This is a genomic window from Candidatus Acidiferrales bacterium (assembly GCA_035515795.1).
Taxonomy (GTDB): domain Bacteria; phylum Bacteroidota; class Ignavibacteria; order Kryptoniales; family JAKASW01; genus JAKASW01.
In genome coordinates this window covers 1-57,671 of the sequence record DATJAY010000016.1, presented here as the reverse complement: position 1 = coordinate 57,671, position 57,671 = coordinate 1, and the positions used below count along the sequence as shown (strand labels likewise).

At 48.2% G+C, this 57,671-nt stretch carries 50 protein-coding genes (1 of these 50 running past the window's edge); 17 read left to right on the top strand and 33 right to left on the bottom strand.

The genetic code is table 11. From position 1 onward, the window contains the following. From amrS to VLX91_08280, 3 genes are all read left to right on the top strand, one after another. Nucleotides 1-605, top strand: the 3' portion of a protein-coding gene (gene amrS, locus VLX91_08290; GenBank protein ID HUI30203.1) for an AmmeMemoRadiSam system radical SAM enzyme. The gene continues 640 nt to the left of window position 1, outside the view; the window shows 605 of its 1,245 coding nt (coding positions 641-1,245); its start codon lies beyond the left edge, outside the window; it ends in the stop codon at nt 603-605. A gap of 79 nt (nt 606-684) precedes the next feature. Continuing rightward, nucleotides 685-2,214, top strand: a complete 1,530-nt coding sequence (amrB, locus tag VLX91_08285; GenBank protein HUI30202.1) for an AmmeMemoRadiSam system protein B — start codon at nt 685-687, stop codon at nt 2,212-2,214. Next, nucleotides 2,186-4,396, top strand: coding sequence for a hypothetical protein (locus tag VLX91_08280; GenBank protein HUI30201.1), 2,211 nt, complete (start codon nt 2,186-2,188; stop codon nt 4,394-4,396). The genes amrB and VLX91_08280 overlap by 29 nt, the downstream gene beginning before the upstream one ends. 129 nt (nt 4,397-4,525) lie before the next feature. Here the strand turns inward: VLX91_08280 and prfA are convergent, their stop codons facing one another. Both prfA and VLX91_08270 read right to left on the bottom strand, forming a co-directional pair. Further along, complete coding sequence (gene prfA / locus VLX91_08275) at nt 4,526-5,596, bottom strand: peptide chain release factor 1 (protein HUI30200.1); 1,071 nt, start codon at nt 5,594-5,596, stop codon at nt 4,526-4,528. Beyond that, nucleotides 5,580-5,864, bottom strand: a complete 285-nt coding sequence (locus VLX91_08270; protein ID HUI30199.1) for a hypothetical protein — start codon at nt 5,862-5,864, stop codon at nt 5,580-5,582. The genes prfA and VLX91_08270 overlap by 17 nt, the downstream gene beginning before the upstream one ends. 156 nt (nt 5,865-6,020) lie before the next feature. On the opposite strand from VLX91_08270, the gene hemN reads away from it, so the two are divergent. Both hemN and VLX91_08260 read left to right on the top strand, forming a co-directional pair. Continuing rightward, nucleotides 6,021-7,409: an oxygen-independent coproporphyrinogen III oxidase gene (hemN, locus tag VLX91_08265; GenBank protein HUI30198.1), complete on the top strand. Its 1,389-nt coding sequence runs from the start codon at nt 6,021-6,023 to the stop codon at nt 7,407-7,409. Nucleotides 7,410-7,481: 72 nt separating this feature from the next. Continuing rightward, a complete protein-coding gene (locus tag VLX91_08260) occupies nt 7,482-8,579 on the top strand; it encodes a PAS domain S-box protein (GenBank protein ID HUI30197.1) in 1,098 nt (365 codons plus the stop codon). Between the two features lie 34 nt (nt 8,580-8,613). Here the strand turns inward: VLX91_08260 and pbpC are convergent, their stop codons facing one another. The 4 genes from pbpC to VLX91_08240 form a co-directional block, all read right to left on the bottom strand. Beyond that, nucleotides 8,614-11,058 (bottom strand): penicillin-binding protein 1C, encoded by a 2,445-nt coding sequence (pbpC, locus tag VLX91_08255; GenBank protein HUI30196.1) that lies wholly within the window; start codon nt 11,056-11,058, stop codon nt 8,614-8,616. Continuing rightward, nucleotides 11,051-11,647 carry a hypothetical protein gene (locus tag VLX91_08250; protein HUI30195.1) on the bottom strand — a complete coding sequence of 199 codons (597 nt, stop codon included), beginning with the start codon at nt 11,645-11,647 and terminating at the stop codon, nt 11,051-11,053. Before VLX91_08250 ends, pbpC begins: the two co-directional genes overlap by 8 nt. A gap of 88 nt (nt 11,648-11,735) precedes the next feature. Then, nucleotides 11,736-13,304: a thioredoxin-like domain-containing protein gene (locus tag VLX91_08245; protein ID HUI30194.1), complete on the bottom strand. Its 1,569-nt coding sequence runs from the start codon at nt 13,302-13,304 to the stop codon at nt 11,736-11,738. A gap of 93 nt (nt 13,305-13,397) precedes the next feature. Further along, complete coding sequence (locus VLX91_08240; GenBank protein ID HUI30193.1) at nt 13,398-19,124, bottom strand: Ig-like domain-containing protein; 5,727 nt, start codon at nt 19,122-19,124, stop codon at nt 13,398-13,400. A gap of 308 nt (nt 19,125-19,432) precedes the next feature. On the opposite strand from VLX91_08240, the gene VLX91_08235 reads away from it, so the two are divergent. From VLX91_08235 to VLX91_08185, 11 genes are all read left to right on the top strand, one after another. Continuing rightward, a complete protein-coding gene (locus tag VLX91_08235; GenBank protein HUI30192.1) occupies nt 19,433-20,365 on the top strand; it encodes a uracil-DNA glycosylase in 933 nt (310 codons plus the stop codon). A gap of 127 nt (nt 20,366-20,492) precedes the next feature. Further along, on the top strand, nt 20,493-20,789 hold the full coding sequence (locus VLX91_08230) for a GIY-YIG nuclease family protein (GenBank protein ID HUI30191.1): 297 nt from the start codon (nt 20,493-20,495) through the stop codon (nt 20,787-20,789). Between the two features lie 172 nt (nt 20,790-20,961). Continuing rightward, nucleotides 20,962-22,401: a replicative DNA helicase gene (gene dnaB, locus VLX91_08225; protein ID HUI30190.1), complete on the top strand. Its 1,440-nt coding sequence runs from the start codon at nt 20,962-20,964 to the stop codon at nt 22,399-22,401. A gap of 263 nt (nt 22,402-22,664) precedes the next feature. Beyond that, on the top strand, nt 22,665-23,960 hold the full coding sequence (locus VLX91_08220; GenBank protein ID HUI30189.1) for a hypothetical protein: 1,296 nt from the start codon (nt 22,665-22,667) through the stop codon (nt 23,958-23,960). Nucleotides 23,961-24,218: 258 nt separating this feature from the next. Beyond that, a complete protein-coding gene (locus tag VLX91_08215) occupies nt 24,219-24,410 on the top strand; it encodes a hypothetical protein (protein HUI30188.1) in 192 nt (63 codons plus the stop codon). A 97-nt stretch (nt 24,411-24,507) separates the two neighbouring features. Continuing rightward, a complete protein-coding gene (locus VLX91_08210; protein HUI30187.1) occupies nt 24,508-25,377 on the top strand; it encodes a hypothetical protein in 870 nt (289 codons plus the stop codon). A gap of 69 nt (nt 25,378-25,446) precedes the next feature. After that, a complete protein-coding gene (locus VLX91_08205; protein HUI30186.1) occupies nt 25,447-25,713 on the top strand; it encodes a hypothetical protein in 267 nt (88 codons plus the stop codon). A gap of 300 nt (nt 25,714-26,013) precedes the next feature. Then, on the top strand, nt 26,014-26,436 hold the full coding sequence (gene tnpA / locus VLX91_08200; protein HUI30185.1) for an IS200/IS605 family transposase: 423 nt from the start codon (nt 26,014-26,016) through the stop codon (nt 26,434-26,436). 790 nt (nt 26,437-27,226) lie between these two features. Then, nucleotides 27,227-28,837, top strand: a complete 1,611-nt coding sequence (locus VLX91_08195) for an ATP-binding protein (GenBank protein ID HUI30184.1) — start codon at nt 27,227-27,229, stop codon at nt 28,835-28,837. Between the two features lie 3 nt (nt 28,838-28,840). Continuing rightward, nucleotides 28,841-29,767, top strand: a complete 927-nt coding sequence (locus tag VLX91_08190) for a hypothetical protein (GenBank protein ID HUI30183.1) — start codon at nt 28,841-28,843, stop codon at nt 29,765-29,767. Nucleotides 29,768-29,835: 68 nt separating this feature from the next. After that, nucleotides 29,836-31,410 carry a B12-binding domain-containing radical SAM protein gene (locus tag VLX91_08185; protein HUI30182.1) on the top strand — a complete coding sequence of 525 codons (1,575 nt, stop codon included), beginning with the start codon at nt 29,836-29,838 and terminating at the stop codon, nt 31,408-31,410. 14 nt (nt 31,411-31,424) lie between these two features. On the opposite strand, the gene VLX91_08180 is transcribed toward VLX91_08185, so the two are convergent. The 5 genes from VLX91_08180 to VLX91_08160 form a co-directional block, all read right to left on the bottom strand. Continuing rightward, on the bottom strand, nt 31,425-31,739 hold the full coding sequence (locus VLX91_08180; protein ID HUI30181.1) for a hypothetical protein: 315 nt from the start codon (nt 31,737-31,739) through the stop codon (nt 31,425-31,427). 87 nt (nt 31,740-31,826) lie between these two features. Beyond that, nucleotides 31,827-32,156, bottom strand: coding sequence for a cupin domain-containing protein (locus VLX91_08175; protein ID HUI30180.1), 330 nt, complete (start codon nt 32,154-32,156; stop codon nt 31,827-31,829). Between the two features lie 92 nt (nt 32,157-32,248). After that, nucleotides 32,249-32,617 carry a hypothetical protein gene (locus tag VLX91_08170; protein ID HUI30179.1) on the bottom strand — a complete coding sequence of 123 codons (369 nt, stop codon included), beginning with the start codon at nt 32,615-32,617 and terminating at the stop codon, nt 32,249-32,251. A 379-nt stretch (nt 32,618-32,996) separates the two neighbouring features. Then, nucleotides 32,997-33,527, bottom strand: coding sequence for an SRPBCC family protein (locus VLX91_08165; GenBank protein HUI30178.1), 531 nt, complete (start codon nt 33,525-33,527; stop codon nt 32,997-32,999). Nucleotides 33,528-33,708: 181 nt separating this feature from the next. Further along, nucleotides 33,709-34,575, bottom strand: coding sequence for a DNA alkylation repair protein (locus VLX91_08160; GenBank protein ID HUI30177.1), 867 nt, complete (start codon nt 34,573-34,575; stop codon nt 33,709-33,711). Nucleotides 34,576-34,631: 56 nt separating this feature from the next. Here VLX91_08160 and VLX91_08155 point away from each other — a divergent pair, with 56 nt between their 5' ends. Then, on the top strand, nt 34,632-38,072 hold the full coding sequence (locus tag VLX91_08155) for a T9SS type A sorting domain-containing protein (protein HUI30176.1): 3,441 nt from the start codon (nt 34,632-34,634) through the stop codon (nt 38,070-38,072). A gap of 11 nt (nt 38,073-38,083) precedes the next feature. On the opposite strand, the gene VLX91_08150 is transcribed toward VLX91_08155, so the two are convergent. From VLX91_08150 to VLX91_08045, 22 genes are all read right to left on the bottom strand, one after another. After that, nucleotides 38,084-38,725, bottom strand: coding sequence for an isoprenylcysteine carboxylmethyltransferase family protein (locus tag VLX91_08150; GenBank protein HUI30175.1), 642 nt, complete (start codon nt 38,723-38,725; stop codon nt 38,084-38,086). Between the two features lie 206 nt (nt 38,726-38,931). Next, nucleotides 38,932-39,219, bottom strand: coding sequence for an HU family DNA-binding protein (locus tag VLX91_08145; GenBank protein ID HUI30174.1), 288 nt, complete (start codon nt 39,217-39,219; stop codon nt 38,932-38,934). An 81-nt stretch (nt 39,220-39,300) separates the two neighbouring features. Beyond that, a complete protein-coding gene (locus VLX91_08140) occupies nt 39,301-39,606 on the bottom strand; it encodes a hypothetical protein (protein ID HUI30173.1) in 306 nt (101 codons plus the stop codon). Nucleotides 39,607-39,684: 78 nt separating this feature from the next. Then, complete coding sequence (locus VLX91_08135) at nt 39,685-40,296, bottom strand: isoprenylcysteine carboxylmethyltransferase family protein (protein HUI30172.1); 612 nt, start codon at nt 40,294-40,296, stop codon at nt 39,685-39,687. A gap of 24 nt (nt 40,297-40,320) precedes the next feature. Then, the gene (locus VLX91_08130; GenBank protein HUI30171.1) at nt 40,321-41,358 is read right to left on the bottom strand and encodes a hypothetical protein; all 1,038 of its coding nucleotides are present in this window, start codon (nt 41,356-41,358) and stop codon (nt 40,321-40,323) included. A gap of 136 nt (nt 41,359-41,494) precedes the next feature. Then, nucleotides 41,495-41,971, bottom strand: a complete 477-nt coding sequence (locus VLX91_08125; GenBank protein ID HUI30170.1) for an isoprenylcysteine carboxylmethyltransferase family protein — start codon at nt 41,969-41,971, stop codon at nt 41,495-41,497. A 117-nt stretch (nt 41,972-42,088) separates the two neighbouring features. Further along, nucleotides 42,089-42,499 carry a VOC family protein gene (locus tag VLX91_08120; GenBank protein ID HUI30169.1) on the bottom strand — a complete coding sequence of 137 codons (411 nt, stop codon included), beginning with the start codon at nt 42,497-42,499 and terminating at the stop codon, nt 42,089-42,091. A gap of 35 nt (nt 42,500-42,534) precedes the next feature. Then, nucleotides 42,535-43,011, bottom strand: coding sequence for a GNAT family N-acetyltransferase (locus tag VLX91_08115; protein ID HUI30168.1), 477 nt, complete (start codon nt 43,009-43,011; stop codon nt 42,535-42,537). 131 nt (nt 43,012-43,142) lie between these two features. Then, a complete protein-coding gene (locus VLX91_08110) occupies nt 43,143-43,784 on the bottom strand; it encodes an HAD family phosphatase (protein HUI30167.1) in 642 nt (213 codons plus the stop codon). Between the two features lie 23 nt (nt 43,785-43,807). Beyond that, nucleotides 43,808-44,254, bottom strand: a complete 447-nt coding sequence (locus VLX91_08105; protein HUI30166.1) for a DinB family protein — start codon at nt 44,252-44,254, stop codon at nt 43,808-43,810. A 150-nt stretch (nt 44,255-44,404) separates the two neighbouring features. Beyond that, nucleotides 44,405-45,454: a squalene/phytoene synthase family protein gene (locus VLX91_08100; GenBank protein HUI30165.1), complete on the bottom strand. Its 1,050-nt coding sequence runs from the start codon at nt 45,452-45,454 to the stop codon at nt 44,405-44,407. Between the two features lie 155 nt (nt 45,455-45,609). Continuing rightward, the gene (locus tag VLX91_08095) at nt 45,610-46,533 is read right to left on the bottom strand and encodes a prohibitin family protein (protein HUI30164.1); all 924 of its coding nucleotides are present in this window, start codon (nt 46,531-46,533) and stop codon (nt 45,610-45,612) included. 220 nt (nt 46,534-46,753) lie between these two features. Next, nucleotides 46,754-47,260 carry a hydrogenase maturation protease gene (locus tag VLX91_08090; protein ID HUI30163.1) on the bottom strand — a complete coding sequence of 169 codons (507 nt, stop codon included), beginning with the start codon at nt 47,258-47,260 and terminating at the stop codon, nt 46,754-46,756. Between the two features lie 17 nt (nt 47,261-47,277). Then, nucleotides 47,278-48,699, bottom strand: a complete 1,422-nt coding sequence (locus VLX91_08085) for a Ni/Fe hydrogenase subunit alpha (GenBank protein ID HUI30162.1) — start codon at nt 48,697-48,699, stop codon at nt 47,278-47,280. Between the two features lie 27 nt (nt 48,700-48,726). Then, nucleotides 48,727-49,260 carry a hypothetical protein gene (locus VLX91_08080; GenBank protein ID HUI30161.1) on the bottom strand — a complete coding sequence of 178 codons (534 nt, stop codon included), beginning with the start codon at nt 49,258-49,260 and terminating at the stop codon, nt 48,727-48,729. A gap of 29 nt (nt 49,261-49,289) precedes the next feature. Continuing rightward, nucleotides 49,290-50,015 (bottom strand): bidirectional hydrogenase complex protein HoxU, encoded by a 726-nt coding sequence (gene hoxU / locus VLX91_08075; protein ID HUI30160.1) that lies wholly within the window; start codon nt 50,013-50,015, stop codon nt 49,290-49,292. Next, complete coding sequence (nuoF, locus tag VLX91_08070; GenBank protein ID HUI30159.1) at nt 50,012-51,658, bottom strand: NADH-quinone oxidoreductase subunit NuoF; 1,647 nt, start codon at nt 51,656-51,658, stop codon at nt 50,012-50,014. Before nuoF ends, hoxU begins: the two co-directional genes overlap by 4 nt. Further along, nucleotides 51,648-52,154: a bidirectional hydrogenase complex protein HoxE gene (gene hoxE / locus VLX91_08065; GenBank protein ID HUI30158.1), complete on the bottom strand. Its 507-nt coding sequence runs from the start codon at nt 52,152-52,154 to the stop codon at nt 51,648-51,650. The genes nuoF and hoxE overlap by 11 nt, the downstream gene beginning before the upstream one ends. A 432-nt stretch (nt 52,155-52,586) precedes the next feature. Continuing rightward, the gene (locus VLX91_08060; protein ID HUI30157.1) at nt 52,587-53,333 is read right to left on the bottom strand and encodes a Crp/Fnr family transcriptional regulator; all 747 of its coding nucleotides are present in this window, start codon (nt 53,331-53,333) and stop codon (nt 52,587-52,589) included. A gap of 119 nt (nt 53,334-53,452) precedes the next feature. Beyond that, complete coding sequence (locus VLX91_08055) at nt 53,453-56,320, bottom strand: hypothetical protein (protein ID HUI30156.1); 2,868 nt, start codon at nt 56,318-56,320, stop codon at nt 53,453-53,455. A 235-nt stretch (nt 56,321-56,555) separates the two neighbouring features. Further along, nucleotides 56,556-57,224, bottom strand: a complete 669-nt coding sequence (locus VLX91_08050; protein HUI30155.1) for a T9SS type A sorting domain-containing protein — start codon at nt 57,222-57,224, stop codon at nt 56,556-56,558. Nucleotides 57,225-57,259: 35 nt separating this feature from the next. Continuing rightward, a partial coding sequence (locus tag VLX91_08045) for a hypothetical protein (protein ID HUI30154.1) occupies nt 57,260-57,671 on the bottom strand: 412 nt, incomplete at its 5' end.

The following is a 57,671-nucleotide window of genomic DNA, read 5'->3' as shown; positions in this document are numbered from 1 at the left end:
TCGAGTATCTGACCGACATAGCCCGCTCGGCAAGAAAAGCGGACTTAAGAAGTGTGCTCGTGAGTTGCGGTTTCATGAACGAGCAACCTTTGCAGGAAATGTGCGACGTCCTGGATGCCATAAAAATTGACTTGAAAGGATTCAGCGAGGATTTTTATCACAAAGTCTCTAACGCGGAATTGAAGCCGGTCCTGCGAAGCATAAAGCAAGTCTCGAGAAGCAAGGTCCATTTGGAAATTGTAAACTTAGTCGTTCCTACGTTGAACGATTCCGACAAAATGATGGATGACCTAGCAAACTGGGTCTTTGGAGAAGTCGGTCCCGATGTGCCGCTACATTTTACGAGATTCCATCCTGACTACAAACTTCTTAACCTGCCGCCGACCCCTATTTCCACCTTGGAACGAGCAAGAGAAATTGCAATGTCGAAAGGAATTCACTATGCGTTTGTCGGGAACGTTCCCGGTCACCCGGGCAACGCCACCTATTGTCCATCGTGTGGAAAGTTGGTCATAAACAGGAGCGGCTTCTTCGTGACGGAAAATCACGTGAAAGACGGCCGATGTGAATACTGCGGTCATACCATTGCAGGTGTCTGGAAATGAATTTCGGACCGCGTCTTTACTTTTCAAATGCAAGAAAGATTCGCATGAAGATGGGCAATTGAAATTCAGGAGAGCAAGTATGAAGAAAATCTTTTATGGTGTTATTTTTCTATTTCTCGCCGGCTCCTGCAAAGGCGAGAAGCCCGCTCCGAGTAATTATCAAACCGACTCAATAAGGCAACCGGTTTTTGCCGGCAAGTTTTATCCGGCGGACTCGACAAAGTTGACCAGCGCAATCAAATCATTTCTGAGGGATGCAAAACCTGCCGAGGACAATAAACCCATCGCCATCATCGTGCCCCATGCCGGATATATTTATGCAGGCCAGATCATGGCCGACGGATATAATCAGGTGAGACAAAATCAATATGACATGATTGTAGTGCTCGGAACGAATCATACGACGGCAGGATTCAGCGGCATATCCGTTTATCCCAAAGGGGCATTCGGAACTCCAATCGGTCCGGTTGAGGTGGACGACAAAGCAGCCGGGGACCTGATAAGAGAAGATCCGGACGTAACCGCAAACCTCGCCGTTCACGCCCAGGAACACTCCATCGAGGTTCAAATACCTTTCGTAAAATATCTATTCCCTCACGCAAAGATCTTGCCGATCATCGTAGGCGAACCGGACATCAAGATGTGTACAAAATTCGGTCAAGTGCTCGCGAAGATCTTGAAAGGCAAGAAGGCTTTGATAGTCGCAAGCTCGGATCTTTCGCACTATCCGAGATTCGATGACGCCATAAAGGTAGATGCCAGAACTCTCAGAACGATAGTAGCTCTGGACCTCGAGGAGACAAAATCCGTGATGGATGAACAGCTCGAACAGAATATTCCTCAACTTGTGACGTGTGCCTGCGGTGAGGCGCCGATCCTGGCTGCCATGGCTGCTGCGAAGGAGCTTGGCGCCAACTGCGCGTCGATAGTCAGCTACAGCAATTCCGGGTACAATCCGGTTGGAAGCAGTGATCGTACTGTCGGATATGGCTCAGTCGAAATCGGGATCGGCAGACCGACTCCGCCGGCTGATCCGGATACCCTCATGATCAATCCTTCCTACACGCTCAGTCCATCAGACAAGAAAGAACTATTAAATTATGCGCGGAAAACTCTCGAACAATATTTTTCAACTGCTACCGTGCCGCTGCCGCGCGGCCTTAACCCGCTCCTGAAAGTGAAGAGAGGCGCCTTCGTGACACTGACAGAACACGGCGATCTTAGGGGCTGCATCGGACAGATGAGAGGGGATAGACCGTTGAGCACTACCGTCGGTTCGATGGCACTTCAAGCTGCTTTCAACGACACACGCTTCAATCCACTGACTGAACAGGAACTGCCGCAAGTGGAAATCGAAATCTCCGTCCTGACTCCTCTCACACAGGTGAAGAATGCCGATGAGATTGTCCTCGGACGCGACGGGGTAATTGTCAGGAAAGGAGACCGTCAGGCTGTGTTTCTTCCGCAGGTGGCAACGGAGACCGGATGGAGCAAAGAAGTCTTCCTTGACCAGCTCTGCCTCAAAGCGGGATTGGAAGCAGGCGATTGGAAAGATGCCGAACTGTTTACATTCCAGGCCGATGTCTTCAGCGAGTCGCAGTTTCATTAAACTGGCAAGAATTTCTTCATCGCCGGTTTATCTGATCACCGTCGGTTTTGTCTCTATGCTCGGGCAGGTTGTAATTCTCCGGGAGTTGGACGTGGCATTCTACGGGATAGAGCTCGTATATATTCTATCGCTCGGTTTCTGGCTCCTCGGTACAGCGATCGGTGCCGCCTTTGGACGGCACGCCCGCGTACCGGAAGAGAAAAATGTCCGGATGCTCTTTCTCCTTATAGCCTCCGTGCTCGTGATCGACATCGCCTTCATCCGCGGTGTTAGAAGAATGTTCGGCGGCGTGACGGGCGGATATCTTCCCTTCCAGCTGCAAATGGCGGGATTGGTGCTGGCAATTTTGCCGTCGAGCATTCTCACCGGTCTTTTATTTCAGTTCACTGCCAGAAAATTTTTGGCCGAAAACAGAACTCTAGCGGAGGCTTATTCCCTCGAAAGTGCCGGCGGCGTTCTCGGCGGATTATCATCCACCCTTTTATTGTTCTGTGGTTTCCAAAACATTTCTGCAGGACTCATTTGCTCGGCATTTTCTCTCGGTGTTGTGCTGCTCTATTCATGGGAAGAAAAATCTTCTCTGCAGAAGTATCTGTCGGCAGGCGGCTTCGCGGTTGTCCTCATTTTGTTCGCAGCCGATCACCAGATCGATCAAAGGATGACTTCGTGGAATCATCCTTACCTGATCGAGTCTCGGGACACACCATACAGCCGCGTGACTGTTACCTCCTCAGAAGAACAGGTAAACATCTTCGAGAATGATGCTCTTTCTTTTGAAACGGAAACGACCGCAGCCGAGGAGTTTGTTCAGCTGTCGACTTTGCAGGCAACAAAACTTGAGAAGGTTCTGGTTCTAGGCGGAGGATTTGAAGGTATCATATCCGAATTGTTGAAACTACCGGTTAATGAGATTGACTACGTTGAGATAAACAAAGGCATCATAGACATCGTCCGAAATCACCTTCCCTCGGAAATCAATAAGTCCTTGGACAATGAACGAGTGAAGATTTTTTATCAAGACCCAAGACGGTTTCTCGATCAACCCCATTTGTATGACGCAATACTGGTTGCGATGCCGGAGCCTACATCTGCACAGAACAACCGGTTTTATACGAAAGAGTTTTTCGGACAATGTTCCAGGAAATTGAATCAAGATGGTACACTAGCATTTCGAGTTCCATCGGCTGAAAATTTATGGACCCCTCAGTTACAGAGCAGAAACGGGAGCATCTACAGTGCATTGGAATCCGTTTTCAACAGTGTGGTAGTCTTGCCCGGCATGACAAATATCTTTATTGCATCAGAATCTACACTCACCACCGATCCGACAGTCCTCATCGACCGATTCCGAGGCAGAAATCTCAATACCAGGCTGGTAACACCGGAGTACATCGATTATGTCTACACTAACGATAGGTTTGGAGAAATACACAAAATCCTCTCTGCCGGGTCATTTACTCCCAATTCCGACATTCGGCCCGCCTGTTATGGTTACACAATCTCAATATGGCTGTCAAAGTTTTTTGGTGAGTTCTCCCTGCCGGATGCACGCGCCTTTCATATCGCTGAATTACTGAGTTCGCCGATTTTCTGGTTCCCGATGATTGTCGCTTCGATCGTGGCGATCGGAAAGAGATGGTCAAAGGCACGACGATTTGTTCTGATGTTCTTAGCCGGCTCAGCAGGGATGATATCGGAGATAGTGCTACTTCTGAATTACCAGAGCAAAAACGGCATCCTGTACCAGGATATCGGAATTCTTCTGATGACATTCATGATCGGGCTTACTCTCGGAGCATTGGTTATCAACAAGTCACTCGGTCCTTCGGAGCCGGGAGCAAGAAAACGGACTTGGCTGGGTACGTTGCCGATCCTTGGGCTCGGCATACTAAACGTAATTATCTACTATTCGATCGAACTAGGTTTCCTCAACAGTTTTCTAAGCACATCGGTGATGCTAATCCTGGACGGTGCCGTTGTGTCGGGAATTTTCGCGTTTGTCAGCCGCAGCAGAGTCGAAGAACAACACAGAGCAGCGACATGGCTTTACTCGGCTGACTTAATCGGTGGAAGCGTGGGTTCTCTAGTTGCAAGCTTGATCCTCTTACCGATTTTCGGTATTCTCACAACATTGATTCTGACGGCGGCCGCTGCGATTTGCGCTCTGGCTTTCCTGCGTTAAGGCCGAGGCGCAACACGTTCATCCCGATTAAATCTCTTGAATGTCATGGGAAATTTAGAGGAATAGAGGGTCTGCGGAGCTGGAAAACCCGAGGAGCGAAAAGATGCGGGTGACCTTTGCCGGTCGTTTTTATTTTTGCGATGCCTCAAGCTGTTGTGTATGCTCGGCAAGTTTCAGCTGCTCGATCAGCTCGTCCAGATTGCCGTCAAGCACAGAGTGAAGATCGTAGATTGTATAGTTGATACGATGATCCGTGACTCTATTTTGCGGGAAATTATAAGTGCGAATCTTATCGCTCCTGTCGCCGCTCCGCACCATGGTCTTCCGTTTCGCAGCGATTTCGGAGTCACGCTGCTGTACCATGGTATCGTAAAGCCGAGCGCGAAGTATCTTCATCGCCTTTTGTTTGTTCTTGAACTGGCTCCGCTCATCCTGGCATTGAACCACTATTCCGGTGGGGATGTGCGTGATCCTGATCGCCGTCTCTACCTTGTTTACATTTTGTCCGCCGTGCCCGCCCGCGCGATAAACATCAATTCGCAAGTCATCGGGGTTAACTTCGACTTCGACGTCTTCCGCTTCAGCTAGGACCACCACGCTTGCCGCCGATGTGTGGATCCTGCCGCTTGCCTCCGTGACGGGAACTCTCTGAACTCTGTGCACGCCGCTCTCATATTTCAAATCGCCGAAAACGTCTTTCCCGCTGACACCGACTACAATCTCCTTGAACCCCCCGATGCCGGTGTCGTTGAAATCCATAGTCTCCATTTTCCATCCGCGCTTGTCAGCGAGCTTGCTGTACATGCGGTAAAGGTCCGCTGCAAACAACGCCGCCTCTTCTCCGCCTGTACCGGACCGAATCTCCAGAATCACGTCTTTGCTGTCATTGGGATCTTTCGGGATCAAAAGATCCTTCAGTGTCTCCTCTTTCTCGGAGAGTTTTTCTTCCAGGTCTAATGACTCCTGCCTGGCAAGCTGGCGCATCTCGTTGTCTTCTGCGTTATCGGAAAGCTCGCGCGTCTCTCTGAGACTTTTCTCCAAATTCAAAAATTCATCGTAAGCTTTCACGAGGGCGGTTAGTTCGCTGATTTCCTTGCTCAACTCTCTATATTTTTCCTGATTTGAAATTACGGTAGAGTCCGACAGAAGATTTGTGAGTTCTTCATAGCGGGCTTTTATCTTCTCAAGTTTTTCCTTCATGCCTTACTCTTTTCATAATTCTACGGACCTGATTGATGAAGTACAGCGAAATTATCAGGCTTACCGCCGACCACAAAATCGAAACTGAAGTCATAACGATCTCAAAAGACTGATGTTCTTCGACCAGAGTGAGCTCAAAGGCCAGACCGAACGCCACCCAAAGAGACCCGATGACTAAGTAAATCGTCATCATCATCATGAAACTGCTCGTGATCAATATTTTCGCGGGATGATAATGCACGTTGTAGCTTCTCTCTTCAAGACTCATATAAACTAAAGACCGGAAGTCAAAAGTCAAAGGTCAAAAACAAAGCCGCTTGGCGGTTTTTCCAGTAATCGTTTTTGATTTCCTTGACCTTGGAACACTCAGACGTTAATTTTTTGTTGTTACGAGTATATAAATGTATGCCTGCAAAGATATTGAATGAGCACATTAAACAATATTGACTTAGAGTTAATAAAAAAATACGATCGACCCGGCCCTCGGTACACCAGTTATCCTCCCGCACCGGCATTCAGCTCGAGTTTCACTGCCGACGATTTTCTTCATTTCTTGAAGGGAAACAACTCCGCTGGCAGCAACGCCGAGATGTCTCTTTATTACCACATTCCGTTCTGCGACACGCTCTGCTATTTCTGCGGATGCAATATGCTCATAACTCACAGCCGTGAACGAATCGCCGAATACCTGAAGTACCTGAAAATGGAGATGGAGCTCTCCGCGCCTTATTTCAATAAAAATAGAAGAGTCGGGCAGCTTGCCTGGGGCGGCGGCACACCATCCTATCTCGACCCGGACGAAATTGTCTCGCTGGCAAATTCCATCAAAGAACATTTCACTTTCTCCGATGACATCGAAGCAAGCGTCGAGATCGACCCTCGCGGCCTGACCTTTGAACATATGCAGGCCCTCCGCGAATCAGGATTCAACCGTACCAGCATGGGCGTTCAGGACTTTGAAATAAAAGTCCAGGAGGCCGTAAATAGGATTCAGCCGGAAGAAATCACAAGAGATGCGGTTGATTGGAGCCGGAAGCTCGGGTTCAAAAGCATCAACCTCGACATGATTTACGGGCTACCGTACCAAACACTCGAATCTTTTGAAAGAAGCCTGAGAAAGATCATCGAGATATCGCCGGAAAGGATTGCGGTCTTCAATTTCGCACATGTACCATGGCTCAAGCCTCACCAGAAGTTAATAGACAAGAACACCCTGCCGCTGCCGGAGGTGAAACTGGAAATCCTGAAGATGACGATCGAGCTCCTGACAAATTCGGGATACGTTTACATCGGCATGGATCATTTCGCAAAACCGGACGACGAACTGGCCATCGCACAGCAGAAGAAGACGCTTTATCGGAATTTCCAGGGATATTCTACTCACGCCGGCGCCGACCTGTACGCTTTCGGGAACTCCGCGATCAGCCAATTCAACCATGTTTATGCACAGAACTACAAATCACTCAACGATTATTACAAAGCCATTGACGGGAATCGGTTTCCGACGGTGCTGGGTTATGAAATGACCGATGACGATGTCATCAGGCAGCATGTCATCACGCGGCTCATGTGCGATATGGAACTTCACAAGCGCGAGGTCGAAGAAAAATTCGAGATTAATTTTGATCGTTATTTTTCCGGAACATTCCCCAAGCTGGAAGAATTCTTGCGCGACGGTTTGCTTGAGTTGACAGGCGACCGGATAATCGTTAAAGGGATGGGAAGGCTGGTCATAAGAAATATCGCGATGGCATTCGATTCATATCTCGCAAAAATGATTAAAGAGAAACCGATTTTTTCGAGAACAGTTTAGTATATGAAAGGGGCGCGAAGTGTCGCACCTCTGGCAGAATAGTGTGAACCAAAGGAGGAGGAGCCTTACTGGGTGAGGCAAGAAAATTCTATCGAGGATTCTCTCAAAGAGCGGCTCGAGCTGTTCCACAGTGCGTTCGAACATTCCACCGATGCGATCATCATCACGAACGTCGATGGGACCATCATTGAGGTCAACGATGCATTCACAAAAATTTACGGATACTCGCGCGAAGAGACCGTCGGCAAATCCACTGCCTTAATTCAGTCCAAACATTCCACGCGTGAGTTCTACAAGCAAATGTGGGATTCACTCTCGAAATTCAGCCAGTGGAAGGGGGAAATAATAAACCGCAGGAAGGACGGCGCCGAGATCCCGGTATGGCTCAGCATAACTCCGATTTTTCTCAACGACGAAAAAATCGGCTATATGGGAATAGAATCCGACATGAGCGACAGAAAAAATCTCGAGCAGCAGATAATCCAAACCGAGAAGCTTGCCACAATCGGACAGCTCGCTGCCGGAATAGCCCACGAGATCGGAACTCCGCTCAACATAATTTCGGGAAATGCCGAGTTCATCCAGATGGACATGAAAGAATCCGACGACAGTTATCAAGGATTGACCACCATCATTGAGCAGACAAAGCGAATATCGGTGCTGATCAGACAACTCCTGGAGTTCGCACGCCCTAAAATCCTTTCGCTTCAGCCCGTCAATCTCAATTCCGTCATCGCTAATGTTCTCGAATTTGTACGGCTCCAATTTTCAAAAAACGGAATCGAGATAAAAACAGCTTTCGAAAATGATTTGCCGAAAGTCTATGGAGACCCAGCACTCCTGTATCAGGTTTTCCTGAACATCATCATCAATGCTTACCAGGCGATGAACAAGGGCGGAATGCTTCTGATAAAAACTTCGACAGAGGAAGGAAGCGCAAAAAAGGTGGCCATCGCCATAGAGGACACGGGCGAAGGAATAACGCCTGAAAATCTCGGGAAACTGTTCACGCCTTTTTTCACAACAAAAGAACCCGGCAAAGGAACAGGACTGGGGCTTGCCGTTACTCAAAGAATAGTACAGGAACACAGCGGTGCAATCACAATAGACAGCCATCGGGGAAAAGGAACCGTTGTGACAATCCGATTCGACGCGTTCAAACAAAGATAGGCCTCTTTTCGGAGCGTGCGGAGCTCACGCGTGCCTACGAGAATACCCTTACGTGTACCACCTTACTCTTGACAATTTTTCCGTCCTTTTCGCCGATGAGTTGAAACGAATGCTCACCCTCCTCTAAACTCCAATTGTATGAACTGGAACCTAGATGCCGGTCTAGAACTTTTCCGTCCACAACAAGCTCGACATCATGGTACGGCACGCCGGCAGCGATAGTAACCTTGATTGTCTGGAATTCGCGGCGAAGGACCGGATCAATCTTGTAGATCGCGCCGTCTTCGGGAAGTGTAATCGCGAAATCCGGGTCGGCCGATTTTGAAGCGTGCTCGCTTTCACCGGGATCAACGATGCCTCGGTCGTTCATCACGATATGTCGCATATCCGCTTTGTGGATCGGTCTCGGAATTTTTTCTTCCGATGCCCATTCGTCGAAAACCGGCGGAAAAACTTCGAAAAGCTTCATTCCGGTGAATTGCTTTGGCGTGGATGCATCCGCAAGTGTGCCCGTGCGCCGGTCAATCTTGTAAAGCCTGTGCACATCGCAGCTGTCCATCGGCTCGGTACCCTCGATAAAAATTTCTCTCATCGTGCCTGGACAGTTTTTGTTCGGTAAGAGTCCGGAAGCCGGACACACGTTCATCTCAACAAGGCCGGGGGGACGTCGAAAATCTCCGCCTGTTCCGCGCTGTTCAAGGTAAAGCATGATATCATGGAACAGCGGACCGGCACCAGTTATTCCCGAGGCCTTCCTCATCGGCTTGCCGTCGAAATTCCCAACCCAGACACCAACTGTCCACCGTGGAGTAAATCCGATAGTCCAGTTATCCTTGTAGTCTTTAGATGTTCCGGTCTTCGCGGCGCATTCAAACGGGAAATTTATCGGCGAATCAACCCCGAAAGCCGGGATCCGCGCATCGTTGTCGCTGAGCATATTCGTGAGTATGTAAGAGACCTGAGGAGAAAAAACCTGGACATCACTGTCGGATTTTGCGAAACGCGTCGTATCGCCGGACAGATCTCGCTCGTCAATAATTATCCTCTCATTCCGAAAAATCCCACCCCTTGCAAGCGCAGAGTAGGCTCGTGCGAGCTCCAGCAATGTCACTTCCCCATCTCCGAGCGTAAGTGCAAACCCGTAGTAAGAAGCGGGCCTGTCGAGCGAAGCGAAACCCGCGTCGTGCAGCCGATTTAGAAGTGCATCGACTCCCACTCTTTCCACAACCCGGATGGCAGGCACGTTGTACGAACACGCCAGAGCCGTTCTCACCCGAACCGGGCCGTGAAATTTTTTATCATAGTTTTCGGGACTGAATCGTGCTCCCGCCACATCTTCTCCACCGACCGAATATGGCAAGTCGGGAAGAATATCTGATGGAGTCAGTCCGCTTTCTAGTGCAATGCCGTACGTAAATGGCTTGAGCGTTGAGCCTGGCTGCCTGAGTGAAAGCGCGCCGTTCACCTGACCGTCGTGCGTCGAATCGAAAAAGTCAACCGAACCGGCGAGAGCAATCACGTCTCCCGAAGAATTATCAAGCACAATAACTGATCCGTTTGTTACATGCTTGCGGCGAAGCGACGCGATATGGCCTCTCAAGAATGCCTCCACGGCATTTTGAACATCGTAATCGAGCGTCGTCCGCACCACAGAAACGGTCGGCCGTTTTTCTTCGGGGATTGCTTTCAAGACCATCTCGGTGAAATGAGGTGCGCGGAAGTGTCGTTGTGGCTCGACGACGTTTATCGGCTCGGCAGCGGCTTCATCATACTCATTCTCGTCGATTACTTTTTCCACATACATTCTCTTGAGAATGAATTGCTTCCTTTCAAGTGCGCGGCGCATCGAGCGATATGGGTTGCTGACCGACGGAGAATTCGGAAGCGAAGCCATGAAAGCCGCTTCGGCAAGAGAAAGATGACTGGCCGGCTTGTCGAAGTACAAACGCGACGCAGCTTCTGCACCGAATGTCCCGTTGCCGTAAGGGACGCGGTTGAAATACTGGAGCAGTATCTCCTGTTTCGACAACGTCCTCTCGAGGCGGAGTGCGTACCATGCCTCTATGATCTTCCCGAAAATGGAATGAGGAATGTGATATATATTCCTGACCACTTGCTGCGTTATTGTTGAGCCGCCGGAGACAAATCGCAGGGATCTTAAATCCTGGTAGGTCGCCCTTAGAATTGAAATCGGGTCGATGCCGGGATGCACGTAGAAGCGTGAATCCTCGACCGCGACTGTTGCCTTCACCAGATTCGGCGGAATCTCATTCCAGCGCAGCCAATATGCACGACCTTCCTGATCGGACAGAACCTCGCGCAGCGTAACTCCATTTCGATCTGTAATCCTGAGAGACACCACCGGCAATGGAGACAGCCGGTCAGCAGGGATGGGAATGAAAATGGAGATAATAAGAGCAGCCAGAAGTGCCCCTACTGTCAATTGCCACGCGTGATTTCGGGAAATCCTGTCAGCCATTTTTAGATTTCATCCATTTCGGTCTTTTGAATGTCGCATCGGGAATATCACGCGGCAGATCGAAGCCTTCTTTGGTCATTGAGTCTATGAATTTGTTCAATAGAGTCTCAGTCGGAAATTCCGTGTGAATCACGTTATGATGGCTTGTTTTGACTATAGCATTTCTATGATCCGGAATAATGTAAATATCATCCTGTACGCCCCATCCAAATACCAATTGATTAAACATTAACGCAATAAGTCTGGTAGATTCATTCCGATCTAGAAGAATTATATCTGCTGTAGCATCCGGAATTCCTATCCCGGCAAAGATTATCGACTGGAGATCATCATTTATCCGTTCACCTTTTATCTTCGTTGTCCAACTCCCCCTATGTTTCCATATGTGGACAAATTGCCACTCATCGATTGATTCGATAATAGTTTTTACAAAGTATGGGATTCTGCGAGCTTCCTGAGGAACTAGCCAAAAACGAGAATAGTCGTAAGTGCCGTAAGACAAGTCTGACGACTGAGGATATCGGAGATCAATTTCAATCCCAGACCCTTTCAACATGTCAACGAACTGCCCTTCTTTAATTGTTTTCATAGGCATCTCCGCGTTGATACATTTGATTTTCCTCGTGGAGGTCATGATACCATAGCTTTTACACCTCCGCGAAGCAGCTCCGTTCCTCCTATTTTCCTAAATATTTCTCAAGCGTCTTCTCAAGACTCTCGCCGCGCAAATCTTCTTCCGTCGCCACTATCGTACCGGCTGTGTCAACAAGAATAGGGTGCGGGATTCCGATGGTTTCAAAATCCTTCGCCATTTTGCTGTCGAAGCCCTGGTCTGCGAATGCGTGAAGCCATGGCATCTGCCATTTGTCCTGGCGAAACTTCAGCACGTCCTGAGGAGACGCGTCGAAAGAAACACTCAATATCACGAAGTTCTTGTCTTTGAATTTCGCGTATGCTTTGTGAAGAGCTTCCATCTCGCCTACACACGGCCCGCACCATGTCGCCCAGAAGTCTATCATATAATACTTCCCCCTGAAAGATTCGTTCGTGAACATTTTTGTGGAATCTTCAAGTGAAGCGATGGAAAAAGCAGGCACATGGGCACGTACTCGGATCCTGCTGATCGGAGAAAACCTTTCAGCCATTTTGCCGTAAGGCATATCCCCGTATTGGTTGATAAGTAAGTTGTAGTATTTCAATGCTTTCGCGCTATCGTAGATCACCAGCCTCGCAAACATAAATTCGTTGAAAAGCGCCATTGATTTTGCGAAGCCGTATGGATCTTTGTACCTGTAAAGACCCGGATCGAGCTGCCAGATAGGAGAAGATGCGGAGTCGACCTTGAGAACGATCATGATCAAATTTGTATCAACTTCGACACCCACCCCCGATAAATTGAGATAGCGCAAAAGTAATTCTTGACGCAGCAGCTCATTCGTTTCACTATCGAGACGATCCCGGATGACAGAGATCGATTTCGACCAGTCATATTTGAATTCCCCTAAGTCTTTTCCAGTCTTCCTAAAGTTATTGAACGCATTGTAGAACTCGGACTGTTCATCTTGCATCTCTCCGTAGATGGTGGCAAACCGGGCTGCCAACGATTGCGTATCTGCAAATGCGACCTTGACCGGCTCATTCGATCTCACAAGTTTTGCCGGATCGAATACGATCTTGACCTTCCCGTTTGATGGAGTCAAGACTGACCAGTAATCACCCTGCCAATCGTAAGCAGTTCTTTCGCTTTGTGTTCCGTTTATTGTATGACCGTTCTTCGTGATGCCGACTAGTTCGTATATGATTGAATCCGCTTTCGTTTCAATTTCGGCAGTGTACGTTCCATCCGGCTGCCGGTGCATCGGTGTGGGATTGGGGATGTTGTAGTTATTGAAATCACCTTCGACGCCTACCTTATCGAGACTATCGACATATTCATAGGTTTGAAGTCGCACATCGAGATGAATCTCGGCCGGCTTGTCCAAATAAATCGCCACCTGATGGCTGTTGTGACTCACACCCGCGAAGGTGAGCATCCAGATACCAGGTGAACTTGCCTTGATGCAGTATTTCCCGTCCTTGTCCGCGATCACCGCTGTGTCGGGATTGCGGCTCCCAAGTTTTGTGAGGACGATATTCGCAGCTGCCATCGACTTCCCATCGTGTCCAAGAAGTGTTCCGGTAATTTGCGCGATGAGACCGCTGAATGTGACAAGCGAAGCAACCAAGAAAGCCATCACCTTGAACATAGCTATTTCCTTATTTAGAGCTTCTATGAGATATGTTATAGAGATTCATCTCACAAAAAGTTTTTGATCACTACGTGCAACTATTATCTCCAGTTATTTCACCACAATTGTTTTCGATGTTGTCCGTCCGAACACATCGGGCGCGTACATCTGTTCGGCATAAGTCGCAGGCATAGAAAAAGTGCCATAGGTGGTCGCCCGGACGATATAAGAATAAGTGTGAACGCCGGCAAAAAGCGCATCGGCAAAGAGGAGAACCCTGTCGTCTTTCTGCTCAACGTGGTTGAATCCTCCCCACCAGTATTCGTCCTCGCTGCTCTGCTCTTCTCCAAGCTGCCTGCCAAGTTCTGAACTCTCGGTCTCAAAATTCAAATTAACTGCTTCGAATCCGGCCGGGAGCGGATCGTCGACGACCACGAAGTTTCTCTCTTGAGGAGTAACAACAGTCAGCGTCACCTTGAACGAAGACCCTGCATCATATCCGCCGTCTCCTTTTATAGAGCCTCTCAATGGAGTTATTGTTTTGAGCAGAGCTATCCCTTCATCGCGCGGAATAGAATCTTTTACCGGGTAATAGTTCATCCGGACTCCGTAGTAAAGAATACCGGCCCCAAGTTTCTTGACACTCACAGGAAGCTGTTCGCCTGGCTTGAATGAAGCAAGGCTGTGCGTAGAAGTGTTCGTGTTAAGATTGCGGCCTTCAAACATTTGCTGCAGAATTTGTTTCCCGGCAACAGAGATTGTCGCTTTGAAATATGGCGTCTCCGATTCAAACGCTCGGAAGTATGTCGACAATGCATCCACCACGTAAACATTTTCCTGCGTCGACCTCCATCTTCCGACCCGCTGCTCCTGCATGATCCAGCGTACCACTTTACTCAGGACCGGATCGCGCGATCCGACTTCCAGCAATGCTTGAAGTATGATCGCAGTCGTTCTCGTATTCGTGCTGTAGATCCACTCGAGACCTTCCCAGTCAGGTTCTTCGAAGTGAGCGGTCGTCGAGGTTATCTTCATCTGATTCATCAAATTTCTGACGAGCTCGGATTCCATCGGGTCGTTCTTTGTTGAAGCATGAATGGCTTTCAACAAGAGTGCCCGGGCAAATATGGGAAGTTCGTCGCGAAGCAGGAACAACTGCTGCATATATGCAGGTTCTGCTTGAGCGTGCAATGCAAGAGCATACAGCATCATCGATTTCACCCCATACCAGGCGTGGATGTCGTATGGCGAACTCTGATTGAAGGTCGCGTGCAGAAAATTCTTGCAGTACTCAATTACTTTGTTCGCTACCTCCTGATCTATCCGGTAGCCATGCGCCTTCGCCTCCGCCATAACGTATAGGGTATATGCAGTTACACAAGGATAATCCCATCGGTCTCCTTTCCAGATTGAAAGTCCTCCGTTCCCGGTTTGATATTCTCCGATCTCGTCGAGTCCTTTTTGTGCAACAGCGTGGGCATCTCTCCCTTTAAGGATCGGCAGATGAAATGCGTCCACCATATCCTTGCCGAGAATTATCGGCAATATCCGGGACATCTGCTGCTCGAGACAACCGTAAGGGTATTGGAACAGATAATCGACACTTCCTTCCAAGCCTCCGAGCGCAGTCGAAGCGGTTGTGAGTTCGAGCTCACCCAGATTCGCATAAATGTCTCTTGGGACAATCAAAGCCTGGTTTGCGGAATCGGTGGTGCTCTCGTATAGAGCCACGGATTCTTTCATGCGCGGAACCTCGACGGGAAGTTTCAGGGTGATTCCGTCGGTCATCGACAACGAATCCGGACCACCGGATGCCATGGTGCTGTCTATCTTCTTCATCACGCCCTGGAAATTGAATTGCGCCGATCCGATGCCGATCGCAGTATAGCTAAATCTGATCTCCTTGCTTTCGCCGGGCTTGAGGTCGAAATCGACAACTTCTTTTCCTCCCCGCTTCACCTCACCCGTGGCAGTCGCTCTCAGCGAAACATGACCCGGCGTTTCGGTGTAATTTGTCGCCACCACTCCTGCTTCAAAGGAATCACCGAATCGTGCGAATCGCGGAAGCGCCGCCTGCAGGAGAAAATCTTTATTCACACGGAACGTGCTGCTCCCTCTTCCGAACTCGGACTCTTTCGTCTGCGCCACTGCCATGATTTTGAATTGCGTGAGGTTGTCCGGAAGTTTGAATCGAACCGTTACCCTGCCGCTGTCATCTGTCTCAATAGAAGGGTTCCAATAGGCAGTGAGACGAAAATCGCCCCGCATTTCGACCGATGCGAAGGCAGCTCCGCCTCCGCCGACATCTTCTCCTTTCTCGCCGTAAGATCGCTGCTCGACCAAATGCGAAATCATCTCGGAAGTGCTCACTCCTAATGGCCGCGGACCAAAAAACAGCTCGAAAGGATCGGGCAACTCATACCCGATCAGGTTCAACACGCCGACGTCTGCGACACTTATTGTCACGTCGGACTTTTCGCCGGCACCTGAAGCGTTCTTTACTACGACCGTCGCAGTGACCGAATCGCCCGGATGGTATGTAGGACGGTTGGAGGCGACATTCACTGAAAGGTGGTTTGTGCCCGGATCGACGGGGAGATTTATATAGCCGATTTTGAACGAAGGCTTCCCGATATCATCGCTTTCGGTCGGCTGGATGTTCGAGAGGCGGCCCTGAAGAAGAACGACGGAGACAAAAACGTTCGGAAGACAATCTTTTCCCAAAGGGATGTCAACTTCAGGAGCGCTTCCGACCAATTCGGTCGTCCATTCTCTAATGATGCCATCTCTCTCCATCGAGATTAAGGCAATCGCTTTTTCATAAGGAGATTTGACGATCAGCCGGGCAACGCTCTCCGGTTTGTAACTTTTCGCATCGGAAACAATTTCAATCCGATCGTCGTCCGATCGTTCCCACGCGACATAGCCCGATCCCGCAACATAGAAATATGCGCTTGCCTGGATTTCGTTCCCGCGCGTGTCATGGCCATCGGCGGTTATGAAGTATAATCCCGCAGCCTTCGGAAGAAACAAATTTTCGCCCGCAGAATCGGCCGTAGTAATCTTGTTTTCGACGATCGTCGAATCTGTTTTTTCCGTTTCCCAGTACCATCGTTCGTCGGCTCCGGCTTTCCGCACCGAAATCCACTCGCGTTTTATGAGCTTCACATCGAGATTCTGACCGGCAAAGATTTTTCCATTGGGATGAACAGTTATCAAAGAATACCGAAGTGTGTCCTGTGTGGTCAAGAAAGTCGATGAACGTTTGATACCGATGTAATACTCGCCGCCGTGCACAACGGCCCCGGTGCGACCGGAAACCACGCGCCTGCTCGGTGATGTGACATCTGCCTCCAGCATCAGTGACTTTGTGCCAACGAGTGTTCCGACGGGTAATGGCACAGAAACCGACAAGGATCCTTCGTTGTCGAGAGTCGTATCGTTGGATGCGAGAAGCTGGCTCTCATTGGAATAATTTTCTTCACTCCAGAGCCACGAATCGGATCCGAACGAATATTCCTCATGATCGGGAGGCTGGAAATAACTCGGCATCGACCTCAAACGCCATTCTACTTTCTCATTTCTCATCGGGGCTCCGAAAAGATACCGCGCATTGATCGTTCCGTGACACGTGTCTCCGACGATGTAGCTGTCCTGCAAGAAACGATTCGTCACTTCAAATTCCGCCGGCCGAAATGCTTCGACGCTGAACTCACCCGAAGCGAAGACCGCGTATCCTTCAACTTTCGGAGATTGCCCTCCTTCTTCATACTCGTTTTCGTCCTCTTCTCTCGCGGTGGAAGGAACCAACGCTTCAATCCGGTAATCGCCAAGATGTGCGGTCGGCTTCAGATTCAACGAATCGGTGAAGGCGCCGTAGGGGGACAGTAAAACCGTGTCCTGTAAAACGACTTCGTTTTGCGAATCCATCACTCGAGCCAGCACGCGTTTGTATTTCGGAATTTGCCAATCGTCCTTCACGCGCCTTCTCACAATTCCTTTTATGAAAACACTTTCACCCGCGCGGTAAAGACCTCTGTCCGTAAAGATCGATCCGCTCCACGGCTGGTACTGCGGACGCCAGTTGTAGTCGATATTGAAACGATACGGCTCGATGCCTGTCCCTTCTTCGGTTCGCGTGAACGCCACATCGTCGCCATGTCTTGCGAATATCCAAACTTGCGGCTGGCCGCCCCACTGTTTTTGAGGGATGTTAAGCTCTCCCCATCCCGGTGTCTCAACCAGGCCCTGCGAATCTGTTTTCCCGGTCCAGAGTATTTTATTATCGTCGCCGCGAACCTGTACTTCCGCGCCGTCGACCGGTGTGGCATCCTTCGAATGCGTCACCCAGACAAGATTGTTATCCGCAGAAAATTTTGCGGTGATGCATAGCTCTGTGACCTGGAAGAAGGCTTTGTAATATTCGCGAGAATCTTTTCTCGGATTCAGCGTGTTTATTGCCGCGAAGACAAACCCGGTCTTCTGATTGTTCATTGCTTCATCTAAATGCACGGGAAGCCTCGTGAGCTTGTTCCGCCTCAGATGCAGCTGCCAGATTTTGTCTATGTTGGACTGGACATAAGACGGATCGACATTGTCGTTGAAAAGATCGTCGTGAGAAAGGAGAGGAATCACATCGTTCTCAGTTATCGACGCCATTCGAAGCTGTACGCTGTCCATGTTGCGGGCGACAAGCTGGCATGTCTTCGGTCCGTAAGCTTCGAGCAGACCCTGCCCCGTCACCATCGAAACATAAGGAGAAAAGTCGCCGGTCGTGAAAGTAAAGGTCACATCCTTCCCGAGCTCATTGCCGAAAATATCTTTCAACGATTTGTCAATTTTGACGACGTATTGCGTATCCGGCAGAAGTGGAAGACTCAAATACAGTCCGTCGCTCTTGTGATATTCGTTTTGTGCATATTCCGGTGGAATCTCGACGTGCGGCTGGAAATCGATGTGCTTGGCGAGGTCTCTTAACCACACGGGATTAGAGAAAATCAGTCGAATGTGTTCATCGGGCCGATGATGGTCCGTATTATCCATGCCGTTGAAGTTGAATTCGTTGTACGTCGTAAAATAAAACGACGCATCGTTGACCATTCCAAGCGGACCGATGCTGCTCGGCAATCCTGCCTTCAAATCCACATTGATGGTCGCACTCTTGTGAAAAGGACTCGTCGGTTCGATAACCAGTACATACTCCGGACTGAAGTCCCACTGATTCTTCGTCATTTCTTCCGGCTTGGGGTACCGGAGACTAAAATTTATCGGCTGAGAATTTTCTTTGAGGGAAACAAACCGAGTCGCGCGGCTTGGATCGATCGGCTGGTTGAATTGAAGATATATCAGCTGATTAAGCTCGACCCACTTCCATGGGCTTGTATATTCACCGCGCGGCTCTTCCGGAATAGTCCGAACGAGCACCGGCCGCGGCGTCTGGAATGTCCATTCATAACCCGATTTGAGTATCGATCCATCGAGCGCCTTCACTCCTGCCGGAACTTTTACCCTGTACTCTGTGGCGAATGGAAGAGTGTCGCTCGGAACAAACGTCAGCGTGCTAGTGCCGAGCCACCTATACTTTCCTGAAAGCTGCGGCTCGAAAGTGAGTGGACCCTTTTCTTCAAACTGCGGCAGCTCCTGCAGCGGAACCATCGGCTTATTGAAGATGACTACAATCATGCGCGATTGGTCCCTTGTTTCCGTCTGACCTTTCGGTGTGGCGGAAATAATTTGCAGCGAATCCGCAGCTTGATTCTGCACCGGATAGGAAGCGTGTACCATCTGCGGCAATTGAGTGAGGGTAAGTACCAAAAGAAGCGCAAAGCACGATTTCATGGCTGTCCCTTTCAAGAATCTACAATTAGTGAATACCAATGAAAGATTTCAACTGAGCCCGGCTGTGACATGCCGATTTATTTCAAGGGTGAAACTGGAAAAAGGTAAATGTTGGACGGGAAAGAAACAACCGAAGATCGAGGCGATTGAATTTCCGCAACCCAAACGATCAGTTTATTTCGTGTGACCATTAATTCGAGTTCGAGGCAATCTACGTTGTCTCAAGCGGTTTGTTTTTGAGAGAAGGGAGAAATAAATTGCATTGTAAATTGTGAAACAGAATGGAAATGGAACTTTACTGTACATGAATGGTATCTTCGGAATTTCAAAGTGTATGGTGGAACAGAATAATGGACGATCCTGCTGAACTCTTCGAGAAGCTGGAACTCTTTTTCAGTCAGCAGGCAGAGCTATTTGGCGATGGAATTTTTGTCAACCTTCAGCAACCGAATGCCGACAACGAACAGACAGACGGGAAAACCGTTGAGCCCATCAAACCAACAAATGAAAGTCGGGAATCGTCAGCTGCCGATGTACAATCTACAAAGTCAGAACCCGGTTATGCCGCAACGGAACAGGAGTCGGGTTTGAAACAAAAGCCGAAAACAATAAAGGTGAGCGAGGAGACCGGACTCTTCGACGGCGCCGTCCTGAAAGCCGATTGGAAAATCGATCCGCACTGGCACGAGAGCGATTCGCTCCAAGTGCTGGACTCGAGAATTTCGGGCTGCCTGAAATGCTCGCTCGGTTCGACGAGAAAGAATTTCGTCTTCGGCGTCGGGAGTCCGAATGCGAAGCTGGTCTTGATCGGCGAAGCACCGGGCGCCGACGAAGACGAGCAGGGCGAGCCGTTCGTGGGACGCGCCGGCCAGCTCCTGAACAAGATTCTCGCCGCAGTACAGCTCCGCCGCGAGGACGTATATATATGTAATATCCTCAAGTGCCGTCCGCCAAATAATCGCGACCCGCTGCCGGAAGAGGTGGAAGCCTGCGAACCGTTTTTAAAAAAACAGCTTGAGATCATCAAGCCGAAACTGATATTGTGTCTCGGGAGAATTGCGGCGCAGACTCTTCTGAAAACCAATGCAACTCTTTCCGAACTGCGGAACAACATTTATATCTACCAGGGAATCAATGTTCTGATTACATTTCATCCGGCGGCGCTTCTCAGAAATCCTAATTGGAAAAAGCCAGCATGGGAAGACGTGCAGAAGATGAAAAAAATGTACGACGAACTCTAATATGGACTATGGATTTTCAATATTGCCGAAAAAATCGAAAGAACGCAGGAAATAATAACTGAGTGTCATTGCGAGGAGTCCGTCCGTGCTTTATGGATGGACGACGAAGCAATCTCAGACATAGTCAATGGATAAGCGGTACTATGTATATATCATGAGCAACAAGACAAACACAGTGTTATACACAGGCATGACCAATAATTTGCTAAGACGGGTTCATGAGCACAGAGAAAAACTTGTGAAAGGATTTACTGCAAGATACCATGTCACGAAACTCGTATATTATGAGATGACAAATGATGTTCGCGGGGCAATTTCACGTGAGAAACAAATCAAGGCCGGGTCAAGACAAAAGAAGATCGATCTTATTGTAAGCATGAATCCAAAATGGAAAGATTTGCATGATGGTCTTGTGGATAAGTAGAACACGAGATTGCTTCGCGGAGTTTATCCCGCCACCAGCGGGGCCCGCAATGACAGTTGGAAGTTTTGTTTCTGACAATTCCGATACCGGGAAACAGCTTGGTCCTTACGCACAAGTGATGCACTCATGGAATTCCAAATCAAGAGTCAGAATTAAGAACTGAGAATTTTTTATGTCAACAGATTTTGATCAGAGAAGACCGGCAGCAATAGACACCGACAGCCTCGTAGCGGGAAGGATTCCACCTCAGGATGTCGAAGCGGAAAAAGCCGTGCTCGGTGCGATGCTGCTGGACAGACATGCCATCTCTCCGGCGATCGAGCTTTTGCAACCGGATTATTTCTATTCGAATGCAAACCAGAAAATTTTCGCGGCGATGCTCGGACTCTATTCCAAGAACACCGAAATCGACGTCATTACCCTCCGGGAAGAACTTAGGCGCGTCGGCGACCTGGAGAACATCGGCGGCTCCGGCTACCTGAATGAACTCGTCTCTTCCGTCGTTTCATCCGCCAACATCGAAGCCCACTCGCAGATCGTCGCGGAAAAATATATGCTCCGCAGCCTGATAACCTCGATGTCGCAGAACATACAGAAATGTTTCGACAACCGCGAGGATGCGTTCGGGCTTATAGATGAAGTCGAAAGAGATATCTTCAGAGTCTCCGAGGCGCGGTTGAAGAAGGCGATGGTTCCGCTGCAGCAGGCGATCCACAAGACCATGGAAGTCCTCGAGCGGCTTCATGGCTCGAAGGGCGGCGTCACCGGAGTTGCGACAGGATATAAAGACCTCGACTCCATGACCGGCGGATTGCAGAAATCGGATTTGATCATCATCGCCGCGCGACCGAGCGTCGGGAAGACCGCATTTGCACTGTCGATCGCCCGAAATGCGGCCGTGACTTACGGCGTACCTACCGCCGTCTTCAGCCTTGAAATGTCGCAGCAGCAATTATTGATCAGGCTGCTTTCCGCGGAAGCTAAGGTAAATGCCCACGCGCTTCGAACCGGGCAATTGCCCGAAGACAAGTGGGCGCAGATCTCGACGCGGATCCACAAGCTCGTGCCCGCACCGCTTTTCATCGACGACACGCCGGCATTGTCGATCCTCGAGCTTCGCGCACGCGGACGGCGTCTCAAAGCCGAACATAATATCGGACTTATCGTGGTCGATTACCTGCAGCTGATGCAGGGACCGGCCAAGGCCGAAAGCCGCGAAAGAGAAATCTCCATGATATCGCGAAACCTGAAGGTGCTTGCCAAGGAGCTCGATATCCCGGTAGTCGCACTTTCGCAGCTCCGCCGCTCGGTGGAAGAACGCGGCGACAAGCGGCCGATACTTTCCGACTTGAGAGAGTCGGGCGCTCTCGAACAGGATTCCGACGTCGTGATCTTCATACACAGGCCGGAGCTTTACGGGCTGCAGCAATATCCCGACGGCGAGACGACCGAAGGCGTCGCAGAAGTTATGATCAGCAAGCAGAGAAACGGGCCGACGGGCGAGATAAAGCTTACATTCATAAAAGAGTTCGCACGCTTCGAGAATTATATGCCGTACCAGGTGGGGCTGGCAAATCCAAGCATCGAAACAGATGAGAAAGTCCCGTTCTAAAATAATTCGGCCTGGCGACAGTTAGACTGCCGGTCGAGTAACAACCGGGTAGTTTCGTGACCATCCAAATCGAACTTTCCCATCCCTGCCACTTGCAATTCAAACGGGAAAACTTTATAATCTATAGACACGTCGTGCCATGGTGTCCATGTTAGGGAACGGCTGATTTTAGAATACGCCCAGGTAATTCTCAGCGATGGCTTTCCCAAGCATGAGCCTGGAAAGAATAAACAAATCGGTCAACAATTTCGTGAGGCGTCCGATTGTCTAAGGGAAAGAAGAAACAGCGCAGCGGTCATCATGTGAAATATGATCCCGCCGAGCAAAAACAAAATTTCTTTCGAAAGATCGAGTCAATTTGTTCGGCTGTCGGAGGCCCGGGGGTCTACGAATTGATTCCCAGGAAGTCCCTCGAACGGATGTATAAATTGCGGGTTCTCCCAATGAAAGTCGTTGAGGCGCCGAACGAAGAAATTCCCGACGATATCCTGAGAAGAATGAGACATTTGCTCACCGAGCTTCTTAAGAAAGAGAGAGTGCCTCTTGTCAAAGCCGGAATAGAAACCTCGTTGCCTGAGTTCATATCGTGCGGGGATACCCTTCGTTTCTACCTGGTCGAGCTTAAAGATTCTGCCTACCCTAAAGCTGCGGAAGTCAAGAAGGCGATGGAGCCTTACGCCTTGTTCGAAGAGGGTAGCAATGAGGCATTTAGAAAGATTCTTGAAGCCTTCGATGCGGCTGAGCTTGCCTGCAATGACCTAAGTTCACATCTCTATTGGCTGGAAAGGAAAGTAAATTTCAGGCCCTATGGCACCAGAGGAATCGAGAGCCTTGTCCTGGTGCATAAGCATGTCCCTGAAAAGATACATGTGGTCTTCGACGAGACTTCGCGTCCTGCGATAAGGGTGAGTTGGGCCTCGGAAGCATACCAAGGGGCAGTCGCAATGTTTGTCAGGCCCGCTCAACTTGGCTTTCCGGATAATGGAGAAGATGAACGCATCAACGTGTATATTCAGATGCATGCGTTGGAAAGGCTGAGAGAACGTCTCGATTGCATTCCGACAGGCCTCATCGACGCCCATCTTTGCGGTTCGTTTGTCGAGCCTTCGATTCATCATGAAAAGAATGGAACGGTTTTGATCGAATACAAAATCGGCGAGATCAAAGCCGGATACCTTGTATCAGAAATCAAAGATAATGCCCTTGTTATAAGAACATTCCTTTTTGTCACCAACGGCGGAACACCTGAAGGAAGAAGGTTGCAGGAGATTTGCGGATTGGGCAGACTCGACAGGGAATTTCTGGCGATAGACAAACTGAGCACTTTCATGGCCACCGATCTCAGGAGCGATAAGGAAGTGGAACGATTGTTTCTTGAAGCCGGCTGTGAGTGTCTTATTCAACTGCACGATGCTGCTGCAGGTTTCAATATGAAAGAAGGCATGCCTTCTGCGATGGAAAAGATGAGGAAATACTTCGGGCTCGATTCGAAACACGACTTCATGATGCCCGACCTGCTGGATAAGTTCAGTCAACGGTTCGAAGAAGAGACGGGCTGATCTGATTACCCAGGCGACAGCCTGGGAAGAATGGATATAGATAATTTTCCCACGCAGAGCGTGGGGGCAATAGAATAAGCATATTCAAGCTGCCGGAAAGCGATTTCGGGATCGACGGAAGGAGTTGCAGACCTTTGGAAATTGACTGCGGACCTTCCGAAAGGAGTTATGGAGTCCGGGAAAATGGTTGTCGGTATGCGGAAAACGGTTACCGATCCGCCGGAAGCGTCTGCCTAACCACGGAAAATAGTCAGGGACATGCCGGAAGAGGTCAGGGAATTAAAGAAAATGGTTATGGACCTGGCGGAAGCGATCCCGGAATTAAAGAAAATGGTTACGGACCTGGCGGAAGCGATCCCGGAGTCAAAGAAAATGGTTGTGGAGTCGCCGGAAGCACTTATGGGATCGAAGAAAATGATTGCCGACCCGGCGGAAATGCTTCCGGATTAGGAAGGTTTTAAACGGTTAGAAACAGCAGCTTTTATATAGATCACTCTTTTTGATGTCTTCAGCCTCTGGCTGATGCTCGTTGGTCGTGGATAATATGATGCAGCATTTTGAGATAAATAAAGGCATCGGATCTCAAGAAAGTTTGCCTGCAACGTCAAAAGCAAACCCCGAGCAGGGCGCCCGATTTCGTTCAGACGTCCTGGTGCGGGAATCAAATCAACGAACAAGAGGTAGAAAGGAGACATTCATGACTAACGAACACATCAACAAGCAGGGGATGTACCTTGTCGTGATCCAGGTGCTGAACAAATTCACTGCGCTGGTTGCGACGATGCCGGCCCTTGCGAAGTTAGTCGCATCGTTCACTCAAACAGTGACGAACATAGGGACGAAGTCCGAAGAGATAGGGATCGGTACTTCGCCGAAGACGGATGCGAAGCGGAAGGCTGAGAGCGACATGGCCGATGCGGTCATAGCGCTAGTCGGCAAACTCCACGCTTACGCCGCCGGCAAGAACGACGTCGAGCTGATGGAAGAGACCGACGTCCCGGCGACAGTCATCCACGATAAGAGAGACGCGGAGCGCGGGAAATTCGCGGCCAGGTTAGTGGACCTTGTGGAGGAGCACCAAGCCGATCTCGCCGGCGACTACATCGTCACCGATGCGGACATAGCGAACGCCCGGCAGCTTATCGCAGGCCACGACGGCACGCTCGGCGACCGGAACTCAACAAAGACCGGACAGACCGGCGGGAGGGACGCCGTGATGCAGATGTTCGCGCAGGCCGACTCCATGCTGGAGCACCAGATCGACAACCTGATGCTGTCGTTCAAGAAAACCAATCCCGACTTCTATGCCGAGTATGAGGCGGCGCGTGTCATAAGAGACATTGCCGCACATCATAAAGGCAAGAACGACGGTGGTAAGAATGGCGGTATTCCAAAGCCGCCGGACGGTAAGAAGTAAACTCAATTAAAAAAGTTGCAGGCATGCTCTGCCTCCCGCCGAATGGCGGGAGGCGGGGTATTAGAGCAAATGTTCACAGCATCGGCATCCATTGGAAATGGACGCCTCGCAGTGCACGAATCCGCCAGAGGCGGATTTGGAGATTTGTTGAGCCGTCCGTTTCAACGGATGGCGAAGAAGGTTGGCACCGTTTATCCCGCAAGGCGAGACTCTCGGCTTCGGCAATCCATCGGCATCCCGCAAAGCGGGACGCCTCGCGGTGCACGAATCCGCCAGAGGCGGATTTTGGGATTTGCGGAGCCGTCGGTCCCTCCTAACGTCGGGACAGGTTTTTGACGGATGGAGAGAGTTTGCCATCGGTTCTCCATCGGCATCCATTGGAAATGGACGCCTCGTGGAGCACGAATCCGTCTCAGACGGATTTGGAGATTTGTTGAGCCGTCGAATTCATTCGATGGCGAGGAAGATGGTTCAACATGAGCAATCGATTCCCGACAGCATCAATCGTCCATCGGCATCCATTAGAAATGGACGCCTTGCGGAGCACGAATCCGCCAGAGGCGGATTTCGAGATTTGAGGAGCCGTCCGTTTCAACGGATGGCTATCTGCATATTCATTCAAAGAAAGGAATTTCGATGGAAAAAAGAAAATGGTCTTTTAGCAAAATATATTTGCATTTTGTTTGGACGACGAAGAATCGTCTCGCCGTAATTGACAAATCAATCAAGAAAGATATCATCAAGGTTCTGTGCTCGAAAGCTAAAGACCTAGGGATTCAAATTATCGAGGCGAATGGAGTCGCCGATCATTTCCATGCGCTGGTAGAATCCACCCCGACGATTTCGCCATCGGATATCGCTAAGAATTTTAAAGGTTCATCGGCACATTTTGTAAATCACGTTACGTTGAAGGAAGATAAGTTGAGAAGTCTCTATTGGCAAGATGGGTATGGTGTGGTATCAGTTAGTCCATCGGCCGTCAAATCGATTGGTGAATATATCAGAAGCCAAGAAGTCCATCATAGTGAAGGCTCGTCAATTGAGGAATATGAGATATGATTGTCCATCGGCTTCGGCAATCCACCGGTATCCCGCAAGGGGGGACGTCTTGTCAAGCACAAAACCCATAGGGGTTTCGTGTTTTATCGAGCCGTCGAATTCATTCGATGGCGGTTGGGCGCCGGCAATTTATCGGCATCCATTGGAAATGGACGCCTTGTGGAGCACGAATCCGCCAGAGGCGGATTTCGAGATTTGAGGAGCCGTCCGTCCCTCCTAAAGTCGGGACAGGTTTTTAACGGATGGATGGAGAGAGTTGCCATCGGTTCTCCATCGGCATCCATTGGAAATGGACGCCTTGTGGAGCACGAATCCGCCGTTGGCGGATTTTGAGATCTGAGGAGCCGTCCGTTTCAACGGATGGCTATTTATTTCATTGCCGCACATCACAAAGGCAAGAACGACGGTGGTAAGAATGGCGGTATTCCAAAGCCGCCGGACAGTAAGAAGTAAGATCAGTTAAAAAAGTTGCAGGCAGTGGGTTGCCTCCTGTCGGAGGATGGGAGGCAGCCTGTTTAATACGCAATAAAGGGGCTAGGGTTTGAAAAACCATGATGGGTAGGTATATTTAGGCAATGGACTTGAAATGCTTTTAGTCGCGCTGATTGATTAATCCTCAAGATGGAATACTAGAACTGGACCTTTCGGGCAAAAAGGCAGGAAAGATCAAGCGATTTAGCCGAGTGCAGGCTAACTCCTTTGACACTGGTATCAAAATGGTTAATTTTTACGTAAATGAGAGCGCGCGAATGACCGAAGATTATGAAGTAGGAAGAGACAGGATTCCCTTATGAGCCCAATAAAAAGTATCACAGCTAATGATATTGGTGGGGAATTACTGCCAATTATCACACGAGGATTATACAAAGACCCTCTTGACGCGCTCAGAGAGTATATCCAGAATTCAATTGACGCAGGTTCGAGTGAGGTTCACGTAACACTTTCTCGTGACTTAATAATGATCCGTGACGATGGTACAGGCATGAATGAGAGTACTGCGAGAAATTCGGTGCGTCTCGGAATTTCCGAGAAAAAACATACCCATGATATCGGCTTTAGGGGAATTGGGATTTATAGTAGTTTTGAACTTTGCAGCGAACTTGAAATATACACTAAGGTAATTGAATCATCGGAAGGATATCTGGTAAGATTCAATTTTGATGGAATGCGAACTCGATTGGAGCAAGATGAAAAACGAAAGAAACTCGGGCATAAGAAAAAATTCTATTTAGAAAAACTTTTAAAGGAAACTGTGGTCACAAAAGTCGATGAGGAACATGTTATCACAACCCACGGCACTGTTGTCATATTAAATGGGATTAGGCCTGAATTTCAAAAAAGAATAATCGATACTGCTGAGGTAATTGAATATCTTCAAAATGTAATACCGTTACCATTCAGCGAAAGGTTCAGCTATTCAACAATTATCGATGAGAAACTTCGCAGAAATGATTATCGATCAATCAAATTGAAACTAACCTCGCCTGATCACGACGACTACATTTACAAACCCTACGAAGATTCTATTTTTGAACATGGAAAAGGTGAAAAACCGAAATTCTTTGAGGTAAAGAGAAGAAATTCCGTAAAGAAATTCGGATTCTGTTGGGTTTGTCATAATGATGATCGGAAGGCTTTGAAGCAAGATGAAATGAGAGGTATACTCATAAAAAAATTCGGCTTTTCTATCGCGGGTCGTGAATACCTTGAGACGTACTTCACAAGAGTCGTTTTTAACCGGAGAATTACCGGTGAACTGATAGTTCAGAATAGAAATCTTATTCCAAATGCAGCTCGCTCTGACTTTGAACACAATGAAGCGAGAGCAGAGTTTATCCTGGCATTGACAGATCTTGTTCAGGAAATGACCTCGTGGGCGGAAAATATCCAACAGAGACTAAAAGCTCGCGAGTTGTTGGCTGACATGGCGCCAGTTGTCTCGGAAATAAATGACAAACTACTCGAATCAAGTAGAGATATCTCAGCTCTTCTTTCATTTAACGTGCAGTTACGCGACTTTAAAAAACAGCTCTCCACACATCAGAAAATGATGCATAGATATGATGGTAAACTCTATGCTAAGACGACCAAGCTTGTTCACAAAGCAGAAAAGACCATCCACGATCTTCTAACTATAAAGAATAGGTCCACCAAAGGCTCCAATGATCTTCTGGTTGATATTCTCAAAAGCACAAAATTGAAAGCGGATGAAAACGAACTAGAATACGCAAATGAAGAACCCAAGAGCCTTATTGAATTGTTCGACCAAAAAGAGTTATTGACATCAGCCCCTCTAAGAGATGCTATCGTCTACATCGATCAACTGCTGCATCACCTTCTTTCCAAGAAGCGTTATCAAATAGAGCTAAGAAATTTGATCGACACGTTGGAGGAAGAATAAATCTTGAGTGCGCAGTTTGGGGACTCTCCAGGGAAAAGGGTCATCCGAGAAAAATGGGATACTCCAATATTGAGCCATTATAGAAGACACTGGAATTCTCTTTATTTCTATTCCGGGATGCCAGGTAAGCTTGCGATAGATATATTACTATGGAAAGACTTTATAAAACGTGTGTTCGCCTTTGAGAGTGAAATCAATGATGAAACCATTGTGGAACTTGCTAAAAGATTGACTCTGACAGGTATCCGCTCTACTATTTATTGTGGGTATTTTGAAAACATCCTCATTCAACGGATTGATCTTCGCGGCGTAAAATACGAACAAGATGAGCTAATTACCTTATACAACCTTGATTTTAATGATCAAATAACAAGCAAGATCTTGGCTGCTGACGGTAGAGCAAAGTGCCTCCGATTTGAAGCACTGCAGTTTGTCCTTAACTTCCAGCATCAGGTTTCACAGATGCTACCCACCAAAAGATTCATTCTATTATTAACTATCAAGGATCAAATTCATACATCCGAATTGAACAACTTTATGCGGCACCGTGATATTCCTCAACAGATAAAAGAATTCAATAACGCCGCAAAGAGATTTCCCCGTTTATCTGGAGAGCATACACAGCAACATACATTGCTGACAAAGTCCTTTGTATTTCATACTCTGCGCACTTATTTCAAAGGCCATAGCATTACGTCTTATTTCTATCCACTTGTTCGTTATACTGGCAAAACTAAAAAATCTTCCATGCTTCACTTCGCAATCTTGTGCTCCTTCAATTCTGACGGTTCGGCTCTGCCTGAGGAGCCACAGAGTGCCAGCGATTTTTTGAGATCTATTTCTTATAAAGTGCAGCGAGGGGCTATTGTTCTGAGCCCAATTGCCCCGATAGAGAATATTGATACAGGAAGGAACAACCCGAATCTTTAAATCGTTTAATCGATTTTTGAGATTTGCATAAAATGTTTTCATTAATCTAACTATCATGTGAGATGACTATGGGAAAAATTGTGAGAGGTTTCTCAATCAGCAGCCTTCAAGGATTCCCAAAAAGGAAAACAGCCCTACTTATTAGTCCACCACTATACGATACTCAGTATTGGGCAGAGTGGTCTCAACCATATGGCCTTTTACGCATCGCAGCGTTATTAAAGAAATACCAATATAAGCGGATTGAACTATTTGATTTTCTCGAAACAGGCGAGGATAGGAAAGTTGCCAACTATAGAATAAATCCTAACGACAGGTATTCTGAACAGGGACGACCAATAAAGACTGAACCAGTAAAAATAACGAAAAATGGAGAGACTTTAAAGTTACTATGGCGGCATTTCGGAAAATCCTGGGAAGAACTTGAAATGTGGTTGAACGAAAAGGGATTCGATAAAAGACATCCTCCAACGGAAATATATATATCTGCTGTAATGTCTTACTGGTGGGAAGCAGTTAGAGATTTGACGATTCGCTTAAAAAATCGGTTTGGAGATAGACCAAAGATTATTCTTGGTGGTATCTATCCTTCAATTGCACCAGAACATGCTGCTAGAATGACGAAAGCCGATATTATCGTCGATGGAGAAGTTGAAGAGGCAAATGACTTATGGCCCGATATTTCATTTTATGAAAAGCCGCAAACCTATGGGATAGTCACACCAAGTCGTGGCTGTCCATTTAATTGCTCCTACTGTGCCCAACTAAAAATAAACGCTGGAAACCGCGCAGTTCGATTTAGAGACCCTAAAGATATTGTTGCAGAGATGTCACATAAATATGATGAATATGGTATCCGCGACTTTGCGTTTTATGCTGATTTCCTGCTTTGGGACTTTGGCAATAATCTAACAAGAGTTCTTGAGCGGATTATTTCAGAAAAACTTCCGTTTAGATTGTACGCACCTGAAGGACTCGATACAAAATTCTTAAGTAGCTCACAGCACCTATGTGATCTTTTAAAAGAATCGAATTTCCAGAAAATATATCTTCCGGTTGAGAGTATCGATGACGGATATCTGAAAATTCTTAATAGAAGACACGTCAAGTTAGAGCATTATGTAAAAGCAGTAAAGATGGTACAAAAAGCGGGATTTACACTGCGAAATCTTGACGTGAATTCGTTTGTCCTGTACGGATTACCAGGCGAAAAGATTGACAACGTAGTAAAGACTGCGATGTTCGTTTCAGAAATGGTGGGATCAATAATCCCAATGCTGTATAGCCCGGTGCCTTCAACAACATTATATCAAAATCACTTACCTTATTTTAAGGAAAGAGGCTGGGATAAAAAATTGCAATATCTGAATGGAAAGTTGTATCCCTTTATCCACATGAATGAAGGCTCGATAAGTGACTACGTGGATTTACAGCGAATGATGTTCATGCTGAACGCGCATTACCGATCAGAGTCTTTTCAGTTGTATGGGCATTCATTAGTTAATGAAGCCTTCCGCTCCAATATAAGAAATGGTTTTGAAAACATGGTTAATCTGTACAAAGGTTGGATTCCTGAAAAAGAGGCCCCGCCAATTAGAGTAATCAATCATGACGAACCTGGGCAAGCTATTCCTTCAAAATAATGAGCGTTTTACTACTACAACTTTCTCCAAGAAATATTCGTCGCTCGAAGCGATTTGTCCAAGCTAACTTTTGCTTCAAACGCAATTCCTCCGATTCTTGTCGCACGTGATTTAATATTTCGTTCTTCATCCGCAGATAAGGCAGCTGGCTCCTCTGGTGAAACTGCGGACTTCACCTGAACAAGAATTTTCTTCCCGTCTTTTGTAGCTTCGATGTCCGTTGAACCCGGAGCTTTTGTATCCCATTTAGTAATAATCACATTTTGTGATTTAAGTTCAGTAATTGCGGCAGATTCACCCGCGGTACCAATTTCAACTGATGTCGCCATAATGTCTCCTCTTGTTTTGTGCCACGAAGGAATATATGGGGCGGTTCTCGAAGAAACAAACTTGCCAACCCTTGCAAGGGGTTGATTTCATTCTCTGATCATCACCAGCAGCATCTTGAAACGCTGCGCCGCGGTCGCCGAGTGAGGGACATTGGCGGGAAGAATTATAAATTCCCCCGTGCCGACTTTGACATTTTTCCCTCCGACAACAAATTCCGCTTCACCATCGAGGACTTCAACAAAGGCATCGAAAGGAGCAGTATGCTCGCTTAACGATTGGCCTTTGTCGAAAGCAAAAAGGGAAATCGTGCCTCCTCCCCGCTTGATCAATTGTTTGCTGACAACCGAATCTTCTGAGTATTCAACTGAACCGGCTGTCTTTATTGCCTGCGAGCCAAAAGGTTTCTTCTCATCCATCATTCTTTCACTCCTTTGATGCATCTCATTTCTAAAATTATCTCCTTGCTATCTTTCCCCTGTGCCAATTTCTTCCGCAAACCGGTAGAACTCTATGAAAGCAGCCAGTTTCTGGCTTTTGTGAAATCACGAAATACCCGCGAATCAATTCCTCCCTGGTCGACTGCGGATGAACCCATGCGAATCAAGCCGTACCGCAAATCGTCCGGAGCAACCAGGGCGATGCGATTGTTGAAACGTTTGCCCAGGGATGCAACAAAGCTTGCCATGGCTTTGATATCATTCGAGGGCCTATTTTTAAAGCTCAAAGATTCCGTCAGATTAATCAGCAGGAAAGAGTCTGCGGGACGATCATTGTCGGCAAGAGAGTCGAGAAAGGCCGTGCGAAGTTCGTCCATCGAATATTCACCGGTCATTTCTATTACGGTTATATTGGCATCGAACCGATATTTTACCGGCATTGGTAATCGCCCCCTTCTCTTGAGTCCGGGCGATTTCTCACCGCACTGCCGTAATTCTCACTCCACCCGTCCGGACAACATTCCTGCAAATAAGCATCGCGCGGACAGTAATGAAGAAAGTTGTGTGCCATCTTTTTTCGCATCCCGATAGAATATATATAGAGATCCCTAAAGCGCTGTCGAAAAGAAGAAGATAGGATAAGGTATGGAGCCTCAAGGCGAATGTCAAGGAAAAGGGGGAGATTAGGTTTGCGGATGTTCCCGCAGATGAAAACATAGCATCTTTTGGGAAGGTCATTATGTCATTCTAAGGAATCAGTCTGGATTACAGACGGTGCAAACCGGGGATCGAATGTCCTGTCGCCTGAGTTCCAGAGTCCTAGTGAAGGTACTTCGCCAGGGGATCCCAATAGTTGCTCTGCCATCCGGCCAGCAGGTGGTCGTGCATTTCCTCCGGAAAACCCGTGTGGTCAAACACCAGATGCGTTCCGGACCCCTGCGGTTTGAATTCAAACTTCACTATCGAATACACACCTTCGGGCCAATTCGCGACGCGCCAGGCCTGAACGATTAGTTTATTCGGTATCAATTCCACGTTTCTGCCGGTAATGCGTCCGTCGAACAAAGAGAAAGCACCACCCTCGGTGCTATCGATCGTGGCTGACTTTGCAGAAAACATCTTCGACTGCGCCGTGAACTCAGAGAATTGTTTCGAGTCGAGTAAAGCTTCGTATAGCCGCTCAGGACCTGCGCTGAAGTCGACTTCCATATGGATGGCGGCTGATTTGGGAGAAACAGCCGTATTTGGATGTGCACTCATCGTGTCCTGTTTATCCTGAGCAAGAGCAGATAATTGCAGCAATAACACTGTGGTAATAAAACCGGTGATCCTGGATAATTTGCTGTTCATGAATTGCCTCCTTTTATTTGGGTTTGAGTGATCTGGCATCTGTCCGGCGAGTCGATATACATGTGCCATCTTACTTCAAACAGGACGAACATATCTGAAGGTTCCCGAAGAAACAAACCGAGTGCGTTCTTTTCACGGAGGAATCGCCTGTCAGCTCCAGCCGCTTGTCAGGCCGCATGTACTAAGAGCTTGAGGCACGACGAGGATTCTTGAGGCCGGTCCGCAGCTTGTTGGCGACTTCCCGCCTGGCGCGCGGCGCGAGCTGCTGATCATACCGTTCCACGAATGTCCTGACTGCCGCCGGGTCCCGTTTGCTCAATTCCCTGAGTGCCCAGGAAAGTGCTTTGACTACCATATCGTCACGGTCGCGGACGAGCATTCGACAGATCCTTAGCGTACGACCCGCGTCTCCGTGCCCGCCGCGAGCGCGATTGTTGAGCGGAACGGTGCTCACTAACGCAGCCCGTCTCCACCATCGATCGGTAGAGCGGGCCCAGGATTGGACAACCCGGTCTGAGATGTTTCGCTCCCGCCAGGCTGGGCCGGCGATGTAAACGGCGAAGGAGTCGGCTTCTCCCCAGCTGTGAATACCTCTCCCGAGGGAAATGACACCCTTTTTGGTCAGAGCTTCGAAGGCTGCCCGGTGATGAACGATGGTCTCATAGGCGAAGAGGCGCTCCCAGAATCCCAGCGGCACCAGCTGTTTTGCCAGCGCAATAACAGACGCACCCGGAGAATCCTTCAGCCGCTTAGACCACTCGCGCCGGACCAGGCGAAATGACGGGGCATCCTTTCGGGGCATGGCAGCAAGGGAGCGGCGTATTACTTCAACGAGCTTCTTCATGACGATATTGTGGTGCGGTCTGACTATGATTGGCACGCTATAAATCCGCAAAATATTTCCGCCAACAAGAAGCGGAAAAGTCGGCGGTGAAATTGTTATGTACCATCTTGTTTTCAGCCTCGAGAAAATATAAGCTGAGGTTCCCCGAGAAACAAACCTGTCATCCTTTCTTCTCCTGTAGTCCTGAATCTTGATAATCCCCAAACGAAGAACTACATTATTCTCGAAGAATGTCAGCGGCTGAAAACACAGGAGAGATCATGTGTAAAATCATCACGCCAAAGAAATCGTGGATAGGTTTCTTTATTTTTATTGCGTTTTCGTTTTCCGGGAATACTCTTGCCCAGAGCCCGTACACCTGGAAGAGTGTAATGGCCGGCGGCGGAGGATTTGTGCCTGGAATAATTTATCATCCGGCCGCACGCGGGCTCGCATACGCCCGCACCGACATCGGCGGCGCATACCGCTGGGATAATTCCGCAAATCGATGGACTCCATTGACCGATTTGATTAACAGGAACAGTTACAATTACGCATTATCCACTTACTTTGACGCAAAGGATAATACCACCGCAGGGGTGTTATCACTTGCTCTTGATTCAAAGGACACGAATCGCGTCTACTTAGAAACCGGCCAATTCACACAATCGTGGGTAGGAAATGGAGCGCTATTATCTTCCACGGACAGAGGAAATACCTGGAAAATCATTTCTCTTCCGTTCAAGATCGGCGCTAACGAAGACGGACGCGGCTGCGGTGAACGTCTGCAGGTCGACCCGAACGATGACTCGATACTCTTCATGGGAACATCTTCCAATTCACTGACAAGCCCGTCTCAAGCAGGGCTTTGGAAGTCAACCAATTTCGGCGCAACGTGGTCGAGCCTTTCTTCATTCACTCCCACAAATGTGAATTTTGTCCTTCTTGATCCTTCGAGCTCGTCGCCTGGAAATCCGACGAAGAAAATATTTGTCAGCGCTGCCGATACAAGCGGGAAGAGTCTGTATGTGAGCACTGACGGGGGAAGTTCATGGACTGTCGTCGTGGGACAGCCGCACGGCGCCATGGCAATAAGAGCTGCCATCTCGGGCAGCCTTCTTTATATGACGTTTGCAAATTACCAGGGTCCTGATAATGCGACGGCGGGATCGGTCTGGAAATACAATATCGGCAATGGTTCGTGGACAAACATAACTCCAACTCCGGCGCCGCCGGCTCAAGGCGGTTACAGCGGTATATCGTTGTATCCGAAAAATCCGAATTACATAATTGTCAGCACGCTCGATCGCTGGTATCCAAAGGACGAAGTCTATCTTTCAACCGACGGCGGATCAACCTGGGTTGGCAAACTTGGTAATGCGAATTTGGATTACAGCTATGCACCTTATGTTTCGAACTACATAGGCGGTAATCCGTCCTGGCTCGCGTGCGTTTCGATGGATCCATTCGATTCAAGCAAAGTCATGCTTGCGGGTGCACCGGGGGTCTGGGCGTGCGATAACATTTTTGCTTCGACGCCGACCTGGTATTTCAAAGATGAAAATTTGGAAGAGACAGTTGTATTTCAGATAGTAAGTCCTCAATTCACAAACTTGCTCTCGGTAATGGAGGATATCGACGGATTCAGGCATGATAATCTTGACGTATCCCCACCACAGGGGAGATGGAATCCTCCTAAGAATACTGAATTTTCAATTGCCTCTGCAGGGAACGTTCCATCGAAACTAGTCAAAGCATATCTCCCCGGGTTTGTCGGCGCGTATAACCCCGCGCCTTACGGTGCCTATTCCACGGATGGGGGTACAACGTGGAACGACTTCACGGGGTATCCGGCCGGGGCAGTCGCCGGAGCCAGCTGGGGACAATTGTCGATTTGTATTTCCGCGGACGGAAGTACGATCGTATGGTCGCCGGCAGGTGCATCGGCATCATATTCTGCTGACGATGGGAAGACCTGGACAAGCTGCGGCGGTGGGGTACCGGATTCCGTGCAGCCCAAGGCTGACCCGGTAAACCCAAAGAAGTTTTACATCCTCGATGCCATTTCGTCAGGACAAATCTGGATTTCAACAGACGGAGGGAAAACATTTTTAAAAGGTGCCGGAGGTTTACCAACGGTACCGTTCTATCAATCAGAGGATGAACGTTTGACCACCGTACCGGGCCATGAAGGGGACTTGTGGATTTGCACCGGAAGTAACGGCCTCTATCATTCATTGAATTCCGGATCTTCTGCATCGAAAGTAAGCAGCGTAGGGACGGCTTGGCTGCTAGGAGTCGGCAAGGCTTCGACTCCGGGCGGGTATCCCGCACTTTACTTGTGGGGCATCGTAAACGGAATACTCGGCATTTTCCGTTCTGACAATTCCGGAGCGACGTGGACACGGATAAACGATGACGGACACCAATTCGGCTATCTACTTTATGTGACCGGCGATCCGAGAGTCTATGGGAGATGCTATATTTCATCTGAGGGGCGAGGGATTCTTTACGGCGAATCGGCGAACACCGACACGACCGACAACCCGACAACATTCAACTTTTCTCCGGGCCCAAGCGACAGTTTGAGAAGCTATTACCAAAATATCACTGCTAGTTGGTCAAATGCCAGCGATCCGCAGGGGAAAACGTTGACATACATCATGCACTTATTCGGTCCCGCCGTGGATACGACTTTCAAAACTACTAACAGTTCCACTTCATTTTCTGTTGGTACCATCCAGCCATCGAATCGATATGTTCTGACAGGTTATGCCTCAAATGGATTTGATACAACCGCCTCCGCGAATGCCATCTGGTTTAACACGGCATCCATAATATCGGGACTATCAATTCCACAGAAGCCCATACTTGTATCGCCTGCGCATGGTGCAGTAAATCAACTTCCGAATTTAACACTAAGGATTAATCAAACCGCGGGAGCGATTGGTTACCATTGGCAGGTGTCGATCAATCCAGGTTTTTCGACGACTACCATCAACGATTCTACATCCGGGACAGGAGACACGGCAAACTCAGTGACATTGAATGCCGGAACGATGTATTACTGGCACGTACGGGCGTTGAACGCCGCAGGTGCAAGTGCATTCTCTAATCTTGATTCTTTCAGCGTCATGGCCATCCCGGCCGTTCCTGTACTTTCATCGCCTGTTGGCGGGATTTCAAGTGTACCAAGAGCAACGACATTCAAGTGGAATCGTTCGGCTAATGCGACGAAGTATCGTCTTCAAGCGGCAACCGATAACGCTTTCTCCGGCATTGTTTTCGACACTACTACAGCAGACTCATCGAAGAAGTTATCCAATCCACTTACGGCAAAAACAACTTATTACTGGCGTGTGAATGCATCAGATACTATTGGAGCGAGCGCATATTCAATCGTTGCGTTATTCACGACAGGAACAGGAGTCGATGCAATAGACTTATCGGGGATACCAAAGGAATATGCATTGAGCCAGAATTACCCCGATCCGTTCAATCCTTCGACCATTATCGACTACCAATTGCCCGTGAACGGCCGCGTCACTTTGAAGGTATATGATGTCCTTGGAAGAGAAGTGGAAACTCTGGTCAATGAATTCGAGGGCCCAGGAAAATATGAAGTCAGGTTTGACGGGGCCAGATTTTCGAGCGGCGTATATTTTTACACATTGAATGCCGGGACTTTTCTTCGGACAAAAAAATTAGTTTTATTGAAGTAGCCTGGAAATATTCAAATGTCGTTCAGCTTCTCAAGGCTGACGTCCGGAAGCCTCGGGAAAAACCTTCCCGTCTTCAGAATATAATCTCTGCATTCGTCCCCGAACTTCTCGATCATCCTGTCTTCTTCCTTAGGTACTCTCAGAAGGAGGCTGATCACGACCATAATTACGAGGAGCATTATTCCGTAGTTGTTCGAGACGAGTGCAAGACCGATGTAAATAGCAAAGAGGGATGTGTACATCGGATGGCGGACTCTTGCATACGGACCCGATTGAATTAAGCGGTGGTCGTCCCGCAGTTGCAGGCTCACCGACCATTCTTTCCCGAGACATGCGTGAGTCCAGGCGAGGAACGCGATGCCGCCCAGTGTCATGACGGTCCCGATCCCCATTCCCCAGACGGGATGTGGAAATTGAATGCATCGCATCCACGACGGATTTATGGCACATATAAGAATAAATGTCGGTATAACCGGCCCAATTAATATTCGGGGGAAAGTGAAGTCAGCCTTCCCCTCGCGCGCGATCGAGTTTTCGTCTCGCCGAGTCTTCCCGAATTCCCGGCGCCTCTTTATCGTGAAGTGAAGTCTGACGAGTAGGAAGAGAAGTGATAAAGTGAATAATAGAATACTGGAAAGTGCCCTCTGACTCATAGCTCCTATTTTATGTTTTGAAGTTATTAACGCACTGTTCTTTCACCTGTCTTGACATACGCATCGTCCCCGAAAGGGCCAAAGGGTTTAAAAAAATTCCCACCAAGTGCCATGGCCTGGTGGGATATAATTTTCCCGAATAGGATGTACGGGAAGCCGAGCTTCACACGATGTGAAATCTGATCGGCTCCGTTGAGGATGGATTCTTATTTCTTGCCCAGCACTGCGTCCTTGCAGGCTTTCGCCACTCGAAACTTAACGACTGTCTTGGCAGGAATTTGAATTTGCTCTCCCGTCGCGGGATTTCTTCCGAGACGAGCTTTCCTGTTTACGAGCACAAGCTTCCCGATTCCCGGAAGCGTAAACGAGTTTTTGGCTTCGCGGTAAGCCAGATCTGCAAGTTCTTCTAGAATTGAGGCGGCAACTTTTTTCTTCAGCTCGAATTTTTTGGCAAAATAATCTGCCACTTGCGATTTTGACATCGCCTTTCCCATATCTACTCCTTCAATTTAATTTTGTGAGTTTGACGAATAATATCATAAAAATGGAACAATGATTCAACCACTATCACATCCTCAGTGCATCTTACCGACAAACGCGAAGCTCAACGAAATGCTCATGTAAACGACTCCGACAAAGAAGGCGAGCAGGCTCCACTTATTTGTGTGCGAGACTTTACCCGTTCTAAAAAGGACATATCCGATGGCCAGGTTGGCCATCGCCCATAGAACATTCACAAAAGGAGTTGAAAGTCCTTTACCGGGCGGATTTGAAAACGGGCTTGGGAAACTGTCACCCGATACACCGTGTATAAAATGCGGGACAAAATTTGTCAGGAAGATACCGGCAAATATACAGGCGATGTAATGATACCATTTCATAAATTTCTCCTTAGATAATTCTTAAAACGAATTTATCGTCCTTTTATACCAATTGCTCACTTCTAAAATTTACCGAGCTCAGCCGAGTTTTGGGAAGAACTTTCCTGTCTTCTTAATGTAAGTTCTGTATTCCTCGCCGAATTTCTCGATCATCATGTCCTCTTCTCTGGGTATTCTAAGAAGGAGGCTGATTACTGCCATCAATATGAGTATGAATGCCACGTAGTCATTCGAGATTAGTCCCAGGCCGATGTAAATGAAAAACAATGCCGTGTACATCGGGTGGCGGACTTCTGAATAAGGGCCTGATCGAATCAACCGATGATCGTCTCTTAGTTGCAGGTTTACCGACCATTCTTTCCCGAGGCATAAATGAGTCCACGCAAGGAGCGCGATGCCGGCGAGCGCCATGACGGCTCCGAACCACATTATAAACGATGAATACGGAATCTCAAGATATCTTAACCATGAAGGATTCAAACAACATAAAACAATAAAGAAAGTGAGAACAGGTCCAAATATTATCCGACGGAAGGTAAAGTTTGATTTTCCCTCGCGGGCGATCGCGTCTTCGTCTCTCGCTATCCTCCCGCCTTCTCTTCGCTTCTTTATCGTGAAGAAGAGTCTTACGAGCAAGAAAAGAAGAAGTAACCCGACGAGCAGAATCCTGGAGAGTGCCCCTTGAGTCATGAATGTGTGCCCATCATATCCTTTTCAATTATAACCCCAGGAAAATTCCACCTTCCGGGAAAAATGATTGTAAAAGAGGACATAACCGTCCATATTGTACCCACTTTCCCAGAAAAGAACTTCCGAGGTTCCGTCATTATCATAATCGCCTGCATCCACGAGTCTCATCCCGCTGCCGATGAAGCGCACCGTTTTCCGTGTATCCAAATAAAACCAGGACGCGGGCCACTCCTCCAAAGAACCTGCACAGGCGTGCTGAAACGCAGGATCGATACTCAGTGCAATCAGATACTCTCCATTGGATGATCTGTACGCTTTGTTAAGGATAATGACTTTGTCTTCGTACGCGACCGTGTCTACGCGGTCTTCATCACTGCTTGTATCCACGGTGGGTTGAATCCTATGAAACTCCGGGAAACACAACCCGATGATCGAAGGATCCACCGAGTGAATTACTTTCCACCCGTCAGGATCCGACGTATTGTTTTGGGAGACGAGCACCAACGGCCGGAGCGAAGGGTCAGAATTCCATCCGGAGAATTCCTTAGTCAGCTTGCCAATGACGGGAAGATTCGCGTTCGGATCGGCCATGTGCAAACCGATATCGCTGTACCAGCCGATGGAATCTGGCTTAAAACTTCTGAACTCCGACACTAGTTTTCCATCAAATGCCGCAAACCAGCTAACGGTATCGGGATAATATTTTAAAGACCCGGCCAATTCCTCCGGAGTACTGGCATCATGGTTAAACGATTTCCAGATCTTTCCTTCTTTCATGAACATGATTCGTACCTGGCGCTTATATGTTGGGTTCTCCTTGGAAATTATGTTGGGTGACTCGTTTGCCCACTTGGGATGGTAGTATTCGAGAACACCGAGAATCAATTTTGATTTGTCTTGACCGAAACACTGAATAGAATAACCCAACGCGATACAAATCGAAAGGAAAAGGAAAATTCTACTGCGCAATGCATCAAAATGAGGATGAATCATTTTTGTCCCTTTCATCAAATAACCGACAGATAATAAATTGTTGCGGCTAAATTCTCTAACATGCTTCAATCACTGCCATCCGGACTCGCATTTGCCAAAATATAAACAGAGGCTCGAAGAAACGACCGGATTTGATCACTGACGCGTTTCCGATATGAGTGCCATTCAGGTGAAAATCAAGAACTCTGTGACAGAAGAAGCTGATTCAAAAGCGCGGCAACCATCGATGGATCCGCCGGCAATATTCTTCATACTCTTTTCCGAACGTTTTACGTAATGTGGGTTCCTCGTACCATGTCGCGAAGAGATGGGTTATCACGAAGAAAACAACTGTATATCCCAGAAGCGGCAGTGACTCATAGAAAAGTGCAGCGCCAGCAAGCGCGCTTCCCGCTCCAATGTACATGGGATTGCGTACGAAACGGTATGGACCTCGGATCACGAGGCGACGAGGGGGATCAAACGGTGCCGGAGTTCCCTTTCCGATAAATGCGAAAGTGAATACGCACCACAAAGCAATCGCGGCTCCCGCGGTTCCGATAACCATCCCGATAATCTGCGGCACTTCAATCGCAAGAGGACGGTTGATCCCCGACCACGACAAAAATGCCGCAGGTACATAGATGAGCGCAAGGGCAATGAAGAGGGACGCATAGATTATCGTGCGGATTATAACAAACATGCTGACCTCCGGGTAATTCGGGATAAAAATCCCTGATGGCTTGATAATATTCCTTCCTGACATATCGACTTGTGCTTCGTCAAAACATAAACAGAGGTTAACGAAGAATCAATCCTCTCATGCCGCTTGCTCGCAATTGATCATCCATGGTATGCCGAATCGGTCGACCAACATTCCAAAACTCTTTGTCCAGTATGTCTTCTGAAGAGGCATGCTGACCTTTCCGTGTTCGGCAAGTTTGTTAAAGACACGTTCTGCATCGGCCAGGTTCTCGACACCGAGTGTCACGGAGAAACCCACAGGCTTGACGTAGCGATCCGGAGGCGAATCGCAACCCAACAACGGCTTGTCGCCTAGCATAAGCGATGCGTGAATGATTTTGTTGCGCCAATCCGGCGGCACCTCTCGCTCCAGCGGTGTCCCTGCGTAAGTGCTCATCGTTACGATTTTGCCGCCGAGACATTCCTCGTAAAATCTGAATGCCGCTTCGCATTGGCCATTGAAATAAAGATATGGACTGAGCTGCATGGGGTGTTCCTTAAATTAGTTTTCAGGTGATAGACTTATGCCGGTCTGTCAAACTTGAACACGAAGTTCGCCATCTCTTTTCGCTCGGTCCACCCGTGCTTCTGGTAGAAGCCGCGCTGGTACGACTCGCGTCCACGACTGTTGATCAAGGAGAGCCTGGAACAGCCACGCCTTACCGCATCTGCTTTCACTTTCTCCAGCAGCTGAGCTCCGATTCCATGACCGCGGTTCGGATCGGCGACAACCATCTCTGAAATGTATCCTTCAGGTCCTCTTAGAAACAGAAACGGGATCCAGTGTACCGAGATATATCCTTCGATGACTCCTCCATCTTCGGCGACGTAGACTGTGTGACTGTCGTCCGACATGCTAAGCGCCAGATGACGACTGACCTGTCCTTGCGCAACTTCCAGCGGCGCGGACGAGAGCTTATTGAACCATCCTAAGTTTCTCAATATATCGGTAATACCTGGAACATCTCCCGGAGCAGCCGGGCGTATCTTTACGGACATAGTTTCCTCTTCAAGTTTTTAGTGTCTGGATGCGTGATATATTTTATTTCGCGACTCGATAAAATATAGAGGGAGATGAGAGAAGAAGCAAACTGCGAGCTTCAAGACTGAAATTCACCTCCACCTGTGCGTCATGCCCGACTTATCTCCGCCGGGAGTTCCCGGATGCTTTTCAAGATCTTATATGCTCCCTGGAATTTTCCGAATCGCGTCAGCCCCCTGGGAATTACGATGCACTTTAATCCGGCATCTGTCGCGGCTGTCAATCCTCTCTCGGAGTCTTCCACGGCAATGCACTCTTCTGGTTTGAAACCTGTCTTTTGGACGGCAAGGAGATACGGCTCCGGGTCAGGTTTGAATTTGCTATAATCATCTCCCGTAAGAACAAACGTGAAGTACTTCATCAAGCCGGTCTTGCTGTGAACAGCTTCGAAGTGTTCCCTCCTAGAGCTCGTGACCACTCCCATCAGATATCTGCCGTGCAACACACTCAAGACTTCTTCGACGCCATCGATAACTCTTGCCTCTGTGGTCACCAACTTCAAGTAGAGTGCATTCCGCTGGTCGCGCAGCTGAGACACTTCCGCCGGACTCATTCCTTTCGCCTCAGCGAGATGCCATGCGCTTCTTCCCTGAACCAGGAGAAGATCGACGTACATTTCTTCGGTCAGGGTTATCCCTTCCGACGCTAGGAGTTGCTGTGTGGCGGTAAAATATAGATATTCCGTATCGACGAGAACCCCGTCGTTGTCCCAGAGAATTGCTTTGATCAATGGTATCGGGATCGATGTGGGGCTCAGGGCGAATGTTTGATCCGCTTCAACTGCCTTATATGATTATCAGTATGTTTAATCATCCGCTCAATCAGCTCTTTCACATTCATGGTGCCGTACCTCGAATGCACTGCTTTCTTCGAATCGTACTTATCCAGATGCATCTTGATCAGCTCGATTATCGAATCGCGCGTCAGCTTGAAAAGATTTTTTGCGAGTGACATGTCTTGCTTCATGTACTCTAGATTCTTCTGCCAATTATCCTCCTCGAAGTACCACAGGACGGGGTTGGCTTCTGAAATCGTTCTCCTCAGCCTCTCGTAGAACATCGTCTCCGCGTCTTTAAGGTGAATAAGAACCTCTTTCCCGGTCCATCCGCCTTTTCTGTATCTCTTGTTGTAGATTTCTTTTTTATCGAAAAGGGCATCGAGAATTTCTTTTTGTTCGTTAAGCTTCGAAATGTATTTCATGGCTTCCTTCACTGTTGTTTATTAAGACTATCCTCTCATATTTCATCAAAACGTCTGACGGCAAATACACCTCGTCCCACCTTCTTCGGCGCTTCAATAAAATATATGCGGGGATTACGGAAGAATCAAACTCAGCGGTAGATCATCTAGTCATGCGGCCCGGACTTCGTCCCCCGAGGGGATCCCAACTGTTCCCTGCGTCAGTCGCGACAACCGGCTGTAGTAATTCTTCAGCCAGGAATTCGACCACCCGAAGAGAGTTGTGTCGCGTATGATCCTCTTTACTTCGCTGCGCGTGATCTTGGCTTCATGCATCACCACGTCAAGATTGTTTCTGCTGACGGCAATCGTTCGCACCGCGAACAACAGGGGCCACATGCAGGCCAGCCGAATTCCATGGAGCCATTTTGGAAGATCCATGATGTAGTCGAGGCCGTACTGCAGATGCGTGTCAGCCTTGTCGGCAAGCCGCTCGATTATCCTCAAGACCTGTGATGCATTCTCTTCGGCGAAGAGGCTATCACGCGTGAGACCGAGCGGCTCGTAAAACGTTCGAGGCACATACACCCATCCCCGTTCGTAGTCTTTTCTCAGGCCTCGAATGATGTTTACAGTCTGCAACGCCAGCCCAAAGTGGCGTGCTAACGGTAGAAGTTTTTCTTTCCTCTCTCTGATGACGGGCGAGTACCAAGCGAAGAGGTCAGTCAGCAAATAGCCGACCCGGCCCGCTACCTGGTGCATGTAGTCGTCCATCTCTTCTTCGTTGCGCACATCGGGGCCGTTTTCCTGCCAGCGCGCCATGCCCAAAGAGGTCTGGTTAACGTGGCTCTTGATGATCTCCTGGATCGGCTGCGGAAAACGGTGGAGACATTCGAGGAGCTCATCTGCATGCTGTGCAACGTACACTTCGGGATCGCCTCTGTCAAGATGAATAATCTCACCGGTCAGAGATGAGACCGGCATAGAGTCCGACAGCACCCGCGCCCAAATGCGAAGGAGCTCCGCCTTGTGGTCGGCACCGAGAAATTCATTATCCTCGAGACAATCCGAGACACGGAAGAGAAGATATGCCGTCGAAACCATATCGCGCAGTTCTGATGGCAGACGCTCGATGGAAAGGGCAAAAGTCCTGCTCACTGCGCGCAGCATTTCGCCGGGACGTATCCTGGCTGCCTCCGCCGAAACATGAGGTCTGCTCAAACCGCTCTCCCCGTTAACCCTCATCCTTTTATCGAAGCGACTTTCCGATTGAATACTCATGAACCACTGTTTTTTAATCTCACGTAATATAATAATCGGATGATTCTAATGCTTCTCTATCAGCTTTCTATTTCTATTCTCACCTGTTTCTGCGATTACTTCTTCGTTTGAACGTTCAAAAGCGGCGTCAACTTTTGGTCGTACGGCAAAATAATTGTCGAGTTGTTCGGGCTGTTCACTAACTCTTTGAGCTGAGAGATGTAATACCATTGCAGATAATTCTGCGTCAATCCATTGTTGATTATTCTTTGAGCATCCGCAATGCCCTGAGCCTCAATCGCTTTTCGCTGCGCCTCTTTCTGGGCATACTGAATTGTGTATTCCATTTGTTGAGCTTGCTGGGCAGCTTTAAGTTTTGCCGCAATAGCATCGCTGACAGTTGCCGGCGGTTCCACGTTTCTGATAAGCACGTTATCCAAGATTACGCCTTTGCCTGCCAGCTCCTGTAACAATAATTCAGTAACCATCTTAGTATAGGCGTCTCTTTGGAGAGACATGACGTCGCTTGCGTCGAACTTCGTAGCGGCATCTACCAGCGCAGTTCTGATTGCCGGCCTGACGATCACTTCTTCGTAATTCAGACCAATATTACTGTAAACATTATTTGCCTGCGACGGATCCAGGTGATACCAGACCGTGACATCGAATTTCAGAATAAGTTGATCACGTGACAGTGTGGCAACAGCGTCATCACCGGTTTTATTGCCTTCGCTGTTGGCCGAAGACATAGTATAGTCTTTCGTCTGAATAGACATTTTGTAAACATCAGTTAAGAAAAATATCGGATGAAAGCCGGCCGGAAGCGACTGTGACCCTACGTTCCCAAAGGTAACAGGGACACCTACGTATCCTGGTTCAATGACGGTAAAAGACCCGATCACAAAGGACATAGCTGCCAGTCCGAAACTTGCCAGCCCGATCTTTTTGAATTTGACGGGATATGAGACATCCCTTGATTTGATGGTGACCAGCGCAATTCCAATGACGATGAACAGCACGATAAAGAATAACGTCGACATGATTGTCTCCCTTAGTTTTTGTTACTGTTGATGATTTTCGATTTGAAGATTTCCAGCTTTCTTTGAACGATATCGTTTCGCATGGCCCTTCTTATTTCATGGCTCGACTGAATATATGAGGCGGTGTTCGAAGAAACAACGCTCTCCTCGATAAGTTCGCATGGGATTTATTTTCGCAGCGGTGAGACGAGCTAATCTACGGGCGGGGCAAAACCGGCGGTCAACATATGCAGTATTCTATCCGCAGTTTCTGAAGCCAATCGTTCAGAATTTCGCGAGCTCGAACCAGCAGCGATTCAACTCTCTGTTCAGTCTCTAGCGAGATTTCTTCTCCGTACTCGAACGATTTTCCTTCTACGGTCAACATAATGGCTTCCGGAATTTTTCCGTAAAGGGATCTTGAAAACGCAAGAATCCCGGCGGGATCGAGCCGGTGAGTCTCGAGCGCTGGAAAGACTTCTGCAGGTACTATGTGCTCCTCTTTAATCTCTGCCTCCTGAGATTCAACACGCGAGTCAATGAAGAGGGCGAATTTTGATCTGCTGATTTTTTCAGAAAACTCCGGAGTCAACTCGACGCATTTTGTGAATTCGATTTCCCGGGATTCCAGCGATTCCTCCAGCCGATCAACGGTGTACCACCCTATGCCATCATCGCCGCGGAGCGGATTGCCGATTCCTATGACAATTATCCTCTGCATTATCGGTTCATAGTCAGGGGTCGACAATTTCCAGTCTCCGTAAGTTAACGAACAATTCGATCCACGATTTCTCCATCGTGGTTTCTTAGATCAACCTGCAAAGGCATCTGGCCTGCAGCGTGAGTCGAGCAGCTCAGACAGGGATCGTAAGCTCTGATAACAGCTTCGATTCGGTTCAGTACCCCTTCGGGGATCTTCGTGCCGCTGATATAATTCTTAGCAACCTGCAGGACTCCTCGGTTCATCGCAAGATTGTTGTGACCTGTCGCAATAATCAGATTTGCCCAGACCATTAAACCGTTATCATCCACTTTGTAGTGGTGAATCAACGTTCCGCGGGGCGCTTCTGACACTCCGATTCCTTCCAGGCGGTTCGGTTCCGCATAGGCTCTGATCCTGCTGTTGAGAATATCCGGACTTTCCAGGAGCTCCTTTATTTTCTCGAATCCGTAAACGATCTCGATCAACCTTGCGTAGTGATAATGAAACGAGCTGGACACCACGTCCTGTCCAAGTTTGCGGAAATCCTCGAGCATCTTGTCCGCAATTTCAGTGCCGCAGCGCTTCGCGATGTTCAACCGGGCGAGAGGCCCCACGCGATAAATCCCGTCATCATAACCGAAAGGTTTATAGTAGGGAAACTTCAGATAAGTGAAAGGTTCGACGGCTTCACCGATGAACTGTTGATAGTTTTCAGGCTCCAATTTGTCGGCGATGGTGCTGCCGCTCGCATCCATGATCCTAATTTTTCCGTCGTAGTGCTCCAGCCCGCCGTCGTCGTCTACCAAACCCATGAACAATGTCGGGAAATTCGCAAATGTCTGAATCTCTTTCTGGAATTTTCCAAACACACCGCGGAACCAGTCGTATGTCCGCTGCGCGATGAACAGTCCTTCAGGAATCATGGAAAGGATCTGGTCTCGTTTTTCAACCGTGAGCCGCTCATTTACTCCACCTGGTACGATCCACGACGGATGGATTCTCTTCCCGGCAAGCCACTCGATCATCTGTTGTCCCATCTGACGCAGACGGACACCGTCGCGCGCGAGAGTCGGATTCTTTTTCAGGACTCCAAAAATATTCCGCTCTGCCGGATCGGAATCCATACCTAGAAGCAAATCGGGCGAGGCAAGATAGAAAAAGCTGAGTGCGTGCGATTGGATCATTTGCGCCAGGTTCATTATGCGCCTCAGTTTTTCAGCGGCGCTTGGGATTCTCACACCGAGGATTTGATCGCAAGCTTTTGCCGATGCGACCAAATGACTGACCGGACAAATGCCGCATATCCGTGCCATCAGCGAAGGCATCTCGTAGAAAGGTCTTCCCTCGCAGAATTTCTCGAAGCCTCTTATTTGTGTGACCTGAAAGAATGCATCTTTGACGCCTCCATCTTCATCGAGCTGGATGGTTATTTTTCCGTGACCTTCTATACGAGTAACAGGATCTATAATTATCTGCTTTGACATAGCTCAAGAATTTTTAATTCCAAATTTTCATCTACCGAAGCGGGTTCGTTGCTCAAGATTCGGGGTACGGTTCGCCAGCAGTTCGGTGAGCACATAATAAATCGCATCGGCCGGAGGCGGACAACCCGGAAGATACATATCGACCTTGACCACTTCGTGAACCGGTCGCGCCTCGGGGAGAAGAGTAGGCAGATCGACATCCGGTATTTTTCCGCCGACCGTCGCATTTTCGACGTATGCTCTTCTCAGAATTGTATTTACTTCAAATTTATTTCTCATCGAAGGGATGTTGCCGGTAACCGCACAATCTCCCAGCGCGATCAAGATCTTTGTCTTGCTCCTGATAGCCTCGATCTTCTTCAAATCTTCGTCGCTCGAAACTGCCCCTTCTACAAGAGTTACATCCACGTTCTTAGGAAAAATTTTATTGTCGACTAACGGACTGTATACGACTTCTATCTTGCTCGCCAGCTCGAGGAGCTTCTCGTCGGTGTCAAGAAACGACATGTGGCACCCGGAACATCCATCAAGCCAGACCGTTGCAAACTTTACTTTACTCATTTTTCAATTTTTGATTTTGATTTTAAAAACTATTCTCTTCCTTCTCTCATTGCCGTCAGGTATGGAAGGAACTGTCTTCGTTTCGACATTTCTGAAACAGACTTCCCCTTCTCCGAGAGCGCCCCCGTCGGACAGACCTGAACGCATTTACCGCAGCTCGTGCAAGTATCGGAAGATCCCCACGGCTGGTTGAGATCTGTCATAACCTGCGATTTGATTCCCCGTCCCATGATATCCCACGTGTGAGCGCCCTCGATCTCGTCACATACTCTTACGCAGCGGGTGCAAAGGATGCACCTATTTTGATCGATAACGAATCTGTCGTGTGATGCATCGACTGAAAGCATCGGATAACGATAGGGAAATCTTACATGGGTCACGCCTAATTCCTGTGTCAGCGATTGAAGATCGCAATGACCGTTCGTCACGCACACGGAACAAATATGATTTCTTTCCGACATTAACAACTCGAGTATCATCTGTCTGTATTTGATGAGGCGCTCGGAGTTTGTGGTGATTTCCATGCCCTCGTCGACAAAGGTCGTGCATGCCGGAATGAGCTTCTTTACACCTTTTATCTCCACAAGACAAAGCCGGCAGGCTCCTATATCGGTCAGGCCGTCGAGGTGACATAGAGTCGGAATATGAATATTGTGCTCCCTCGCAACTTCCAGAATAGTTTGATCGGCTCTGCCGCCTACGTCGATGCCGTCTATCTTCAGAGTTTTTACTTGCGCCGGTGCTGGTAAAGTCATTTTGATATCTCCGCTGTCATTTTGCACACGCCCGCGGGGCATTTCTTGTGAAGGATATGTTCTTCATACTCTTTCGGGAAATATCTTAGGGTACTAAGAACGGGGTTCGGTGACGACTGGCCAAGCCCGCAAAGACTCGTGCTCTGTACCATGGCACACAGTTCCTTCAAGTTATCCAGGTCCTGCATCGTGGCATGGCCGGTAGTTATTTTGTTGAGAATTTCATACATCTGTGCGGTCCCGACGCGGCATGGTACACATTTTCCGCAGGATTCGGTCATGCAAAACTCCATGAAGAATTTTGCGACATCCACCATGCAGGATGTCTCATCGGCAACAATCATTCCGCCGGAGCCCATTATAGAACCAGCCTGCGCGAGCGTTTCGTAGTCGACCTTCATGTCGAGCTGTTCGGCAGGGATGCATCCGCCCGACGGCCCGCCTGTCTGGACGGCTTTGAATTTCTTATTATCCGGAATTCCGCCCGCGATATCGTAGATCACTTCGCGAAGAGAAATTCCGATCGGAACTTCGATGAGGCCTGTATTCCTTACTCGACCGGCAAGCGCAAAAACTTTTGTCCCCTTGCTCTTTTCGGTGCCGATTTTCGCAAACCATTCACCGCCGTGCCTGACAATCGAAGGAACATTTGCATAAGTTTCGACATTATTGATCAAAGTCGGTGCTCCCCAGAGTCCCGACTGCGCAGGATACGGCGGCCTCGGACGCGGCGTACCACGTTTGCCTTCGATCGACGCGATCAATGCCGTCTCTTCGCCACAGACAAATGCTCCGGCTCCGAGACGAATGTCGATTCTGAAACTGAATGTTGTCTCGAGAATATTGTTTCCCAAGTATCCGTTCTTCTCCGCCTGACGAATTGCAGTACGAAGGCGTTTCACTGCCAGCGGATATTCTGCGCGCACATAGATGTATCCATGAGTTGCACCGGTCGCGTACGCAGCAATTGCCATTCCCTCCAGGACCCTGAACGGGTCGCTCTCAAGAACGCTGCGATCCATAAATGCGCCAGGATCACCTTCGTCAGCGTTACAGATAACATATTTTTTCCCGTCGGATTGCAGTTTAGCCTTTGCAACAGTGCTCCACTTTAAACCGGTCGGATAGCCGGCACCGCCGCGGCCGCGCAGCCCGCTCCTGGAAATCTGGTCGATTATGTCGTGCGGAGACATTTCGGTCAATGCCGTCGTCAACCCGCTGTATCCATCGGCTGCAAGGTAATCTTCGATTTTTTCCGGGTCGATGATCCCGCTGTTTTCCAAAACTATTTTTGTCTGGCGTCTGAAGAACGGCGAGTCTGTATCGCACTTTAGTCGCTCAACAGGTCCCTTGTCAAGACTCTCCACGATTTCTTTTGCATCGGTCTGGGTAACCTGTTTGTAGATAACGTTTTGTTTTTCAACTGCGACCAGTGTTCCCTGCGAGCAGAGCCCGAGACAGCCGACTCCCTTTACCTGACACTTGTGATCAAGTTCATGTTCACGAACTTCATGATCGAGAGATTCTTTGACCTTGTCGCTACCCGACGAAAGACATCCTGCAGCAACACAGACATTTATGGAATATTCTGAGCCCCTCGCATTATTCGCGTTGACTTGATTTAAAGTCTGATCAGAGCTCATTCTGAACCAACCTTCCTATCCTCTCGGATAGTTTTGCTTCGGTGACGTTCCCCAGGACTTCGTTATCAATGACAACGGCAGGAGCCAAACCACACGACCCGACACATCTTGCGGTCAGAAGCGAGAGCTCGCCATCCGATGTGGTTTCTCCCGGCTTGATTTTCATCTTGCTCTCGACCGAGTTCAATAGATTTTGAGCGCCCTTTATGTAACAAGCAGTTCCCATACAGACGACGCAGGTGTGTTTTCCCTGCGGCTTCAGGGAGAAGAACTGATAAAAAGTTGCGACGCCATATACCTTACTCATTGGAACGCGAAGAGAAACCGCCACATATCTCAGCGCTTCCTCCTCAAGATATCCGAACGACTCCTGCACGGTATGCAGAACTTCAATGAGCGAATTGGGATGGTGACCGTGTCGTCGCATGGTGGTATCGACCAATCGCCACCTCTTGTCGTCCGATGGACGCTCGGCCTTCATCAGGTCAATGGACATTTATGATTTCCTCCAGAGATCATTCGACGGATAAACCTTGAGACTCACTTTTGGCGAGCGGCAAGGCATCTTAGACAAATGTTTGTTCACCCCGGCCTGCTTCGAGCAGGGGAAGGCGAAAAATTTTCAATGGCTTGGAACTAGAAGTGATTCCCGTAAAACCAATAGAAGGGAAAATTATTTATCTGCTTTTACTAAATATCGTTTAACTTGACTTCTTTAGCCTCTAATATTTTGCAAAGTGCGTGCCGTCGAATTCACTGTCACATTGAAAAATTTGAGCCATGTTGTGTTGCAGAATGTCCAATATTTACCCCGTCGAAAAATTTACCCCATAATAGGATTAAAAAGTCTGAATATTATGATCCTGAATTTTTCTTTTCAATTTTGAATTGGTCGACGTTTGCAATCTAAGATTTACGATTTACTATTTTATTCTTGCGCCAGTTCCCTGAGCTTCTTCAGGTTGGTGATGAAAACTCTCTTCGAGACTTCTCTTATTATCTTCTCATCTTTCAGCTTTCTGAACATTCTCGAAAGAGTCTCGCCTGCAATACCCAAATGCTGAGCGAGATCCTTCTTTGGAATCAATAAGTTAAACACAGGTTCCGGCATCTTCACGGAATTATTCAATTGAATCTCGTTCAACAGATAGCGCGCGATTCTTCCTTCGACCCCGTCTGCGAGCAAGTCGAAACGCTGGTTGAGCTCCATCAATCTGACTGCGAATGCTTCCGATATCCTTATCGCAAGCGCAGGGTTTTTCCCGAGCACGGCCGCAAACTCCAAGCTCGGAAAGAACATCAACGTCGAATCCTCCATCGCCTGCGCACAGGAAGAATAGAAACGTGAGCCGGAGAAAAGAGAGGACTCCGCAAAGCTTCTATACGGTTCTAATCTGTTCAAGACGATTTCTTCTCCCTCTCGGTTAAGCTTATACACCTTGATGGAACCGCTCAGGACAACATAGAAACCGGTAAACGCTTCGCCTTCAAGAAACACGATTTGATTTTTCTTGTAGCGTTTGGCTTTCGAAATGTTGGTCAGCAGTTTAAGCTCTGTCGGAGACAGCTTCTCAAATACCGGTACATCGCGAAGTGTGCGTTTACTTTCCATCACCGCTAAGTCTATGAATTTCGACTCGACCAGAAAAACTTTCCGTCGAATAAATCCGATCAAGCTGCTTTAAAGAAAATTTAAGGGAAGAAGAGAGAATTTCAAAAGAGTTCTCCGCTCTTCGTTTGTGGCACGAAGTCTTCGGTCAGCGATCGACTAATTACCGCCAGCCGGCAGCCGATTCAAAAGTCCCATCCGAAGAAGAACTGGTAAAATAATCCAGCCTGAAGTTTTTGAAAATTATCCTGAATCGTCTTGCCGACGTCGTACCTAAAGACCAACACTCCTCCAAGATTAAAACGCAATCCGACACCGAAGTCTCCGAGCGTCGAATCATAGACATTGTCCCACGCCGAACCCGCATCAAAGTAAGCCGCTCCTCGAATCGCTGAGAACAGCATTCCTCCAAACGGAAAATTTATGTTGAGCTCGTCTATGAGAGGGAATCTCAGCTCCTCGCTTGCTATCCAGAGTTTTTCTCCTCTTATGCTCCAGAACGGCCAGCCTCGCAAATCCCAGCTGCCACCCATGAAGAACCTCCTCGATTGAGGACCCTGGTTACATAAGACTGCTTCGCGAGTCGCAAACGCCACGGTCTGACTGATTCTGAAATATGTTCGGTAATCGAACATCAGTGTCCAGTAATCTACGGATCCGTATTCCACATCGGAGGTATAGGCAACACTTGCCAGAAACCTGTGACCGTCGAGAGGCCCGGTCGGACCCCATAGCGAATTGTCTTCCACATAGCCGATGGAGTTTGAAAAGAGAACCGACGTCCTTTCACCGATGCCGTAGTAGAGTTCTTTGTAAGTATTTGCCAGACTCGTAGTGGCTTCAATGCGATCGAATCTCGAAAGCGGATAACTCAACGTGAAGTACCCGCCGAAAGATCTTTCATAAAAATAAACATCGGGGTCTGAAATATCGTACTCCCGGCCGGCGAAGTTGAATATGCCGTAAGCATAGTTCATTCGCTGAGCAAGCGAAATTTTTGAAATGGCAATATTAAAGCTCTTGAGAATTTCACCAGATGTTTCAGCCGTATTGAAGAGCAGAAAATAATATTGCTCGTTGCCGAGCATATCGCTCAATGCCATTGCGGCACCGCCTGCTGTTCCGAATACAGGGTCCGTAGTTATTTCGCTCTCCGCAATATCGAGGCTGTACTTAGGGACATAAGGAATCCCCGGCGTCGAAGATTCGGATGCGTACTGTTGTGCCGTCCACGACGAATCAAAATTTGTGATCGCGAAAGTGTTTTCAGTCTTTGTCGTAAGTGTCTTTTCAAAAACGCTGTCGAGCATTCTTATCTGGAAGCTGTAGTTCTCGAAAGCACTGAAGAGGATTTCGGAAGAATCCGTCCACGAAACATTGTAAGCCGCCGTGGGAAAATTTGTGATCCTGTACGATATGATGGAATCCGGAATCGAAGTCGACAAGGATGTCGTCAGGAAGATATTTTGTCCGCCATCTTCGTTGCCGACATACGCGAGCGATTTCCCATCGGGCGACCACGACGGCGAAAAGTCGGATTCCCTTCCCTTGGTCAAATATTTTACTCCACCCGAAGCCAAATCGAGCAAGAAGAGGTTGTAATGGCCTTCATCACCGAAGATGGTGCGGTCCGACGAGAACACAATCGATTTGCCATTCGGGGACCAGGCAGGATCCCTGTCATCGTAATAACCGTAAGTCAACTGTCGAAGCGAGTCCGATTCCAAATCGTAAACATAAAGGTTGTAATAACCCTCCATCGATGCTCCGGAAAGAACAATCTTTTTCCCGTCGTGTGAAAAACAAACCGAGCCTATCCTTGTTATTCCATCCAGGCGTTTATCTCCGACAATGTCTTTCTTCTCGACATCATAGAGATGAAGAACGTCGGTTTCACCGCTCTTCGAGGCAAAGGCAAGAATGCCGTCTTTAGAGATAGCCATTTTGTCTGACGGGAGGTTGAACGATTCGAATTCATTAGTACGCTCGCCGCGAATTATTTCAGTCGGGATAGATTTTCCATCCAGCCGCTGCTCGTAGACGTCCGTGTAGCCGTTATGATTGCCGATGTAGAAAACGTTGGCGATGCTGTCCCTGCCTCGATAAAAAATCGGACTATCGTTGAAGCCTTCCGAAAAGATACCCTTGCTCGATTTGGACGGCATGTCGTGGGAAGAGAGCAGGGGGTAGTATTTTTTCTGCAGAGCGTAAACCCATTTCTTATCGAACTCCCCATAGTCCATTCCGATCGTCATCTTGAAGTCGTCTTCGAACGATGAGGTCTTCCAGAAATTATCCATCAACAAAAGAATTTTGTCGTCGCCATAATTCTCCGAAATAAATTTCAGGATGTTCTGTCCCTCTTTGTACATCAGGAAAGTCCCGTAAATCCTGTCCATCTGCGACAACGGCACAAGGTACCCGCTCAGTACTGCATCCCTCATTACCATCTCAGCCTGGTCGTCCCACCTTGTCGACCAGAATTCCGCGATGCCTTCGGTAAACCACAACGGCGGTTCTCGATCCGCAGTTATCCTGTGGTCGAGAAGTTCGCGGTTAAGTTTTGCCGCCGTAAATACATGAATCAGTTCGTGGCGAATTACATGCCTCAGTTCATAGACGGAACCGTCATATGGTATTACGACTCGTCCTTTTACAAATTCGAAGAATCCTCCGACTCCTTGGGGTATGAATCCAGGCATTGTGTTAGTCTGTTCGAAATAGAGATGCGATGAATATAGAATGAGTGGAATGCGATCGTTTATGTTGATGTCGAATTTGTTTTCGAGGTAATGATAGCCGTCTTCCGCCAGCCTCGCCGCCTGACCTGCTAGCTCGGTCATTTCTGGGTAATAATATATCTCGAAATGCTCAGTCTTCAGAATCTCCCACTGAAAATTCGTGTATTGAACTTTGTTCTGACCGAAATAGTAAAATTGCGCCTGCGAGATCGAGATTAAAGAAAGCATAATGATAACACAGAACAGAAGCTTAGAAGGTAAGACAACTAGAAGCTGTGAACCTCCGGCGCGTGGTATTCTCTTCTTTCTCATCCAAACTAAAATTGAGAAAAGACAAGAACTTCCGCAAGGCAGGATAAAGGAAAAAGAGAAATGATGGATCAATGAAGTAATCGAATGCCGGATATAACTATCTTGTCAAGGCTCACACTGAGAGTTCGAATGAGGCTCACGCCGAAGGCACGGCCAAGCGGCTAATTTCAATAATTGGAAAGGATCGAAAAACTTTTTGATCGCCTCAACCTAGGAAGTGACTTACAAAAGTAAGTCACTTCAGCATCAACATCTTCTTGACTTTGCTCCACTTATCCGTGCTGATGCGGTAGAAATAAACACCGGATGACACCATAGCTCCATTCTTGCTTGTTCCGTTCCACGTCAGCTCGGTATAACCGGCGGGATAATCTGCATCTGCCACCTCTACAACTTCCCTCCCAACCACATCATAGATGATGAGTTCTACATGCGATGCCTTCGGAAGCTCAAATGCAATCTTTGTCGACGGGTTGAATGGATTGGGAAAGTTATTGTAAAGCTTGTAATCTTTCGGCGCTCCGACAGAGATCTTTATTTCCTTAGTCCATGACTGACCATTTGTTGTACTTATCGTTGCCGTTAAGGTCGTGTCCTTTCCAACAGGAGCTTTCTTATCAACAGAGAATGTAAACACAGCATCCCCAGAAGCATTTGCCGAAATGCTCTTTATAGTTGCGGTGCTCTCTTTGAATTTCAGCCATGATGGAATTTTGTTGAACGCGACAGAGATGTTCTTCGCCTCAGTGCCGGAATTGTTTTGAACACTCAGAGTAATAGTGTTGTCTGATGAGGCGAACGGGACTTGCCAGGTTTGTCCAGTGGCGTCCGTTTTGCCAACCTTTGCCGGTTGGGTAAAGGCAGTTCCGACTAGGAAAAATAATAAAACGAATATTCTTGTCATTTTCACATTCTCCCTCTTCTCAATCATCTTTTTGACTACGGTATGTTAAAAGACACCGTGCTGTTTGTCGAAATGTTCTGTGCTTTATCCTGGTGCGATGTACCGTAAGTGATCCTGAACGTAAGGTTTGCAGGAAGTAGCTCTTTAGTCACCTGACCGTTCATTGTGCTCCCGATCTGCCTCCAGACTCCGGAATAATAGCTTACCTGGATGTTGTTGGCGGGCTGGTTCTGGGAGTTTGTCACCGTTACCGTGCACAAAACAGTTGAGAATACAACCGTGCTGTTAGTTGAAATGTCTTGCTGCTTGTCGTTGGAGACTCCCTCGTAAGTCATCCTGAACGTGTAGCTCGCCGGGAGCAGTTCCTTTGTTGCCACTCCACTTGATGTGGTGCCAAATACTCTCCATGCTCCGGCGTAATACTGAACCGTTCCCTGGTCGATGAGA

Excerpts from the sequence above, each read along its gene's own strand:
- VLX91_08145 (HUI30174.1), bottom strand. The coding sequence starts at position 39,219 with ATGGGAAAGGCGATGTCAAAATCGCAAGTGGCAGATTATTTTGCCAAA.
- VLX91_08120 (HUI30169.1), bottom strand. The coding sequence starts at position 42,499 with ATGCAGCTCAGTCCATATCTTTATTTCAATGGCCAATGCGAAGCGGCA.
- dnaB (HUI30190.1), top strand. The coding sequence starts at position 20,962 with ATGTCAACAGATTTTGATCAGAGAAGACCGGCAGCAATAGACACCGAC.
- VLX91_08135 (HUI30172.1), bottom strand. The coding sequence starts at position 40,296 with ATGACTCAAGGGGCACTCTCCAGGATTCTGCTCGTCGGGTTACTTCTT.
- pbpC (HUI30196.1), bottom strand. The coding sequence starts at position 11,058 with ATGGCTGACAGGATTTCCCGAAATCACGCGTGGCAATTGACAGTAGGG.
- hoxU (HUI30160.1), bottom strand. The coding sequence starts at position 50,015 with ATGACTTTACCAGCACCGGCGCAAGTAAAAACTCTGAAGATAGACGGC.
- VLX91_08230 (HUI30191.1), top strand. The coding sequence starts at position 20,493 with ATGGATAAGCGGTACTATGTATATATCATGAGCAACAAGACAAACACA.
- VLX91_08280 (HUI30201.1), top strand. The coding sequence starts at position 2,186 with ATGTCTTCAGCGAGTCGCAGTTTCATTAAACTGGCAAGAATTTCTTCA.
- nuoF (HUI30159.1), bottom strand. The coding sequence starts at position 51,658 with ATGAGCTCTGATCAGACTTTAAATCAAGTCAACGCGAATAATGCGAGG.
- VLX91_08085 (HUI30162.1), bottom strand. The coding sequence starts at position 48,699 with ATGTCAAAGCAGATAATTATAGATCCTGTTACTCGTATAGAAGGTCAC.
- VLX91_08115 (HUI30168.1), bottom strand. The coding sequence starts at position 43,011 with ATGTCCGTAAAGATACGCCCGGCTGCTCCGGGAGATGTTCCAGGTATT.
- VLX91_08240 (HUI30193.1), bottom strand. The coding sequence starts at position 19,124 with ATGAAATCGTGCTTTGCGCTTCTTTTGGTACTTACCCTCACTCAATTG.
- VLX91_08195 (HUI30184.1), top strand. The coding sequence starts at position 27,227 with ATGAGCCCAATAAAAAGTATCACAGCTAATGATATTGGTGGGGAATTA.
- VLX91_08095 (HUI30164.1), bottom strand. The coding sequence starts at position 46,533 with ATGTCGACGTTATTCTTTATCGTGCTGTTCATCGTCATTGGAATTGCG.
- VLX91_08050 (HUI30155.1), bottom strand. The coding sequence starts at position 57,224 with ATGACAAGAATATTCGTTTTATTATTTTTCCTAGTCGGAACTGCCTTT.
- VLX91_08080 (HUI30161.1), bottom strand. The coding sequence starts at position 49,260 with ATGAGTAAAGTAAAGTTTGCAACGGTCTGGCTTGATGGATGTTCCGGG.
- VLX91_08125 (HUI30170.1), bottom strand. The coding sequence starts at position 41,971 with ATGTTTGTTATAATCCGCACGATAATCTATGCGTCCCTCTTCATTGCC.
- VLX91_08235 (HUI30192.1), top strand. The coding sequence starts at position 19,433 with ATGGTATCTTCGGAATTTCAAAGTGTATGGTGGAACAGAATAATGGAC.
- VLX91_08055 (HUI30156.1), bottom strand. The coding sequence starts at position 56,320 with ATGAGAAAGAAGAGAATACCACGCGCCGGAGGTTCACAGCTTCTAGTT.
- hemN (HUI30198.1), top strand. The coding sequence starts at position 6,021 with ATGAGCACATTAAACAATATTGACTTAGAGTTAATAAAAAAATACGAT.
- VLX91_08140 (HUI30173.1), bottom strand. The coding sequence starts at position 39,606 with ATGAAATGGTATCATTACATCGCCTGTATATTTGCCGGTATCTTCCTG.
- VLX91_08105 (HUI30166.1), bottom strand. The coding sequence starts at position 44,254 with ATGAAATACATTTCGAAGCTTAACGAACAAAAAGAAATTCTCGATGCC.
- amrB (HUI30202.1), top strand. The coding sequence starts at position 685 with ATGAAGAAAATCTTTTATGGTGTTATTTTTCTATTTCTCGCCGGCTCC.
- VLX91_08165 (HUI30178.1), bottom strand. The coding sequence starts at position 33,527 with ATGAACAGCAAATTATCCAGGATCACCGGTTTTATTACCACAGTGTTA.
- VLX91_08210 (HUI30187.1), top strand. The coding sequence starts at position 24,508 with ATGCAGCATTTTGAGATAAATAAAGGCATCGGATCTCAAGAAAGTTTG.
- VLX91_08170 (HUI30179.1), bottom strand. The coding sequence starts at position 32,617 with ATGCCGGTAAAATATCGGTTCGATGCCAATATAACCGTAATAGAAATG.
- prfA (HUI30200.1), bottom strand. The coding sequence starts at position 5,596 with ATGAAGGAAAAACTTGAGAAGATAAAAGCCCGCTATGAAGAACTCACA.
- VLX91_08155 (HUI30176.1), top strand. The coding sequence starts at position 34,632 with ATGTGTAAAATCATCACGCCAAAGAAATCGTGGATAGGTTTCTTTATT.
- VLX91_08185 (HUI30182.1), top strand. The coding sequence starts at position 29,836 with ATGGGAAAAATTGTGAGAGGTTTCTCAATCAGCAGCCTTCAAGGATTC.
- VLX91_08250 (HUI30195.1), bottom strand. The coding sequence starts at position 11,647 with ATGAAAACAATTAAAGAAGGGCAGTTCGTTGACATGTTGAAAGGGTCT.
- VLX91_08175 (HUI30180.1), bottom strand. The coding sequence starts at position 32,156 with ATGGATGAGAAGAAACCTTTTGGCTCGCAGGCAATAAAGACAGCCGGT.
- VLX91_08180 (HUI30181.1), bottom strand. The coding sequence starts at position 31,739 with ATGGCGACATCAGTTGAAATTGGTACCGCGGGTGAATCTGCCGCAATT.
- hoxE (HUI30158.1), bottom strand. The coding sequence starts at position 52,154 with ATGTCCATTGACCTGATGAAGGCCGAGCGTCCATCGGACGACAAGAGG.
- VLX91_08205 (HUI30186.1), top strand. The coding sequence starts at position 25,447 with ATGTTCACAGCATCGGCATCCATTGGAAATGGACGCCTCGCAGTGCAC.
- tnpA (HUI30185.1), top strand. The coding sequence starts at position 26,014 with ATGGAAAAAAGAAAATGGTCTTTTAGCAAAATATATTTGCATTTTGTT.
- VLX91_08270 (HUI30199.1), bottom strand. The coding sequence starts at position 5,864 with ATGAGTCTTGAAGAGAGAAGCTACAACGTGCATTATCATCCCGCGAAA.
- VLX91_08150 (HUI30175.1), bottom strand. The coding sequence starts at position 38,725 with ATGAGTCAGAGGGCACTTTCCAGTATTCTATTATTCACTTTATCACTT.
- VLX91_08245 (HUI30194.1), bottom strand. The coding sequence starts at position 13,304 with ATGTTCAAGGTGATGGCTTTCTTGGTTGCTTCGCTTGTCACATTCAGC.
- VLX91_08215 (HUI30188.1), top strand. The coding sequence starts at position 24,219 with ATGCCGGAAGAGGTCAGGGAATTAAAGAAAATGGTTATGGACCTGGCG.